At 61.1% G+C, this 53,894-nt stretch carries 60 protein-coding genes and 2 tRNA genes (1 of these 62 running past the window's edge); 31 read left to right on the top strand and 31 right to left on the bottom strand.

What is annotated here, in order from left to right:
* From ACOYQJ_RS23010 to ACOYQJ_RS22975, 8 genes are all read left to right on the top strand, one after another.
* Positions 1 to 160 carry the end of a hypothetical protein gene (locus ACOYQJ_RS23010; RefSeq protein WP_422908268.1) on the top strand. The gene continues 299 nt to the left of window position 1, outside the view, so the window shows 160 of its 459 coding nt (coding positions 300–459); its start codon lies beyond the left edge, outside the window; it ends in the stop codon at positions 158 to 160.
* Positions 161 to 251: 91 nt separating this feature from the next.
* On the top strand, positions 252 to 1,031 hold the full coding sequence (locus ACOYQJ_RS23005) for a hypothetical protein (protein WP_422908267.1): 780 nt from the start codon (positions 252 to 254) through the stop codon (positions 1,029 to 1,031).
* A gap of 12 nt (positions 1,032 to 1,043) precedes the next feature.
* Positions 1,044 to 1,934, top strand: a complete 891-nt coding sequence (locus tag ACOYQJ_RS23000; RefSeq protein ID WP_422908266.1) for an SdiA-regulated domain-containing protein — start codon at positions 1,044 to 1,046, stop codon at positions 1,932 to 1,934.
* A gap of 51 nt (positions 1,935 to 1,985) precedes the next feature.
* Complete coding sequence (locus ACOYQJ_RS22995) at positions 1,986 to 2,648, top strand: hypothetical protein (RefSeq protein ID WP_422908265.1); 663 nt, start codon at positions 1,986 to 1,988, stop codon at positions 2,646 to 2,648.
* Positions 2,636 to 4,084, top strand: coding sequence for a hypothetical protein (locus tag ACOYQJ_RS22990; RefSeq protein WP_422908264.1), 1,449 nt, complete (start codon positions 2,636 to 2,638; stop codon positions 4,082 to 4,084). The genes ACOYQJ_RS22995 and ACOYQJ_RS22990 overlap by 13 nt, the downstream gene beginning before the upstream one ends.
* Complete coding sequence (locus tag ACOYQJ_RS22985; protein WP_422908263.1) at positions 4,071 to 5,021, top strand: metallophosphoesterase family protein; 951 nt, start codon at positions 4,071 to 4,073, stop codon at positions 5,019 to 5,021. Before ACOYQJ_RS22990 ends, ACOYQJ_RS22985 begins: the two co-directional genes overlap by 14 nt.
* Before the next feature lie 170 nt (positions 5,022 to 5,191).
* Positions 5,192 to 6,793: a serine hydrolase gene (locus tag ACOYQJ_RS22980; protein WP_422908262.1), complete on the top strand. Its 1,602-nt coding sequence runs from the start codon at positions 5,192 to 5,194 to the stop codon at positions 6,791 to 6,793.
* 39 nt (positions 6,794 to 6,832) lie between these two features.
* Positions 6,833 to 7,891, top strand: coding sequence for an SH3 domain-containing protein (locus ACOYQJ_RS22975; RefSeq protein WP_422908261.1), 1,059 nt, complete (start codon positions 6,833 to 6,835; stop codon positions 7,889 to 7,891).
* A 447-nt stretch (positions 7,892 to 8,338) separates the two neighbouring features.
* Here the strand turns inward: ACOYQJ_RS22975 and ACOYQJ_RS22970 are convergent, their stop codons facing one another.
* The 6 genes from ACOYQJ_RS22970 to ACOYQJ_RS22945 form a co-directional block, all read right to left on the bottom strand.
* Positions 8,339 to 8,959: a hypothetical protein gene (locus tag ACOYQJ_RS22970; protein WP_422908260.1), complete on the bottom strand. Its 621-nt coding sequence runs from the start codon at positions 8,957 to 8,959 to the stop codon at positions 8,339 to 8,341.
* Between the two features lie 534 nt (positions 8,960 to 9,493).
* Positions 9,494 to 9,568: transfer RNA gene (locus ACOYQJ_RS22965), tRNA-Gln, on the bottom strand.
* 62 nt (positions 9,569 to 9,630) lie between these two features.
* Complete coding sequence (locus tag ACOYQJ_RS22960; RefSeq protein WP_422908259.1) at positions 9,631 to 10,635, bottom strand: diguanylate cyclase domain-containing protein; 1,005 nt, start codon at positions 10,633 to 10,635, stop codon at positions 9,631 to 9,633.
* Positions 10,632 to 11,237 (bottom strand): heme NO-binding domain-containing protein, encoded by a 606-nt coding sequence (locus ACOYQJ_RS22955; protein ID WP_422908258.1) that lies wholly within the window; start codon positions 11,235 to 11,237, stop codon positions 10,632 to 10,634. Before ACOYQJ_RS22955 ends, ACOYQJ_RS22960 begins: the two co-directional genes overlap by 4 nt.
* Positions 11,238 to 11,328: 91 nt before the next feature.
* The gene (locus tag ACOYQJ_RS22950; protein ID WP_422908257.1) at positions 11,329 to 12,042 is read right to left on the bottom strand and encodes an NUDIX hydrolase; all 714 of its coding nucleotides are present in this window, start codon (positions 12,040 to 12,042) and stop codon (positions 11,329 to 11,331) included.
* Positions 12,043 to 12,058: 16 nt separating this feature from the next.
* On the bottom strand, positions 12,059 to 12,445 hold the full coding sequence (locus ACOYQJ_RS22945) for a DUF983 domain-containing protein (protein WP_422908270.1): 387 nt from the start codon (positions 12,443 to 12,445) through the stop codon (positions 12,059 to 12,061).
* A gap of 223 nt (positions 12,446 to 12,668) precedes the next feature.
* Between ACOYQJ_RS22945 and ACOYQJ_RS22940 the strand changes: the two genes are divergently transcribed.
* The 4 genes from ACOYQJ_RS22940 (at position 12,669) to ACOYQJ_RS22925 (ending at position 14,870) form a co-directional block, all read left to right on the top strand.
* Complete coding sequence (locus ACOYQJ_RS22940) at positions 12,669 to 13,253, top strand: EF-hand domain-containing protein (protein WP_422908256.1); 585 nt, start codon at positions 12,669 to 12,671, stop codon at positions 13,251 to 13,253.
* Positions 13,254 to 13,396: 143 nt separating this feature from the next.
* The gene (locus ACOYQJ_RS22935; RefSeq protein ID WP_422908255.1) at positions 13,397 to 13,984 is read left to right on the top strand and encodes an RNA polymerase sigma factor; all 588 of its coding nucleotides are present in this window, start codon (positions 13,397 to 13,399) and stop codon (positions 13,982 to 13,984) included.
* The gene (locus ACOYQJ_RS22930) at positions 13,977 to 14,348 is read left to right on the top strand and encodes a hypothetical protein (RefSeq protein ID WP_422908254.1); all 372 of its coding nucleotides are present in this window, start codon (positions 13,977 to 13,979) and stop codon (positions 14,346 to 14,348) included. Before ACOYQJ_RS22935 ends, ACOYQJ_RS22930 begins: the two co-directional genes overlap by 8 nt.
* A 3-nt stretch (positions 14,349 to 14,351) precedes the next feature.
* Positions 14,352 to 14,870, top strand: a complete 519-nt coding sequence (locus ACOYQJ_RS22925; RefSeq protein WP_422908253.1) for a periplasmic heavy metal sensor — start codon at positions 14,352 to 14,354, stop codon at positions 14,868 to 14,870.
* A gap of 15 nt (positions 14,871 to 14,885) precedes the next feature.
* On the opposite strand, the gene ACOYQJ_RS22920 is transcribed toward ACOYQJ_RS22925, so the two are convergent.
* Positions 14,886 to 16,340 carry a diguanylate cyclase gene (locus ACOYQJ_RS22920; protein ID WP_422908252.1) on the bottom strand — a complete coding sequence of 485 codons (1,455 nt, stop codon included), beginning with the start codon at positions 16,338 to 16,340 and terminating at the stop codon, positions 14,886 to 14,888.
* Between the two features lie 101 nt (positions 16,341 to 16,441).
* On the opposite strand from ACOYQJ_RS22920, the gene ACOYQJ_RS22915 reads away from it, so the two are divergent.
* The 4 genes from ACOYQJ_RS22915 (at position 16,442) to ACOYQJ_RS22900 (ending at position 19,885) form a co-directional block, all read left to right on the top strand.
* Positions 16,442 to 16,726 (top strand): DUF3572 domain-containing protein, encoded by a 285-nt coding sequence (locus ACOYQJ_RS22915; protein ID WP_422908251.1) that lies wholly within the window; start codon positions 16,442 to 16,444, stop codon positions 16,724 to 16,726.
* Positions 16,723 to 17,436: an HAD family hydrolase gene (locus ACOYQJ_RS22910; protein WP_422908250.1), complete on the top strand. Its 714-nt coding sequence runs from the start codon at positions 16,723 to 16,725 to the stop codon at positions 17,434 to 17,436. The genes ACOYQJ_RS22915 and ACOYQJ_RS22910 overlap by 4 nt, the downstream gene beginning before the upstream one ends.
* Positions 17,437 to 17,508: 72 nt before the next feature.
* Positions 17,509 to 19,074 (top strand): trimethylamine methyltransferase family protein, encoded by a 1,566-nt coding sequence (locus ACOYQJ_RS22905; RefSeq protein ID WP_422908249.1) that lies wholly within the window; start codon positions 17,509 to 17,511, stop codon positions 19,072 to 19,074.
* Positions 19,075 to 19,123: 49 nt separating this feature from the next.
* A complete protein-coding gene (locus tag ACOYQJ_RS22900) occupies positions 19,124 to 19,885 on the top strand; it encodes an alpha/beta fold hydrolase (protein WP_422908248.1) in 762 nt (253 codons plus the stop codon).
* 194 nt (positions 19,886 to 20,079) lie between these two features.
* On the opposite strand, the gene ACOYQJ_RS22895 is transcribed toward ACOYQJ_RS22900, so the two are convergent.
* Positions 20,080 to 21,045: a LysR family transcriptional regulator gene (locus tag ACOYQJ_RS22895; RefSeq protein WP_422908247.1), complete on the bottom strand. Its 966-nt coding sequence runs from the start codon at positions 21,043 to 21,045 to the stop codon at positions 20,080 to 20,082.
* 71 nt (positions 21,046 to 21,116) lie between these two features.
* Between ACOYQJ_RS22895 and hisD the strand changes: the two genes are divergently transcribed.
* On the top strand, positions 21,117 to 22,406 hold the full coding sequence (gene hisD, locus ACOYQJ_RS22890; protein ID WP_422908246.1) for a histidinol dehydrogenase: 1,290 nt from the start codon (positions 21,117 to 21,119) through the stop codon (positions 22,404 to 22,406).
* Positions 22,407 to 22,421: 15 nt separating this feature from the next.
* Here hisD and ACOYQJ_RS22885 read toward each other — a convergent pair whose 3' ends face one another.
* The 3 genes from ACOYQJ_RS22885 to ACOYQJ_RS22875 all read right to left on the bottom strand — a co-directional run bounded on the left by ACOYQJ_RS22885 (position 22,422) and on the right by ACOYQJ_RS22875 (position 23,831).
* Complete coding sequence (locus ACOYQJ_RS22885; protein WP_422908245.1) at positions 22,422 to 22,793, bottom strand: arginine transporter; 372 nt, start codon at positions 22,791 to 22,793, stop codon at positions 22,422 to 22,424.
* A gap of 116 nt (positions 22,794 to 22,909) precedes the next feature.
* The gene (locus ACOYQJ_RS22880) at positions 22,910 to 23,398 is read right to left on the bottom strand and encodes a hypothetical protein (protein ID WP_422908244.1); all 489 of its coding nucleotides are present in this window, start codon (positions 23,396 to 23,398) and stop codon (positions 22,910 to 22,912) included.
* Positions 23,328 to 23,831, bottom strand: coding sequence for a hypothetical protein (locus ACOYQJ_RS22875; RefSeq protein ID WP_422908243.1), 504 nt, complete (start codon positions 23,829 to 23,831; stop codon positions 23,328 to 23,330). The genes ACOYQJ_RS22880 and ACOYQJ_RS22875 overlap by 71 nt, the downstream gene beginning before the upstream one ends.
* 361 nt (positions 23,832 to 24,192) lie before the next feature.
* Between ACOYQJ_RS22875 and lepA the strand changes: the two genes are divergently transcribed.
* Complete coding sequence (lepA, locus tag ACOYQJ_RS22870) at positions 24,193 to 25,998, top strand: translation elongation factor 4 (RefSeq protein ID WP_422908242.1); 1,806 nt, start codon at positions 24,193 to 24,195, stop codon at positions 25,996 to 25,998.
* 59 nt (positions 25,999 to 26,057) lie between these two features.
* Here lepA and ACOYQJ_RS22865 read toward each other — a convergent pair whose 3' ends face one another.
* From ACOYQJ_RS22865 to iolG, 9 genes are all read right to left on the bottom strand, one after another.
* Positions 26,058 to 26,189 (bottom strand): hypothetical protein, encoded by a 132-nt coding sequence (locus tag ACOYQJ_RS22865; RefSeq protein ID WP_422908241.1) that lies wholly within the window; start codon positions 26,187 to 26,189, stop codon positions 26,058 to 26,060.
* A 138-nt stretch (positions 26,190 to 26,327) separates the two neighbouring features.
* Complete coding sequence (locus ACOYQJ_RS22860; RefSeq protein WP_422908240.1) at positions 26,328 to 26,639, bottom strand: c-type cytochrome; 312 nt, start codon at positions 26,637 to 26,639, stop codon at positions 26,328 to 26,330.
* A 77-nt stretch (positions 26,640 to 26,716) separates the two neighbouring features.
* The gene (locus ACOYQJ_RS22855; protein ID WP_422908239.1) at positions 26,717 to 26,995 is read right to left on the bottom strand and encodes a hypothetical protein; all 279 of its coding nucleotides are present in this window, start codon (positions 26,993 to 26,995) and stop codon (positions 26,717 to 26,719) included.
* Between the two features lie 164 nt (positions 26,996 to 27,159).
* Positions 27,160 to 29,370, bottom strand: a complete 2,211-nt coding sequence (gene katG, locus ACOYQJ_RS22850) for a catalase/peroxidase HPI (protein ID WP_422908238.1) — start codon at positions 29,368 to 29,370, stop codon at positions 27,160 to 27,162.
* 267 nt (positions 29,371 to 29,637) lie between these two features.
* The gene (locus ACOYQJ_RS22845; protein ID WP_422908237.1) at positions 29,638 to 30,510 is read right to left on the bottom strand and encodes a MurR/RpiR family transcriptional regulator; all 873 of its coding nucleotides are present in this window, start codon (positions 30,508 to 30,510) and stop codon (positions 29,638 to 29,640) included.
* Positions 30,507 to 31,631, bottom strand: coding sequence for a Gfo/Idh/MocA family protein (locus ACOYQJ_RS22840; RefSeq protein ID WP_422908236.1), 1,125 nt, complete (start codon positions 31,629 to 31,631; stop codon positions 30,507 to 30,509). The genes ACOYQJ_RS22845 and ACOYQJ_RS22840 overlap by 4 nt, the downstream gene beginning before the upstream one ends.
* The gene (locus ACOYQJ_RS22835) at positions 31,615 to 31,869 is read right to left on the bottom strand and encodes a hypothetical protein (protein ID WP_422908235.1); all 255 of its coding nucleotides are present in this window, start codon (positions 31,867 to 31,869) and stop codon (positions 31,615 to 31,617) included. Before ACOYQJ_RS22835 ends, ACOYQJ_RS22840 begins: the two co-directional genes overlap by 17 nt.
* Entirely contained in the window at positions 31,869 to 32,678 is an 810-nt protein-coding gene (locus tag ACOYQJ_RS22830; RefSeq protein WP_422908234.1) for an HpcH/HpaI aldolase family protein, read from the bottom strand. The genes ACOYQJ_RS22835 and ACOYQJ_RS22830 overlap by 1 nt, the downstream gene beginning before the upstream one ends.
* A 3-nt stretch (positions 32,679 to 32,681) precedes the next feature.
* Positions 32,682 to 33,683: an inositol 2-dehydrogenase gene (iolG, locus tag ACOYQJ_RS22825; RefSeq protein WP_422908233.1), complete on the bottom strand. Its 1,002-nt coding sequence runs from the start codon at positions 33,681 to 33,683 to the stop codon at positions 32,682 to 32,684.
* 99 nt (positions 33,684 to 33,782) lie between these two features.
* On the opposite strand from iolG, the gene iolD reads away from it, so the two are divergent.
* The 3 genes from iolD to ACOYQJ_RS22810 are packed head-to-tail and all read left to right on the top strand — an operon-like array spanning position 33,783 to position 37,358.
* Positions 33,783 to 35,639 carry a 3D-(3,5/4)-trihydroxycyclohexane-1,2-dione acylhydrolase (decyclizing) gene (iolD, locus tag ACOYQJ_RS22820; RefSeq protein WP_422908232.1) on the top strand — a complete coding sequence of 619 codons (1,857 nt, stop codon included), beginning with the start codon at positions 33,783 to 33,785 and terminating at the stop codon, positions 35,637 to 35,639.
* A gap of 4 nt (positions 35,640 to 35,643) precedes the next feature.
* Positions 35,644 to 36,546 carry a myo-inosose-2 dehydratase gene (iolE, locus tag ACOYQJ_RS22815; protein ID WP_422908231.1) on the top strand — a complete coding sequence of 301 codons (903 nt, stop codon included), beginning with the start codon at positions 35,644 to 35,646 and terminating at the stop codon, positions 36,544 to 36,546.
* Positions 36,543 to 37,358, top strand: coding sequence for an SDR family oxidoreductase (locus tag ACOYQJ_RS22810; RefSeq protein WP_422908230.1), 816 nt, complete (start codon positions 36,543 to 36,545; stop codon positions 37,356 to 37,358). Before iolE ends, ACOYQJ_RS22810 begins: the two co-directional genes overlap by 4 nt.
* A gap of 10 nt (positions 37,359 to 37,368) precedes the next feature.
* Here ACOYQJ_RS22810 and ACOYQJ_RS22805 read toward each other — a convergent pair whose 3' ends face one another.
* A complete protein-coding gene (locus ACOYQJ_RS22805; protein ID WP_422908229.1) occupies positions 37,369 to 38,190 on the bottom strand; it encodes an SDR family NAD(P)-dependent oxidoreductase in 822 nt (273 codons plus the stop codon).
* Positions 38,191 to 38,332: 142 nt separating this feature from the next.
* Between ACOYQJ_RS22805 and ACOYQJ_RS22800 the strand changes: the two genes are divergently transcribed.
* The 6 genes from ACOYQJ_RS22800 to ACOYQJ_RS22775 are packed head-to-tail and all read left to right on the top strand — an operon-like array spanning position 38,333 to position 42,396.
* On the top strand, positions 38,333 to 38,680 hold the full coding sequence (locus tag ACOYQJ_RS22800) for a hypothetical protein (protein ID WP_422908228.1): 348 nt from the start codon (positions 38,333 to 38,335) through the stop codon (positions 38,678 to 38,680).
* Positions 38,677 to 39,075: a phage holin family protein gene (locus tag ACOYQJ_RS22795; RefSeq protein WP_422908227.1), complete on the top strand. Its 399-nt coding sequence runs from the start codon at positions 38,677 to 38,679 to the stop codon at positions 39,073 to 39,075. Before ACOYQJ_RS22800 ends, ACOYQJ_RS22795 begins: the two co-directional genes overlap by 4 nt.
* Positions 39,068 to 39,754 carry a hypothetical protein gene (locus tag ACOYQJ_RS22790; protein ID WP_422908226.1) on the top strand — a complete coding sequence of 229 codons (687 nt, stop codon included), beginning with the start codon at positions 39,068 to 39,070 and terminating at the stop codon, positions 39,752 to 39,754. The genes ACOYQJ_RS22795 and ACOYQJ_RS22790 overlap by 8 nt, the downstream gene beginning before the upstream one ends.
* A complete protein-coding gene (locus ACOYQJ_RS22785) occupies positions 39,747 to 40,745 on the top strand; it encodes an AI-2E family transporter (RefSeq protein WP_422908225.1) in 999 nt (332 codons plus the stop codon). The genes ACOYQJ_RS22790 and ACOYQJ_RS22785 overlap by 8 nt, the downstream gene beginning before the upstream one ends.
* Positions 40,742 to 41,692, top strand: coding sequence for an amidoligase family protein (locus ACOYQJ_RS22780; protein ID WP_422908224.1), 951 nt, complete (start codon positions 40,742 to 40,744; stop codon positions 41,690 to 41,692). Before ACOYQJ_RS22785 ends, ACOYQJ_RS22780 begins: the two co-directional genes overlap by 4 nt.
* Entirely contained in the window at positions 41,689 to 42,396 is a 708-nt protein-coding gene (locus ACOYQJ_RS22775) for a gamma-glutamyl-gamma-aminobutyrate hydrolase family protein (protein WP_422908223.1), read from the top strand. Before ACOYQJ_RS22780 ends, ACOYQJ_RS22775 begins: the two co-directional genes overlap by 4 nt.
* 6 nt (positions 42,397 to 42,402) lie before the next feature.
* Here the strand turns inward: ACOYQJ_RS22775 and ACOYQJ_RS22770 are convergent, their stop codons facing one another.
* Genes ACOYQJ_RS22770 through ACOYQJ_RS22760 form a run of 3 tightly spaced genes read right to left on the bottom strand, consistent with a single transcriptional unit; the run spans position 42,403 to position 44,846 of the window.
* Positions 42,403 to 44,115 carry a sensor histidine kinase gene (locus ACOYQJ_RS22770; protein ID WP_422908222.1) on the bottom strand — a complete coding sequence of 571 codons (1,713 nt, stop codon included), beginning with the start codon at positions 44,113 to 44,115 and terminating at the stop codon, positions 42,403 to 42,405.
* A 16-nt stretch (positions 44,116 to 44,131) separates the two neighbouring features.
* Entirely contained in the window at positions 44,132 to 44,683 is a 552-nt protein-coding gene (locus ACOYQJ_RS22765; protein WP_422908221.1) for an RNA polymerase sigma factor, read from the bottom strand.
* Complete coding sequence (locus ACOYQJ_RS22760) at positions 44,673 to 44,846, bottom strand: NepR family anti-sigma factor (protein WP_422908220.1); 174 nt, start codon at positions 44,844 to 44,846, stop codon at positions 44,673 to 44,675. Before ACOYQJ_RS22760 ends, ACOYQJ_RS22765 begins: the two co-directional genes overlap by 11 nt.
* Before the next feature lie 100 nt (positions 44,847 to 44,946).
* Here ACOYQJ_RS22760 and ACOYQJ_RS22755 point away from each other — a divergent pair, with 100 nt between their 5' ends.
* Positions 44,947 to 45,756 (top strand): response regulator, encoded by an 810-nt coding sequence (locus ACOYQJ_RS22755; protein WP_422908219.1) that lies wholly within the window; start codon positions 44,947 to 44,949, stop codon positions 45,754 to 45,756.
* 595 nt (positions 45,757 to 46,351) lie between these two features.
* On the opposite strand, the gene ACOYQJ_RS22750 is transcribed toward ACOYQJ_RS22755, so the two are convergent.
* The 5 genes from ACOYQJ_RS22750 to ACOYQJ_RS22730 all read right to left on the bottom strand — a co-directional run bounded on the left by ACOYQJ_RS22750 (position 46,352) and on the right by ACOYQJ_RS22730 (position 51,275).
* Positions 46,352 to 46,426, bottom strand: a tRNA-Glu gene (locus tag ACOYQJ_RS22750).
* 153 nt (positions 46,427 to 46,579) lie between these two features.
* Positions 46,580 to 48,325 carry a single-stranded-DNA-specific exonuclease RecJ gene (gene recJ / locus ACOYQJ_RS22745; protein WP_422908218.1) on the bottom strand — a complete coding sequence of 582 codons (1,746 nt, stop codon included), beginning with the start codon at positions 48,323 to 48,325 and terminating at the stop codon, positions 46,580 to 46,582.
* Positions 48,326 to 48,410: 85 nt separating this feature from the next.
* Positions 48,411 to 49,376 carry a class II fructose-bisphosphatase gene (gene glpX / locus ACOYQJ_RS22740; protein WP_422908217.1) on the bottom strand — a complete coding sequence of 322 codons (966 nt, stop codon included), beginning with the start codon at positions 49,374 to 49,376 and terminating at the stop codon, positions 48,411 to 48,413.
* Positions 49,377 to 49,513: 137 nt separating this feature from the next.
* Positions 49,514 to 50,800, bottom strand: a complete 1,287-nt coding sequence (locus tag ACOYQJ_RS22735; RefSeq protein WP_422908216.1) for a homoserine dehydrogenase — start codon at positions 50,798 to 50,800, stop codon at positions 49,514 to 49,516.
* Between the two features lie 133 nt (positions 50,801 to 50,933).
* Entirely contained in the window at positions 50,934 to 51,275 is a 342-nt protein-coding gene (locus ACOYQJ_RS22730) for a hypothetical protein (protein WP_422908215.1), read from the bottom strand.
* 80 nt (positions 51,276 to 51,355) lie between these two features.
* On the opposite strand from ACOYQJ_RS22730, the gene ACOYQJ_RS22725 reads away from it, so the two are divergent.
* Entirely contained in the window at positions 51,356 to 51,943 is a 588-nt protein-coding gene (locus ACOYQJ_RS22725; RefSeq protein WP_422908214.1) for a TetR/AcrR family transcriptional regulator, read from the top strand.
* 4 nt (positions 51,944 to 51,947) lie between these two features.
* On the opposite strand, the gene ACOYQJ_RS22720 is transcribed toward ACOYQJ_RS22725, so the two are convergent.
* Both ACOYQJ_RS22720 and ACOYQJ_RS22715 read right to left on the bottom strand, forming a co-directional pair.
* Positions 51,948 to 52,361 (bottom strand): c-type cytochrome, encoded by a 414-nt coding sequence (locus ACOYQJ_RS22720; protein WP_422908213.1) that lies wholly within the window; start codon positions 52,359 to 52,361, stop codon positions 51,948 to 51,950.
* Positions 52,362 to 52,420: 59 nt separating this feature from the next.
* Complete coding sequence (locus tag ACOYQJ_RS22715) at positions 52,421 to 52,813, bottom strand: c-type cytochrome (RefSeq protein ID WP_422908212.1); 393 nt, start codon at positions 52,811 to 52,813, stop codon at positions 52,421 to 52,423.
* A gap of 145 nt (positions 52,814 to 52,958) precedes the next feature.
* Here ACOYQJ_RS22715 and ACOYQJ_RS22710 point away from each other — a divergent pair, with 145 nt between their 5' ends.
* A complete protein-coding gene (locus tag ACOYQJ_RS22710) occupies positions 52,959 to 53,366 on the top strand; it encodes a PaaI family thioesterase (RefSeq protein ID WP_422908211.1) in 408 nt (135 codons plus the stop codon).
* 9 nt (positions 53,367 to 53,375) lie between these two features.
* Positions 53,376 to 53,810 (top strand): DMT family transporter, encoded by a 435-nt coding sequence (locus tag ACOYQJ_RS22705; RefSeq protein ID WP_422908210.1) that lies wholly within the window; start codon positions 53,376 to 53,378, stop codon positions 53,808 to 53,810.
* Positions 53,811 to 53,894: the final 84 nt, after the last annotated feature.

The raw sequence follows: 53,894 nt of genomic DNA, 5'->3' as shown, positions 1-53,894 counted from the left end.
GGTGCTGAAGGGCCGGGCCAGCCGTGCGGCACCGGAACAAAGTTACTGTCCGTTGCCGAAATTGGCAGAAACCGTCTTCCCGTGGTGTCAACGCGCCTCGCTCTCGACCTACTGCATCAGCTCCGCTTGGTGGCATTGGTCTGGACCACGACAAGGATGACGCGATGAGGGCTTCTCCGGACGCATCCCAATTTCCCCGGCTGCGGCAGCGCGATTTCGCTCCAGGCATTTCCAATAAGGTGAACACACTCGTGACAAGGCTTCCTCTATCCTCGCACCTGCTTTTGGCAGGTCTGGCGCTTGCCATCCTCGGGCTTGCGGCGTGCGCAGCCGAGGCGCAGATCCTCGACGCCGGCAATTCCATCCTTCCCGAAATCGAGGTGCGCGGGAGGGGTTGGAACCAATTGCGCGAACCTGTCGAAATACTCGAATTCCTTGGTGCTTTGGTCGAAAGCACCGCGATGATTGCGGCGCTCGCCTATCATCCGGTCATCCTCACATCCCGTCGGACGCGCTTGGATTTCGACGCGCCGCGCGACCTGTTCATCTACGGACTGATCGGCATGGTCGTGGGTTTCCTGATCATGCACCATGGGTATCTGATCGGTTTCGTGCTCTTCGGCCTTGGCGGCCTGCTGCGGTTCAAATCCGACGACGGCGCCGCCGACACGATGCGCCTGATCCTCGTGACGCTGATCGGGCTGTGTGTCGGGCTGGATCTGCCCGTCGTGGCGCTGATCTCGACGGTCAGCGCGTGGGCAGTGATCTATGCCTTCGGCAGCCCGGTCAATTTCGCGCTGGAGGTCCAGTTTTCCAAGAAGATCGCGACAACCGACGCGATGATTGCCCTGCGCGACGCGCTGGCGCAACGCGGATTCAAGACACTCTCGATGAGCAAATCCAAGTACAAGCCCGTCGCCAATTTCGTCGTCTGCGGCCCGCGCAGTATGCGTCGCTCGGCGCTTGAGCGGGAGATGGGACAGCTGATGGATACCGGCGAAACCGACATCTCCGACTGGCATATCGACTGAACCGAAAAAAATATGACCCCACTGTTCCCCTCCCCTCTGCAAAAGGCCGCCCTGGCAGGGACACTGGCTGCACTCTTCTGTGCCGCAGCCCCCGGATTTGCCGGACCCGATACGCCGGAACGAGTGGTCCTGCGCTTTATCCAGTCCCACAAGATCGCGGACAAGGAGCACGATTTCACCGAGGTCTCCGGCCTCGCACTGGCTCAAGAAGGCGGGTTCTGGTCTGTAAGTGATGACACGGCGCGCGTGTTTCGTCTCGATGACAAGGGGAAGGTCCGGAAAAAGGCGTCGCTGCCGTCTGAACCTGGTCTTGAAGGCGTTTCACCCGATCCGGCGGGGGGGCGCATACTCGTCGTGCGGGAAGATACCTCCGAGATCCTCGCGCTGGCGGAGGACGGAATCGTGACACGGCATTCCATCCAGGAGATGGACGGCGCGGCTGACCTGGCCATGTATTTTTCGGCGAGCGATGCCAATGACGGTCTTGAAGGGATCACTGTCGATCCAGCCACCGGTACGGTCTTCGTTTTGAAGGAGCGGACGCCCCGGTTGCTGATCGAGATCGAGCCTGACCTCTCCCGGGTCCGGCGGATCGTCCCCCTGACCGAGACTGCGGGCTTTGCCTCGGATCAGGCGGACGACGATCACCTTGATGTGTCCGGTCTGGAATGGGATGCATCGCGGCAGGCTCTGTGGATCACCAGCGATACCGGCAAGGCGATCTTCCTTTTCAGCCTGTCGACCCTTCAAGCCCGGGGCTGGGCCCTGGTGCGCGAGGACAAGGGCAAGACGCGTCGCGTGTCGAATGCCGAGGGCGTGGCGCTTGGCGTCGATGGGCAGACGATTTTTGTCGTGACCGATGACGGAAATGACTCTCGCCTTCTGGAATATCGGATTGACTAACGTATTGGGCACATGGGGTGCCCGCTTGATACTTGAAACGGAGTTTGCACAATGAAAAAATCCCTAAGGCACTTGGCCAGTATTGCGGCAGCAGTGATCATCGCTGGATGGGCCGCGCCTGCGGCGGCGGATTTCACGCTGCGCTCGGGAGGTCCGTCTGAACAAGCGATGATGTCCCGGTCTAACCCATCGCCTGCCGACGGCCTGGCCTTCGTGCGACCGGTTTTGTCCGGGGTGATGTATCGCGCTGGGTTCAAGGGCGGTGACAAGTCGCGTACGGGCCTCTCGTCTTCGCAGCGCACCCAACTTTGCGAGGCGGGCTTTTCGGGCGCGTTCTATGCGGACTTCGGAAAGAATACCGAATATGGCAAGACGTCCTGCGGAACAGGCACGCTCGACTATGCAGCGGCGCGCTCTTCTCGGCCGTCCGCTGTGATGAAGGCGGTGCATGACAGGATCACGGGCAATGGCGGGCCGGTTCTGGTGCATTGCATGTGGGGTGTTCACGCGTCCGGCGCGCTGTCGGCGATGGCGCTGGTGCAGTTCTGCGGCTGGTCGGAGGCCAAGGCCAAGGCTTATTGGGACGAAGCGCGCAACGATGCGCCTTGTTCCGGTGGCTGTGACAAGTGGATCGATGGCAAGTTCAAGAACTTCAAGGTTGACCCTTCGCTGAAGATTTCGGCACAGCAACAGGCCGCGATATGCCCGAAATGACCAGCATGACAAAGCCGCTCTCGCTGGTCTTTTTCTTGGCCGCGGCGCCGGTCGCCGCCTCCGATGCCGTACTCGGCGAAGAGACCATTCACCAGAGCCCGAACGGGATAGCCGAACGCTGTGTGCGCATCACGCCGGTGCCCGGCGGGACGTATGACAAGGATGACCTCGAACAGGAGGCCGCGTATTGCGCCATCGATCTCTACCCCTCCGATGTCGCCATGTGCCCCAAGACCTGGAGCACCAGTCCGGGGACGATGATCTACGACATCGCCGACGGGCCCTATGCCGGGGATCGGGCAACGTTTGAACGCAATGCCTGCAAAGAAGGGAAGTCGGCGGGCACTCTGGCCGCCGACACGCTGGCCAAGTTCAAGCCGACCATGAATGCCAAGGGCACCAGCGGCACGTTCTCTGCTTCGCCTCTGCTTTACTATCATTTCTCGCGGTATTTCGACATGACGGTCAAGGTGCCGGTCACGGTGTGGCGGTCGATTGATGCGGGCGAGCACTTGGCAGAAGTAGGGAGCGAGGGGCTTTCGTTGTCCGGTGGCAGTCACGGTGGACGTATGAACCACGCGGGCTGGCGAGCTCTTGTGGCCGCCGAAAAAGATCCGAAAAGTTATCAGCCGACGGATGATCTGTTCACGGCGGATCGTAGCCAGATTTATGGCGTGCTGACCAGCAGCCCGGGGCATCGTTATGGCACTGAAATCAATGGCACGCGCGTTTCGGGCTGGGGAAAAGGGCAGAACGAGGACTTCCAGAAAACCCCTGCATTCCTGGCCCTGCGCTCGGACAAGCCGCTGGTCGAGGCAATCGAGCATGGGTTGACTGAGGGGCGCAAGGACCGGCAGATTGCCAAGGACCTGGGACAGTCCGTGACGCCGCAGCAGATGGCTTACTGGATGAAGGAGTTGACCGAGATCGTGATACTCGACTTCATCCTCAGTCAGCAGGACAGAGTTGGGAACATCGATTTCACCCCTTATTACTATTGGCTCGACGGCGGAAAACTAGAACACAAGAAGGCCAAACACCACGAACCCCGCGACGGAACCGTTCCCGCGGATGCCATTTTGTTGCGGCGTACCAATCTGAACGACAATGATGCCGGTGGTCGCGTGCAATACGCGAATTTTGCCAAGAGCACCCAAATGCTGGAAAAGCTGCGCCACATGAACGCGGGCACCTATGAAAAGCTGATGGCGCTGAGCGCGGATCTGCAAGGCGGCGGCGCGATTGCGACCTGGCTGGCGACCTCCTTCGGTCTGACCGAGCGCGAAGTGGCGCAGGTCGTGGGGAATACCACACTGGCGGCCGGTCTTTTGCGGGACAGCTGTAACAAGGGGTTGCTGACCTTCGATCTGGAACCGGCAGAGTTCTTTAAAACCGGCTCCGTCGTCGACCGTCCGGTGTCCTGTGACGGGAATTAGGGCCATCCTGGGCGCGGTCCTGCTGCTGATTGTCAGCGGGGCCGCCTCTGCCCAAGTCCTGCGCGTTGCCGTCATTTCGGATCTCAACGGCTCCTACGGATCGACGGAATACAACCCGCGGGTCTCGGTCGCGGTGCAGCGCATCATCGCGCTCGCGCCCGACCTCGTGATTTCCACCGGCGACATGGTCGCAGGACAGCGGCGCCCGATTCTGGGCGAACCCGAAGTGCGCGCAATGTGGGACGCGTTCCACGAGACGGTCACGAACCCGCTGACCCGTGCCGGGATTCCGGTCGTGGTGACACCGGGAAACCATGACGCGTCCGCCTATGGCGGGTTCGAGAGGGAACGAGCGATCTTCGCGGAAGAATGGATCTTGAGAAAGCCGAAGCTGGACTTTGTCGACGACCGTGACTTCCCGTTCTTCTACGCTTTCCGGATGAAGGGCATGACATTCGTCTCGCTCGACGCAACCGTCCTCGGCCCTCTCAGCGGCGGGCAGGAGCAGCGTCTGTGCGCTGCCGCCGCGGGCCGCGGGACGGTGATTGCCTACAGCCATCTGCCGCTGTGGCCTTTCGCGGTGGATCGCGAAACCGAGGTGATCGGCGATCCCGGGCTTCAGGACCTGTTCCGGTCCATCGGTCTGGACATGCACCTGTCGGGCCATCACCACGCATTTTATCCCGGCTGGAAGGATGGAACGGTGTTTGTCGGTCAGGGCTGTCTTGGCGGCGGCCCCCGCCGGCTGATCGGCACGACCAAGCGAAGCGTTCCGTCCTTCACCCTGCTCGCGATTTCCGAAACGGGAGACATCGGCATTACCGCCTATCAGGGCGAGACCTTCTCCGAACCGGTGGACTGGGCAGGCCTGCCCCCGCGAATTGTGGATGGCACCTCGGCCCTGACGCGGCTCGACCTCGCGCCGCAGGCGCCGTGACCCGTCAGCAGGGGCGCGATCGTCGCGATCTGCCGCACGGGCTTGCGGCTTGTGGATAGTCGTTTCGGCATCTGGATTGTTGCGTTTTTTCCGCCCTGTTATTCACGATGACAAGGTCGCCGCCTGGTTCGATCCAGCGCGGATCGATTCGCGTTCAGGAGTTCGCACATATGAAAGTCGCGTCAATCGCAGCAATGACCGCCGTGGTCCTGTCTCTGGGGGCTGTGCCAGTCCATGCCGAAATGGACAAGGAGGCTGTCGCCGGGGCTCTGCTTCTTCTCGGAGCGGCCGCGCCAAGCATCTGCCCGATCGACCGGAATGTGCCGGCCGCTGTCGCCTCCAGGCTCGACGCAACTCTTCGGATGGTCGTTGATGACCAGGCCGAGACGGCCGCAATGTTGGGTTACGCACCCGGCGCAGAGCTTTTCGTCCGCTCCCCGCACTGGACCTATCATCGCGCGGCCGGGACCACGGATCTTGCTACCGGGGCGCCGCTGATCTGCGGTGCGCCGTTCCAGATAGGCAGCAACACCAAGATGATGACGGCCGTCGTGCTCATGCAACTGGTCGAGGAGGGCCTGCTGTCGCTTGACGATCTGCTTGCCTCCCATCTGCCTGACATCGCAGCCGCGCTTCCTCATGGCGAAGAGATCACGATCCGGCAATTGGCCAACCATACCTCCGGCGTGTTCAGCTATACGGACAACGCCGCCAACGGTGCGCCGGGGATCATGGAAGGCGCTTTGACCGATCCGGGACTTCTGGCACGGGACTACGAACCCCGAGACCTCGTCCAATTCGCGATCGACAACGGCGAACCCTCGTTCGATCCGGGAGCCGAGGGCCAGTGGGCCTACAGCAACACCGGTTACGTCCTGATCGGCATGATCCTGGAAAAGACCACCGGGCAACCGCTCGAAGAGCTGTTTCGCGACCGGATCTTCGATCCCTTGGGCATGAAAGACACGGTCCTGTGGAACGCGGTGCCCGCGCCCGAGTTCGGCTTGCCGCGATCTTATTATCAACCGCCCTTCGACATCGAAACCTCGGGCTGGAACATGGCGCAGGGCTGGGCTGCGGGGGGCGTGCTCTCGATCTCGGCGGACATGGACCTGTTCATGCGAGGTCTCCTGTCCGGGAGCCTTTATGACGACCCGGCGACCCTGACCGCGATGACGGATGGAGGCCCCGCGGGCGCGGGGTTCATTCGATACGGGATCGGGATCGGAAAAAAGCCGGGCGGGTTCTGGGGGCATGGCGGCCAGACCCTCGGGTTCGAGTCCGATATCGGGATGTTTCGCGACAGTGACACATCCCTTGTCCTCTGGACGAATTCCGCCAGCAACCTGGCGTCACTTGGCTCGACATTGGTCTTGGGCGCTCTCGACGAGGCGGATGCGTTGAACGCGCAGGACGATGGGATCGGCGCTCTTGCGGGAACGCGCTGGGCCTGGGTCTCGAAGTTGGACGGCGATGGTCAGACCGTCACGATCGGCGAACCGGAGCGTTACACGATTTCGTTCCAAGACGGCGGAGACCTGGCTCTGGGGGCGGACTGCAACCGCTTCCTCGGACATTACACGGTGCAGGACGACACCCTGTCGCTGGAACTCGGCCGGTCCACCAAGGCGCTTTGTCCGCCGGACTCGCTGGACGACCGGTTTCAGCATGACTTGCAGGCAGTCACCGGATTCAAACGGGATGGCGACACGCTGGTTCTTGTCTCGGAGACGAGCGGCCAGTCGCTGCAATTCGCCCTTCGGGGCGAGTGAAATCACGATAGGCGATTGGAAAACGAAGAAGGTGCAACCATGAAGAGGCTCTTACTCATCTGGATGGCAACCGTGCTGGCCGTGTCGCTGAACGCCGCCCCATCGGTCGCTCAGGACGACATGCGGATCGTGTCGGTGCATTTCCCACCCGGGTCCACGGGAACGACGATCAACGGGCGTGTCACAGGCCGTGAAACTGTCCTCCATACGCTGGGTGCGGAGGCTGGCCAGACGATGACCATTGCCCTTTCGTCAAACAGCGCGACGTATTTCAACCTCTACGCCCCGGGCAGCGGCCCCGGCGACGAGGCCCTCGCCATCGGCGAATTGCAGCCCCAGACGAACAAGTATTCCGGCGTCCTGCCCACTTCGGGAGAATACGGTATTTCGGTCTTCCTGTTCAGGAACGCCGCCCGGAGAGGTGAAACGGCCGACTTTACCCTCGACATCTCGATCACCGGCGAAACCGGAGATGTCGTAAAGGGCGACTTTGCCGACGGCCTTCAGGGCGGTCCCGATTATTGGGCTGTCCGGACCAGAGGCGGGGCGCTGAACCTGCGCCAGAGCGCGTCGCCTGCGGCGACCATCGTCGTGCGCCTCGCCAATGGCACACCGCTGCGCAACCTCGGCTGCCGCATGGCCGAGGGACGCAGGTGGTGCCGCTTCACAACCCTGTCGGACCCCGGCTTCGAAGGATGGGCAGCAGGCGAATTCCTGATCGAAGGCAGCGGCCAAGGCGCGGCGATGCAGCTTCCCGACGCGATCCCCATTCCCTCCGGCGGCTCCGATGCGCTTGTCCCCGGCACCGAATTCAATGCGACCGGCCCCATCGACTGTATGCGTGGACAGGATGGCCCGACCCAGAGTTGCACCTTCGGCGTGAAACGAGAAGGCAACGGCAACGGCTCGGTGACCGTCACCTTTCCCGATGGCGCTGGCCGGGTGATCTTCTTCGAGAAAGGCAATGCGGTCTCCTACGACCAGTCGCAGGCTGACGCAGGTGCCACGATGACGGTTTCGCGCGACGGGGACAACAGCATCGTGTTCATCGGACAGGCCCAAACCTGCCGTTCGCCTTCTGAACCTTTTGCAGCGTAGCGTCACTAAAGCGGCCATTCGGGTCATAGGCCAGTAACGGGGGATATGGTTGTAGCCTCGCCCCTTTTTTTCGTAAGGTTTTGTTGCAAACAAAAAAAACCGGAGGAAACGAGCTTGCTGAATAACATTGGATTGCCAGGACTTATCATTGTAGCCCTTATTATTTGGGGGCTTTGGAAGATTTTTAACCGTGGAAAGAAGAAGTGACGGCCCAAACCGGCCATTGATCGCGCATTCTATCGCCGCGGTGCGGCTGAACGAGACCGGCCATTTGTCCGTCATGCAGCAATTTCAGACGGCGAGGGTTGGTAGAGCGGGATTTTCCTGACATCCAGCAACTGCGGGAGAAAGGCCGTTTCGTAACGACGCTAAACGTTGAGGATAATCGGACAGTGATCCGAGACTTCGGGGTCGTAGACGACGTCAAAACTCTTCACGGCATTTTGGTTATTGATGAGCATGAGCGAGGGTTGCCATATCAATGAGCGAGCCAGCCAACAGGGCATTGTACACCTGCAGTTCCCCTCTCATGGCATGTGTGGCCTCTGTGTCCTTGTACTCCACTTGCTTCTTTTCGTCGTTTCTCAGCACGATCAGTTCTTCACCCAAGGCCCGGGTGATGTCATCGCGCCCGAACTTCGCCTCGTGAAACCAGTCTTGAAGCTCCTCCGAGGCCTGTATTCTCGCCGTTCTGTTGTCCGGTGAACCTACGTTCACAAAGAAGCCCTTGGCCTTGTCCAGCAGGCCAGCATCATGGAGGGCATTGATGATTTGAATGAGCTTCTTAGAGAGGTGTAGGGCATTGTAGCGGGAGTTCACCTTCCACGAGTTCGGGGACATGGAAACCCCGATACAGAGTTCAGGGTCTTCCAGCCACGCCACATACAGGTCTAGGATCAGAACCCTGAGTTGCTTTTTGAAAGCGGTTCTCGGCTTCGGCCCCTTTACCCCAACGACAGCCTGCAGTTCAGCTCGCTCCCAGACCCTCTCCACAAGGCCCTTGACCTCCGGGTGGTCTGACCAGCGATGAACATCAATCGGGCGGGAAAAGTTGGGGTTGTCTATCATGGTGTTGCCAAGTAGCCGAAAGGCATAGAAAGATCAATGATACTAGAGGCATAAGGTGGGGTTTAAGGCCCTCTCCCTTCCTATCCTTATCCATTACTTATACCTATTGAGAGATGGTTCTCTCTTTGGCCCTACCCCCCCCGCACTCACTTGGACGTGGGGTATTCAAGCTTCCGCAGCTTCAGGCACACAGGCCTCAGTTCCAGGGCGAAGTCACAAGGGGATGGAAGGGGCATGGCAAGATCAGCTCCAGTAAGGGCAGCAGCAAGAAGGCCTCTGATCAAGCTCAAGGGACCTTCTCTTCTCCTCCTCTTCATCCATTACTTATACCTATTATCGTGCTTATCCCTCTTAGGAGGAGTACCACTTAGGGAAACTTTGGTGGGAAGCCAGGGGCCGCTGAAAGCCTCCCAAGAGCCTCAGGACAAGCTCACAGCAGGGTACAAACCGGTAACGATAAGCGGGGGCATTCCGAGGGGCATTTTGGACCCTAGATGGGGCAGGACGCTTCCAAAGCCTGATGAAAGGAAGAACTGGCTGGGGTGGTAGGATTCGAACCTACGATACACGGTACCAAAAACCGATGCCTTACCACTTGGCTACACCCCAACTGTGGCGCGGTATGTACGACGCTGTTTGATGAGGATCAAGCCCCCAATGCGGAAAAATCATTATTCTCCCGCAAGTGCTGAATTCCCTCCGGATTCAACGGCATGCACCAAAGGATCATAGAAGCAAAACTGAGCGCGCCCCGCTCGTTTTGCCCCGTACAGCGCTTGATCAGCCCGCTCCAACATGATGTCCGGGTAAAGAGCCTCTCCTTCATTCACGCTGATTCCGATGCTGGCGGATACGTGGCAGGCCCGGTCATCGTAGATCACTGGCCGTTCGATTTTTTCGATCATACGAGTCGCGAGCCCGGCCAGACGCTCTTCGCTGGTCAGATTGGGAAAGATGAGAACGAATTCGTCGCCGCCAACTCGCGCTGCGATGTCATCCTTTCGCGTTTCCTCAAGCATGATCTCGGCGACCTTGCACAGGACAAGATCGCCTGCGGCGTGTCCATGCGTGTCGTTCACCTGTTTGAAGAAATCCAGATCCATGTGCATGAGCGAATATGGCTGCCCGCTGCGACTGAGCCTTTCCAGCATGCGATCCATGGCCCGCCGGTTGCGCAGGCCCGTCAACCCATCGGTATAGGCCCGTTCTTCCGCCTCGGTCTTGGCGCCCTGCAAGCGGGTGTTGAGATGAAGCGAGGCATTCAGCGCGGCGGTTTTCGCCTCGACCAGATAGAGCATTTCAACGGCCAAATCGGTGGTGGCAAAATCCGTGCTGGTCAAGGCATAGTCGCGCACAGCTTCAATTACCGAAATGCCAAATGACATGTTGATGACTGCGCCGCCCTTGCCATCCGGCACAAGCATGCCTTTCAACTGGGTGCGTTTTTCGTTGCGCAGGCGCAAGAATAGCTTACGCCCATGCGTCGCCAGAAGTTGCTGCATCGATGTAACCGCGCGAGGCCGGTAAACTTCGAAGGCATCAAGAAATCGCGCATCTTTCAAAGGCGGCGTCTGCAGCTTGTGAAGCGTTGCACCTGCCTGAATGATGGTGCCCATCGGATCCAACACCACATGCATCGGGCACAGTTGCGCCAGCACATTTGACGAAAGTGTCATGCCGATGCCCTCCCGGCGGCAACGGGCCCGCTCAAGTCGAATTCCCTGCCTTCTGCGAAAGCGGTTTCAACCACAGTGATTTCAATCACTTTCAAACCGTCCTCGCCGCCTTTGTGGTCCAGCAGAACGAGGGCACCGTAATCATCGGCCATGGCGCGCATGACACCGACCATCACATGCCCAAACGACGGCATATTGCCGACGACGTTCAAAACGAAGCGGCAGGCACCATGATCTTGCAGTTCAAGTTCCGGCAGGTTGAGATCGGGCACCGCCAGTCGTGCGCGCCCGGGTAAGTCATCCAAAGAGTGCAGAAATTCGATGAAATCGACACCCCCAAAGCGCAAAAGCCGCCTGAGCCCTTCGCGATTGGGGTGCGATACCAGATAGGTGCCGATGTCTTCCAGAAACAGGCTGCAAGGCTTGCCAAGCACACGCTCGGCCGCGCCGACAACGGTTTGCAAAAGCGCCTGTTCATAGGTGAGCATAGCCTCGAAATCCGGCGTTTCCAATCCGGCCTCGGCGGCGATATCCTCCCAGCGTCTTTGACCATAGGTATCCTGAACAAAGACCTGAAACGTTTTGAAAATCAGACCATGCATGGTGAACCGACAACCCTGTTACTTGCCGTCAGTCTGCACCTTCCACCCTTAACAGTGGCGTAACATGTACAATTGCGCAGAAATTTGCAGGTCAGTCCGTCATGGGTTGGCCGTGCAGCCGCAGAAACAGGCTTTGTTCATCATCATTGCGAAAAAACGGAACCGAGGACGGCGGGCCAGGTTCGTGCAGGCGAGCCGCGACCTCGGCCAACACCACCTCGGTGATGAATGGCAGATCGAAACCGCGCACGTCTTGCAGTGGAATCCACTGCAGATGCGACAGCTCGTCGGCGGCGGCGTCAAAATCATCTAGGTCTGACACCAACGCCTCGGCATCGACAAGGAAAAACCGGGCATCAAAGCGGCGTGGGCGCCCCGGCGGTGTCACCGCCCGGAATACGAACTGCAGCGAATCCGCGGCGGGCTGATGCCCGGTTCCGGCAAAGCTCAGCCAGTCGTCCGGAACGGCGCTTGGCCAGGGGCCGGGCATGCCAAGGATTTGGCCGGTCTCTTCCCAAAGTTCGCGGATTGCGGCGGCTGCCAGCGCCTGTGCGACCCCGGGCTGGCTCTGCTCTTCCAGACGCTGCGCGCAAAGCGGCGGCAAGGGGCGCGCCAAGGGCACATGTGCGTCCTGTTCGTCCACGGCGCCACCGGGGAATACGAACTTGTTTGGCATGAAGGCCGCCTTCGCCCCGCGCTGCCCCATCAAGACGCTGGGTTTGTCCCCGCGATCACGCACGACGATAACCGTCGATGCGTTGCGAATGGCAGTCTTGTCAGGAACTTCTGTGGTAACGGCGCTCATGGGTCCCCCAGTCATCTCAAGCAGGGGGTGCAAATCCATACATGCCGCGCGCCCATTGAAACGCCACGATCGCCCCTTTCAGTCGGGGCAATAGATAAAGCGACAATCCCACGCAGCCAACCGCAAAGATGGTGAACAGGATCAGCGGTTCCGGACGCCACGTCTGGAATACCACCAGAAGCATTGGCGCCATGAGGTGCCCGACGATCAGAATGGTCAGGTAAGCCGGCCCGTCGTCTGCACGGTGATGGTGCAGATCTTCGCGGCAGACCGGGCAATGGTCGCGAACCTTCAGGTAACCGGTCAACATTGGACCGGAGCCGCACTTGGGACACCGCCGACGCCAGCCCTTCCAGACTGCGGGCCATGTTTCCCGTTCAGATGTCATCGTTTCGTCGGTCATCGGTGCCTCATTGATCGCGCTATCAGAAGATGGAGAAGGCAAGAGGCAAAATGAAGTGTCCAAAATGTCCTTGCGTCCGGATGTCGCAAATTCTGCCCCGACTCGAAAAAGTTTCTTTTCCACCGACGGAATCTTCGGGCTGCGCCGTGAAACCCTACAGAGACGCCCCAACGCGGGGCTGATCGTCAAACACGCGAAAAGGCGAGCAGGAAGGAGACCTGAAATGACGAAAGCAACTTACTGGATGACCGCAGCCCTTGTTTTGGTGATGGGGACCGCAGGTGTCGCATGGGCCAAAGGCGGGCCGGACGGCGCAGGCATGCAACAGATGTTCGAGAAATTCGACACGGACAACGACGGAAAGATCACCCAAGCCGAGCTTGACGCCGCCAAGGCTGCGCGCTTTGCCGAGGCCGATACCGACGGTGACGGCTTTCTGTCCGCCGAGGAAATGGCCGCTTACAGTGACAAGATGCGCGCCGAACGCGAAGCTCGGATGCGTGAGGCACGCGGTCAGGCGATGTTCAGGAACCTCGACACCGATGGCGATGGCAAGCTGAGCGCCGAAGAGGCCGCCGCGCGCGGTCCGGGCATGATGATCCAGCGCTTCGATGCCGACAAGGATGGTGCCGTCAGCCTTGAAGAAATGCAGCAGGCGCGTGGCATGATGGGACGTCATGGCGGTGAAGGCCATGGCGAACGCGATGGACGCGGCTGGGGCAAACACGCCCAAGGGCATGGCCACGGCGATGAGCGAGGCCATAACCATGGTGGCAAGGAAGGTCGCACGCCCTGGTGGCTGCGCTAACCTGAATTTGCTGCCAAAGCCGGGTCGCCCGCGTAACCCGAAAGCCGCCTGCCAGTCCCGATGTTTTGGGCAGGCGCAGGGGTGGCCCGGCACTAATTCTTGCGCCCCGCCTTCGGGCCGGGTAGCGCGGTGGAATGGACACTATGCCCTATGACGCCATGAGCGATCGCAGCGACGAAGATCTGCTCGAGGCTTACGCCTCTGGCGACGCCCTTGCGGCGCGCGCTTTGACCGCGCGTCTGGGCCCCCGTGTCTTTGCTCATGCCGTGCGTATGTTGGGCGGTGATCGGGCCGAGGCTGAAGACGTGGCACAGGAGGCCATGCTCAAGCTGTGGCGCGTGGCGCCCAGCTGGCGCGCAGGAGAGGCCAAGGTCACCACTTGGCTTTATCGCGTGACGGCCAATATGTGCATCGACCGGATGCGCAAGAACCGCGGCGGGACCGATCTGGATGCGATCCCCGAACCGGTGGACGACGCGCCCTCGGCGGCGGATGGGATACAGGCCCGTGCCCGCGCCGAAGCACTGCAAAACGCGCTGGATCAGCTGCCCGACCGGCAGCGTCAGGCGGTAATTCTGCGCCACATCGAGGGAATGGCAAACCCCGAGATCGCGCAGATCATGGACATAGGCCCGCGCGCTGTGGAAAGTTTGACCGCGCGGGGCAAGAAAGCACTGGAGGCGCACCTGTCGGGGCGCCGGGCTGAACTGGGGTTTGAAGACGATGACTGAGCGCAAGGATGACAGCCTCTGGACCGGCTCTGGCGGGCTCGATGCCTATTTCGACGCGGCGCGGGATGAAACGCCCCTGCCCTCCGGCGCCTTCATGGCGCGGCTCGAGGCGCAGGCTCTTGCGGCGATGCCGGAACCGAACGCCAGCGCGACGCGTGGGCCGGGATTGTTCACCCAGCTGTTTCAGGTGCTTGGCGGCTGGCCCGGAGCCGCAGGGCTTGCCACGGCTTGTGCGGTGGGGATCTGGCTGGGCATCAACCCACCGGCAGAACTGTCGCCCTACATCGGCACCGACGCCGCCGAGTTGGACGCGCTGGGTGTGGATCCCATGTCGGGGTACGATCTTGCGATGATGGAAGGTTAAGACATGGCACAGACCACCAGCCCGAAGCCTTCTAGCATGCGGCCCTGGCTGCGTGTACTTCTGTTCGCCTCGCTGGCATTGAACCTTGCGGTTGCCGGGATGGCCGCCGGGGTCTTTCTGCGTGGCGGACCACTGCGCGACCATCATGGCGACCGAGATTTTGTCACGCCCTACACGCGCGCCTTTGACGAAGACCAGCGCCGCGATCTGCGGCGGGCCTTGCGCGACGGCTTTGTCGCGCAACGTGGCAAGGATGGCGCCCGCCCTGACCTGATTCAGGATTACCGCGACGCTCTGACCGTGCTGCGTGCCGACCCCTTCGATCCCTCCGCCATGGCGCGGGTTCTTGACCGCCAAAGCGCCCGCGCCGCCGAGCGCCAGTCCATGGGCCAAGAGGTTCTGGGTACCTATCTGGCCGCTCTGACCCCCGAAGCGCGCGCCGCCTATGCGCAGCGTCTGGAGGAGGAAATCAACCATTTGGCCAACCGGCGTGAGCGTTGGCAGCGAAGCAACCCTCGCTGACCTGAGACCACAGGCCTAGCGGCTTCTGGCTGTCCGTTCTGTCTGCGCCAGTGCAGGCGCGGCAGGCTTGCGGCGTTCTGGCGGGCGGGTCGGAAAAGCGCGGACCGTATCCGCCATGACCACGGTGTTGCGCCCCTTGTGTTTGGCAGCGTAGAGCGCCTTGTCGGCCCCGTCGATCAGTTGCAAGGGGTCTTCGCCCCGGCCTGCGCGACCTATGGCAACCCCGATGCTTAGAGTAACCTGGATCTTTTGTCCGTCCGGCAAGGTCAAAGGGTGCTTTTCCATCAGTTGGCACAGGCGCTCAGCCGTCGTTTTGGCCCGTTCGCGCGAGGCATCGGGCATGGCCACAAGGAATTCCTCACCGCCAAAGCGCGCAACAAGATCGGCGGCGCGCAGATTGTCGATCAACCGCTTTGCCAGTTCCTCAAGAACCGCGTCGCCCGCAGCATGTCCATATGTATCGTTCACCGCCTTGAAGTGGTCGAGGTCAAGCAGCAGCAAAGCGTAGTCGCGCCCTTGGGTCGCCGCCCGTTCCGCCAGACGGTTCAGATGCGGCAGAGCATAGCGGCGATTGTACAAGCCGGTCAGCGGATCACAGACCGCCGCCCGCAAGCCGTCCTGCATGTTCGAGCGGAGACGGTCGTTGATCCGCTTGCGCGAAATCTGTTTCTTCAGCCGAAGGGCCAGCTCTTCCGGGTCCGGACCCGCGCCCAGCAGATCGTTGGCCCCCATATCAAGGGCGCTGGCCGCCTCTTGCCGCTGATCGGGCTGGGCCACATAGATCAGCGCCGCGTGCCGCAAGGCCCGGTTCGAACGCATCTGCGGCAGCAGGGAAAGACCCTCGCCCGCCGCGCCGTCGCCTTCAAGGATCACCACCACATCCGGCGCCGTTGTGCCAATGCGCAGCGCCTCATCGGGCGATGTCAGCTCGATCTTGTCCTTCATCCGGTGACGCAGTTCAGCCTGAAGCGATTTTGCGACAGGCATCTTGCCAGTCGGCACCAGCCGGATCAACGCGGGCGCCTCGAACTCGCCCGCCTGTTCTGCCAGCCCCAAGGCGCGGCGGGTATCATCGCGCAATTGCAGTTCCGCTTCGGCATCGCGTGCCCGAAGCAGCGACCGCAAGCGCGCCAGCATCACAAGATCATCAATCGGTTTCGACAGGACATCATCAGCGCCAGCGGCAAGCGAGACCAACCGTTCAGACGGATCACCATCGTCGTGCATCATCACAACCGGCAAACGGGGATCCCCAGCAAGTGTGCGGAGCTTTTCGATCAGCGCGCGGCCGGACATATCCGGCAGGTCCGCGGCGACAATCACCATGTCGGGGCGCGCCTTGCGAAACATCCTGAGCGCGGCGCGTCCACTGGCAGCCTGCGACACTTCGTAAAACGCCGCTGAAAGCTTGACCCGCAGAATGATGCGATTGGTTGGCACCGCATCCACCACCAGTATCCGTCCTGTCATTCAGTTCACCCTACAGCAAGGCACATGACTGAGCTTGCACTTTATTGCAGGGTCAGATTTGATTGAGATTGGTTAAGAAACCCTTTCGGAATTTGATCGAAATGTCGCTAGAGCGAGAAACTGCCGAGATGATCGGCCTGCAGTCTGTGGCTTGGCTGGCCGCGAATGATGAGCTTTTGCCAGTGTTTTTAGGGGCCACAGGCGCCTCTGAAGGCGATTTCAGGGAAAACCTGCAAGACCCGGCATTTCAGGGATCGATCCTTGATTTCCTGTTAATGGATGACAATTGGGTGATCGCATTCTGCGATGATCAGGGCCTGTCCTATGACAGCCTCATGCGGGCCCGGGCCGCACTTCCGGGCGGCGATCAGGTTCACTGGACATGACGCAACCGATCACCGCGCTTTTGTTCGACAAGGACGGAACGCTTTTTCACTTTGGCGAGACATGGAACGGCTGGGCCGCCATGATGATTGACCGTTTTTCCGGCGGCAACGCGATCAAACGCGCCGCTCTGGCCGAAGTGACGGGGTATGATCTGGACAGCGGCCAGTTTGATCCGCACAGCCCGGTGATCGCCGGCACCAACAAAGAGACCGCCGAATGTCTGCTGCCGGTTCTGACCGAATATAACCTGTCCGAGATCGAAGCGCTCCTCAACGCCTCCGCCGTGGATGTGCCATTGTCACCGACTATTCCGCTGGCCCCCTTCTTTTCCGAGATGAAAACCAAAGGCTATGCCATCGGCCTGATGACCAACGACACGGAAGAGGCCGCCCGCGCCCATCTGAACGTGGCGGGCATTCACGACATGTTCGACTTTATCGCTGGGTTTGACAGCGGCTTTGGCGCCAAACCGTCACCGGCGCCGCTGCTGGCCTTCGCCGATGCCATGGGCCACGCGCCCGAAACGATCCTGATGGTCGGCGACAGCACCCATGACCTTCAGGCCGGGCGCGCGGCCGGGATGCGCACCGCTGGCGTGCTGACCGGCCCGGCCAGGCGCGACGTGCTGAGCCCGTTTGCCGATGTCGTCCTGCCCGATATTGGCCACCTGCCCCTTTGGCTCAGCGGCGGTTCTCCCAAAAACGACTGAACCCGTCGCATACGGGCAGGCACCTCCCCCTGCACAGGTGTGTTCATAGAACCAGCCGTCACGGAGGACTTCATGGACCAGACCGAGGAAAAGACACGCCGTCGTCGCAGCGGTGGACGGGCTGGGCACGCAACCCGTCGCGGAACTGCGGTGATCGAACAAGCGCCATGGCGGCTGCCCGTGAACATGGATCGCCCCACAGAACCCCTGACCGAAGAGGGCGTCGAGCGGCTGCACAATGCGACCATGCGCATCCTCGAAGAGATCGGAATCGAGTTTCTCAACCCCGAAGCGATCGAGATCCTGCGAAAAGCGGGCTGCGCGGTCACCGGCGAAAACGTCCGTATGGGCCGCGATATGGTGATGGAGTATGTCCGCATGGCACCGGACAGCTTTACCATCACCCCGCGCAACCCTGAACGCACCCTGACAATCGGCAAAGGGCATATCCTGTTCGGGAATGTGTCGTCCCCACCGAACTACTATGACCTCGAAATCGGCTCCAAGGTCTCGGGCACGCGCGAGATGTGCCGCAATCTGCTGAAACTGACGCAATATTTCAACTGTATCCACTTTGCCGGCGGCTATCCCGTCGAACCGGTTGACCTGCACGCCTCGACCCGCCACCTTGATGTGCTGTTCGACAAGCTGACCCTGACCGACAAGGTGATGCACGCCTATTCGCTTGGCCCCGAACGCGTCGATGACGTGATGGAGATGGTGCGGATTGCAGGTGGGCTGAGCCACGAAGACTTCGAGGCGACACCTCGAATGTACACCAACATCAACTCAACCTCGCCACTGAAACACGACTGGCCGATGCTGGATGGTTGGATGCGCATGGCACGGCGCGGACAAGCGCTGGTGGTGACGCCCTTTACCCTGGCCGGGGCGATGGCCCCCGTGACCATGGCAGGCGCCGTCGCGCAATCTCTGGCCGAGGGGCTGGCCGCCGTAGTTCTGGCGCAGATCATCAACCCCGGCGTACCCTGCGTGATCGGGACCTTCACCTCGAACGTCGACATGAAATCCGGCGCGCCCGCCTTTGGCACCCCCGAATACATGCGCGCCACGCAGATGACCGGCCAGATGGCGCGGTACTATGGTCTGCCTTTGCGATCGTCCGGGGTTTGCGCCGCCAACGTTCCCGACGGCCAAGCCATGTGGGAGACCGAGCATTCGCTTTGGGCGGCCATCCAGTCGGGCACGCATATGGTGTATCATGCTGCCGGCTGGCTTGAGGGCGGCCTTGTTGCCAGCCCCGAGAAATTCATCATGGATTGCGAGGTGCTGTCGCAGCTTCAACGCTATATGGAGCCCGCGATCTGGGACACCTCAGACGACGCTCTGGCGCTGGACACCATCGCCGAGGTTGGCCCGAACGGCCATTTCTTTGGCACGCAGCACACCCAGGACCGCTATACCACCGCCTTTTACCAACCCTTCCTGTCGGACTGGAAAAACTTCGAAGCCTGGGAATCGGCGGGCGCAATCTGGACCGCCGAACGCGCTCATATGCTGTTCAAACGCATCGTGGCCGAATTCGAAGAGCCGCCGATGGACCCCGGCATCCGCGAAGAACTCAGCGCCTTTGTCGAAAAACGGCGTGCAGAAGGCGGTGCTCCGACCGACTTCTGACAGCCAGATGGGGCTGGCCCCTTCCGGCGACTGGGCCTAAAACACCCGCATGTTGAACGTCCTGACCCACGGCGCCCCGGGCGCAAACCCGCCATTGCTGATCGTCCACGGTCTTTACGGCTCTGGGCGCAACTGGGGCGTGATCGCGAAACGCCTTTCCGATGAACGGCAGGTGATCGCGCCGGATATGCGCAACCACGGCGACAGTTTCTGGTCAGACGATCACGGCTATCCCGATATGGCCGGTGATCTGGCCGAAGTGATCGAGGCACACGGCGGCCCGGCCGACGTGGTGGGCCATTCCATGGGCGGCAAGGCCGCAATGGTATTGGCCCTGACCCGACCCGAATTGGTCAACCGGTTGATCGTGGCTGATATCGCCCCCGTGCCCTATGGCCATAGCCAGATCCAGTTCATCAAGGCGATGCGATCGGTTGATCTGTCCGCCGTCGAGAAACGCTCGGACGCGATCGAGCAACTCGCCAAGGTCGTGCCAGACAAGACGCTGCAAAGCTTCTTTACGCAGTCGCTGGACCTCAAGGAGAAGCGCTGGAAGCTGAACCTTGACGGGCTGGCGCAAGAGATGCCCAAGATCCTGTCTTTCCCGGATATCGATGGGCGGTTCGACGGGCCGGTGCTGTTCCTGTCCGGGGGCGAAAGCGACTATGTCCTGCCCGAACACCGCGACCGCATCCGCACCTATTTTCCCAAGGCGCGGTTTGCCAAACTGCCCGGGACTGGCCATTGGCTGCACGCCGAAAAACCACGCGAGTTCGAAGCCTCGGTCAGGGCGTTCCTGAGCATGGCGTAACGCCGAACATCCGCTCCATCCCAGCGCATAGCCAATTTTTTGCGCAAAATGACCGCCTCGAGCCCGCGTCGGTTTCCGATTTTCGAAATCTGCGCAGATGTCTTCTGAAATCCGACCAACCCGCCCTTGATCGTTTGCCCAAAGCCGCCATCCTTTCGGAGGACTCTTGGCAATGAGCGAATTGAATGGCGCACTTACCCTTCCAGCAAACGCAACTCGCCCTCGAGCCAGGGCAGCTGGTGCAGCGCCGGGGTAATGACCATCTCATTCATCAACATGCGGGCGGTGCGCGCCACATCCCGCGGCACCTGATCAGCCCAGTCGGTCGATGCCTGAAGCGAAATGGTCCGAGAAAAGGGTTTGAAGGGCAAGGGATGCACCTCCATCTGATCATGGAAACGCCCCGCGCGCATGTAGCCCAGCGGCGTGGTGATCGCCCATCCGACGCCCCGGGCCACCAGTGTCATAAGCGACAGATGCGCACCAATCTCAAAACGCTCGGCAAAGGACAGCTTGTGCCGGGCAAGATGCGCTTCTACCAAACGGCCGATCAACTGGTCTCGGTCATGGCGAAGCAGCGGCAATTTATCCATTACACCCTGCAGACCGCCATGACTCTCGGCAGCACCTTTCGGGCAAACAAATACGAACGGATCGCGCACCAACGGGTAGTCCACGATGCCTTCGCCAACCGTGTCGGGCGAGGCCGCGATCGCCAGATGCAAACGCCGGGCGCGCATTTCCTCAGAGATCTGGTGACTTGGCGCGGTAATCAGCTTGAACCGGCATCGGGTCATGCTTTCGGCCAGAATGGTCACAAGCCGCGGCGTCAGATCATTGTCGAAATCGTCAATGACCCCAAGGCTCAGCGTACTGAGATGGGTAAGGTCCATCACCGTCAGTTCGTTCTGCGCCAGCCGCAATTGCGACAGCACCGCGCGCGTCCGGTCCAGAAACGAACGCCCTGCCGGGGTCAGCTGCATCGGGCGGCGCGCATGATCGACCAGATCGGTGCCAAGCGCGGTTTCCAGATTGCGCATCTGCTGACTGACGGCAGGTTGGCTCAGGCCCGTTACCTCGGCCGCGCGCGCAACCGAGCCACTGGCAGCCAGCGCCTCAAAGACCTCAAGCCCTCGCAGAGTGACCCCTTTCATCAGCATTTTCGCCCCTTTCACCACGGCTCCACCTTTGACTTTTCCGAAACTACGCCCTTTTCGTCAAGGATATCCCCATGCCCAGCTTCCTGAAATCCGCCCAAGGTTTGGCTCCGTCCGCTGAAGCGGACATCAGGGACACCGTTCAGATCATGTTGGCGCAGCTGCGCGACGGCCGGGAAGCGTCTGCGCTGGACTATGCAAGTCGGCTCGATCGTTGGGAGGGGCCGGTGATTGTGGGCGCTGACGAAATCGCCCGGGCCAGCGCGGCAATCGCGCCAGACCTGCGCGCGGCTCTTGATTACGCCCATGAGAACATTCGCAATTTTGCCATGGCGCAGCGCGCCTCGCTGACCCCGTTCGAAACCGAACTCCGCCCCGGTCTGGTTGCCGGGCAAAAGGTGATCCCGGTCTCGGCGGCCGGCTGTTACGTGCCCGGCGGGCGCTATGCGCATATCGCCTCGGCGCTGATGACGATCACCACCGCGAAGGCGGCAGGCGTGCCGCATATCACCGCCTGTGCCCCGCCACGAGGGGATGGCATCGACCCCGCCACGCTCTATGCGATGCATCTGGCCGGAGCTGACGTGATCCTCAACCTCGGCGGTGTTCAGGGCATTGCTGCCATGGCATTCGGCCTGTTCGACACCCCGGCTGCGGATGTTCTGTGCGGCCCTGGGAACGCCTATGTGGCCGAAGCCAAACGACAACTGTTCGGTCCCGTCGGGATAGACATGTTCGCTGGCCCCACCGATATCGCGATTGTCGCCGATGCCTCCGCGGATCCGGCGCTGGTGGCGCTCGACCTTGCCGGACAGGCCGAACATGGGCCGACGTCGCCGTGCTGGCTGATCACCGATGACGCCGAATTGGGGCGCGAGGTATTGCGCCTGATGCCGGGGACCATTGCGCTGTTGCCAGAGGGTAATCGCGATGTCGCGCAGCAGGCCTGGAACGCGATGGGCGAGGTGATCCTTTGCGCCGACCGCGATGAGATGGCGCAGGAGGCGGATCGTCTGGCGCCAGAACATTTGCACGTTCAGGCGCGCGATCTGGACTGGTGGCAGCAGCGGCTGACCACCTATGGCTCGCTCTTTCTGGGGGCAGAAACGACGGTGGCCTTTGGTGACAAGGCTTCTGGGCCGAACCACGTTTTGCCGACCTCGGGCGCGGCGCGCTATACCGGCGGGCTTTCGGTGCACAAGTTCCTGAAAACCGTCACATATCAGCGCGTGAGCGATCAGGCCTTGCCCGATCTCGCACGTGCCACAGCGGTGATTTCCCACGCCGAAGGCATGCACGGCCACGCCCTCACCGCCGAGGCCCGCCTGCCCCGGCCACCGCTGCCGCGCGTCGTTGGCGGCTAAACGGCTGGTGTCGGTTCAAAGCCCGGTGCAGGTGCGTTCGGCGCGCTGCGCAAACAGCTTGTAACGCTTCCAGAACGCCTCATGCGAAGGGTTGTCGGACTGGCGCGTTTCTTGCGCCATATGTGGATCGGCAAAGAACTTGGCCGCCCGGCGCTGGTCACCGGAGGACAGATCGCGGTTCGCCACGCTCTGAACACAGCCACACAGCCTCCCGCTTGCCGCCTTGCGCCCTGAATTCAGACACGCCTTGGAAATCGGCCCATTGGCGAAACTCGCGGTATAGGCCCGGCTGACGTCGCCACCGCCATAACTGCGTTTGTTGCGATCCCCGCCACCACAGGCCGCAAGAGCCAGCGCGGCCAACATCACTATCCCGAAACGTTTCATATCACCTGTCTCATGTTAACTGCGCCGCGCGGGTTTTCCCGTCTGTCCGGCCAACTGCCCTCTATTTCTATATTGTCCGATTTGGCGCGCCGGATCAATTCGGGATTTCCTTGCGACTAAGGGATATGGGGCAACCATGCCTGCACTGCTTTGATCAAGGCACCCACCTTGTCCGCATTCAGCGCGAAAAATCCGCCGCCAACGGCGGGCACGCCCCACTTGATCGCCGTATCCACCGCAAGATCTGCCTTCTTGCCGCACCATTTCACGATGGCGGTCAGCCCGGCTTTCAACGCAGCCAATGCAGCCCTGACCTTGGGCTTGTCCGGCACGTCCTTCTCGGCCTCGTCACGGATGTCTTCGAACGCGGCCCAAATCATCGTAACCGACCCCGCCAGCGGGTGGCCCGCGTCGATTTCTTCGGGGGGATTGTTGCCTCCGATCCCGTGGCGATCCTGAAGGACGGTTTTCCTGTCCTTGGCCAAATCGCCAAGCGCATTTGCGACGGCAAAGAGCGTCTCGATCTCTGCAATCTCAGCCGCGACCTTCTCCGGGTCCCCGCTTTCCCAAATCTCGGGGTCGATCAAAGCTATGCGGCGCTGCAAGTTCCAATTCAGTGGGTCGCCCCCCCACCACGCCGTCATACCAGCGGCGGAAGAAATCGAAATGCGGATCGCTGTCCAGCAGGGTGTCGCCGATCTGATCGGGTCCCAGCCCCTCTGGCCAGCCCTGCTCGTGCCAAAGCGATTGAGTCAGTATCTCGGCAACGGAAAATTCGGCATCGCGATAGGCATGATCATTACCACCATAGGAGGCAGCTTCAGCGGCATAAGCGATCGCATTTTTAGATTTGTTGATCGATGCCACCGAAAGGCCAGATGCATAGGCCGCAGCAGTGACTTTTTGAAGAAAGAAGCCGTTTGAGCGGGCCGATGCTGTTGTTGAATGCCTTTCACCGTAGTTCGAAGCTTCCGCCACTAAGGTACCCATTTCCCTGATTTCAGATCCCGGTTCAAAAGCGGCGACCAAGGAAATCAAAATTTCACGTCCTGAATGTAAGGCACACCATTATTGATCCCGTTATTCAAATTCACTGCTTCCCCAGAACCGCTTGCCGATCATGTAAGGCCACACCCGAAGCGCCGCCCGAGCAGCAATCGCCACACGAACTTCCTGGCTTTGCCCTTTAAGCCAGTCCTTGAACTCATCTCGGGAAGAAAACTCCACCCTTGCCCCTCACAAAACCACCGCTTTCACCCTCCGTACCCCGCCTTTGCCGCATGGCAGCCCAAGGCTCTGCGCGCCTATGCGCCGCTTTCCAGCTGATCCTCTCGACTCCGCAGCCCCGGCGCATCAAGATCACTTGACCAAACCCCTAATCCACAGCATATCGCTCCTTATGAGCACACCCCTTTCGCACATCCGCAATTTCTCGATCGTGGCGCATATCGACCACGGCAAATCCACTCTGGCTGACCGCCTGATCCAGTCGACGAATACCGTCGCCGACCGGGACATGAAGGCGCAGATGCTGGACAGCATGGATATCGAGCGCGAACGCGGGATCACGATCAAGGCGAACACCGTCCGGATCGAGTACAAGGCCAAGGATGGCGAGGTTTACATCCTCAACCTGATCGATACCCCCGGACACGTGGACTTTGCCTATGAAGTCTCCCGTTCCATGCGCGCGGTCGAGGGTTCGTTGCTGGTGGTGGACGCCTCCCAAGGGGTCGAGGCGCAGACATTGGCCAACGTCTATACCGCCATCGAGGCGGATCACGAGATTGTCCCGGTGCTGAACAAGGTCGATCTGCCCGCCGCCGAACCCGAGCGCGTGGCCGAACAGATCGAGGATGTCATCGGCATCGACGCAAGCAACGCCTGCCTGATCAGCGCCAAAACCGGCCTTGGCATTCCCGACGTGCTTGAGGCCATCGTCACCCGCCTGCCCCCGCCCCACGGCGGCGATCCCGATGCGCCGCTCAAGGCAATGCTGGTGGACAGTTGGTATGACCCTTATCTTGGCGTGGTCGTCCTGATCCGCGTGATGGACGGCACCATCCGCAAGGGTGACCAGATCAAGATGATGCGTTCAGGCGGCAGATATAATGTCGACAAGCTGGGCGTCTTCCGCCCCGCCATGCAGGACGTCAAGGAACTGGGCCCCGGCGAGATCGGCTTTTTCACCGGCTCGATCAAACAGGTCCGCGACACCAAGGTCGGCGACACCATCACCACCGAGAAAAAGGGCTGTGCCGAGCCGCTGCCGGGCTTCAAACCCTCGCAGCCCGTGGTTTTCTGCGGCCTCTTCCCCGTGGATTCAGCCGAATTCGAAGACCTGCGCGACGCGATCGAGAAACTGGCCCTGAACGACGCCTCTTTCAGCTATGAAATGGAAACCTCGGCCGCGCTTGGCTTTGGCTTTCGTTGCGGGTTCCTTGGATTGCTTCACCTCGAAGTGATCAGGGACCGGATCGAACGCGAATACAACATCGAGCTGATCACCACCGCGCCCTCGGTGATCTATCATGTCTTCATGCGTGACGGCACGCAGGTCGACCTGCACAACCCCGCCGACATGCCCGACCCCTCGACCGTCGATCACATCGAGGAACCGCGCATCAAGGCAACGATCATGGTGCCTGACGATTACCTCGGCGACGTGCTCAAGCTGTGTCAGGACCGCCGCGGCATCCAGTTGGACCTGACCTATGTCGGGGGCCGCGCCATGGTGGTCTATGACTTGCCCCTGAACGAGGTGGTCTTTGACTTCTACGACCGGTTGAAATCCATCTCCAAGGGCTATGCCTCGTTCGACTATCAACTCGAAGGCTACCGCGAGGATAATCTCGTCAAGATGTCGGTGCTGGTGAACGATGAGCCTGTCGATGCCCTGTCGATGATGGTCCACCGCGACCGTGCCGAAATGCGCGGACGCGCCATGTGCGAAAAGCTCAAGGACCTGATCCCGCGCCACATGTTCAAGATCCCGATCCAAGCGGCCATCGGCGGCAAAGTCATCGCGCGCGAGACTCTGTCTGCCCTGCGCAAGGACGTGACCGCCAAATGTTACGGCGGCGACGCGACGCGTAAGAAAAAGCTTCTGGAAAAGCAGAAGGCGGGCAAGAAGAAGATGCGCCAGTTCGGGAAAGTCGACATTCCGCAGGAGGCGTTTATCTCAGCGCTCAAGATGGACAGTTAAGGCAACGGTGTTTGGGGGGCTGGAAAGCGCGCAACCCAAACATCGGCCGGGACCGTCGCTTATCCCCAATGCCCGATCATCAACCCCAGGGCGAACACCGCCACAATCGCCACCATGAACTTCAAGAGGTAGCTGGCGGACGGCTCTACCGGGTTCATCCGCTGCCAGATCTCTGCAAGGATGTCGCGCATATTTCCTCCTCTTCCCGAAGCCTCACCGTTGGCGAGGCTCCCCAAATGGAGGGCGCAGCCTGCGCCTGAATATCCCTCGCTGCAAGGGGGCCTTACGCGGCCGTGCCGCTTATCAATGTCTGCCCTGACGACCAGCCGCTATTCCAAAGACACGATATAGGCCGTCACGTCTGCCACGTTTTCACTGTTCAGGAAGTTCCCCCATTGCGGCATCGCGCTGTGCACATTCGGGAACATGACACGAGCGCTGATCTGGTCAGCAGCGCGAAAAACCGCAATCGAGTCAAAGCTGGGCGGGTAGGTTTTCATGGCGCCGCCGTCCTCGATGTCGTGGCAGCGGGCGCAATATTCCTCGGCGATTGCGCGGCCCGCCTCGACGTCCCCATCTTGGGCAAAGACCGGCGCTGTGAACAACAGCGCGGCGGCTATCGTTGAGATACGTAAAAACATGTTCTCTCCTCCTCTTTCGTTTGACACGCAGCCAAAAGCACCCCGGTCCAGATGAACAGGCCAGCATGCGTGTCGGCCTAGGCCTCGCTCCCGCGTGCGGCGTCGGGGTGTTCGCTCAGGAAGTGATGCAGCACGGCGTAGAGTTCCTTGGCGCGGGGCACGTCATCGCGGTGCAGGGCGGCGCGGATATCCTCGCAAATCAACTGCTGCACATGGGCAGCTCCATGATGCTGGTGCATCAGGTAGTCGGCGTAACAGGCGGCATCCAGATCAGGCAGGTTTTCGTGCTCTGCTACGGCCGCGATTTCCTCGTGGCTCAGGCTGGTCATGCCTTCGACATCTTCCATAGTGATCATGGCTCTCCCCCCATTTGATCGGCCGGAGAAGGAATCATGCCGCATTTCAAAACGCGGCGCCTTAATCCCGGTCATAGCGCGGGCACTGAGTTCAAAAGAAAAAACCGCGCCCGGGCGAACCGGACGCAGCTGGTGCTTGCGCGGGCCGAAAAGGCCGCTTGGCGTTATTTCACGTCGAAGCGGTCGGCATCCATGACCTTGGTCCAGGCTGCCACGAAATCGGCCACAAACTTTTCACCCGCATCGGACTGGGCGTAGACTTCGGCCAAGGCGCGCAGTTGCGAGTTCGATCCAAAGACCAGATCGCAGCGGGTGCCGGACCATTTGACCTCGCCCGAAGCGCGGTTGCGGCCTTCGTACAAGCCCTCACCGGTCGGTTTCCACTCGGTCGCCATGTCCATCATGTTGACGAAAAAGTCGTTCGTCAGCTTGCCGGGGCGATCGGTCAGAACGCCGTGGGCCGTGCCGCCATGGTTGGCGCCCAGCACGCGCAGGCCGCCGACCAGAACCGTCATCTCGGGGGCGGTCAGGGTCAACAATTGCGCGCGGTCCAGCATCAGCTCCTCCGCGGCGACCGAGAAGTCCTGGCTGAGATAGTTGCGGAAACCATCGGCCTTGGGCTCGAGCGGCTCAAAGCTTTCGGCGTCGGTCTGCTCGGCGCTGGTATCCATACGGCCCGGGGTGAAGGGCACCTCGATGGTGTGGCCCGCATCCGCAGCCGCCTTTTCGATAGCGGCAGAACCACCCAACACGATGAGATCGGCCAGCGAGACCCGCTTGCCGCCGGACGCCGCAGCGTTGAAGTCCGCTTGAATGCCTTCCAGCGTGGACAGGACCGAGGCGAGCATCTCGGGCTCGTTCACGTCCCAGCCGTTCTGCGGGGCAAGGCGGATGCGCGCGCCATTGGCGCCGCCGCGACGGTCAGAGCCTCGGAAGGTCGAGGCCGAGGCCCATGCGGTTTTCACAAGGTCCGATGTGGACAGACCAGAACCAAGGATCTTGGCCTTGAGGTCAGCAATGTCCGAGGCATCCACCAGCGGATGGTCAACTGCGGGGATCGGGTCTTGCCAGATCAGATCCTCGGCCGGGACTTCCTTGCCCAGATAGCAGGCCTTGGGGCCCATGTCGCGGTGGGTCAGCTTGAACCATGCGCGGGCAAAGGCCTCAGCAAACTCCTCGGGGTTTTCGTGGAAACGGCGCGAGATCTTCTCATACGACGGGTCCATGCGCATCGCCATATCGGCGGTGGTCATCATCGGCGTGACCTTGGCGCCCGAACCATCGACCTGCGGGGCGAAATCTTCGTCCTTGAGGTTCACCGGATGCCACTGCTTGGCGCCTGCGGGGGATTCCGCCAGTTCCCACTCATAGCCAAAGAGCAGGTCGAAATAACCGTTGTCCCATTTGGTCGGATTCGCGGTCCACGGCCCTTCGATGCCGCTGGTGGTGGTATGCACGCCGCGACCGGATTCAAAGGCGTTCTTCCAGCCAAAACCCATGTCCTCCATGGCGCCCGCTTCCGGTTCTGCGCCCACAAGGCTCGCATCGCCCGCGCCATGTGCCTTGCCAAACGTGTGGCCGCCAGCCGTCAGCGCGACGGTTTCTTCGTCGTTCATCGCCATGCGGGCAAAGGTTTCGCGGATGTCGCGCGCCGAGGCCAGCGGATCGGGGTTGCCATCCGGACCTTCAGGGTTGACGTAGATTAGGCCCATCTGCACCGCGGCCAGCGGGTTTTCCAACTCGCGGTCACCGGTGTAGCGGCTGCCTGTCGCGTCTGAGGTCGCCAGCCATTCGGCTTCGGAGCCCCAGTAGATGTCTTCCTCGGGCTCCCAGATGTCGGCCCGTCCGCCGCCGAAACCAAAGGTGCGACCACCCATGGATTCAATTGCGCAGTTGCCTGCCAGAATGAACAGGTCGGCCCAGGACAGTGAATTGCCGTACTTTTGTTTGACCGGCCACAGCAGGCGGCGTGCCTTGTCCAGGTTGCCGTTGTCCGGCCAGGAGTTCAGCGGCGCAAAACGCTGGTTGCCGGTAGAGCCGCCCCCGCGCCCGTCTGCGGTGCGGTACGTGCCGGCGGCGTGCCATGCCATGCGGATGAAGAACGGGCCGTAATGGCCGTAGTCCGCTGGCCACCAGTCCTGACTGTCGGTCATCAGGGCGTAGAGGTCTGCCTTGACCGCATCCAGATCGAGTTTCTTGAACGCCTCAGCATAATTGAAATCCGCGCCCAGCGGGTTTGTCTCTGCCGAATTCTGGCTGAGAATTTTCAGGTTCAACTGGTTCGGCCACCAATCGCGGTTCGAGCGAACCCCAAAGTTGGTCGCCAGAGGCTTGCCGTGCATCACCGGGCAATTGCCGATATCGTTTCCGTCCATGTCACTCTCCATTGGTCAAACTGCTAAGGGCTGCGGGGCAGGCCCGAACCCTTGAATGTCGCTTGGCGGACTGCCCGGGTTTCGCCCTGTCATGTGCCGCCATCGTGCTGTCTTTTGCGTGATCCGCGCGCCGTGTTCCGCATGGCGCGACCGAAGGTCAATCTCCTCCTACGAATCGACTGTTTAGAACCTATCAAAACTAGATGATTTGGAAAAATTGTATAACCCTATCGAAGCGATAGCTTTTGATTATAGAAGGCGACCGCTTCAGGCCTGCGTGACAGTTGGAATACGCGGCGCTGCACCTTCGGGCTGAAGCCGCGCCGCGACAGCCACCGTCAGGGCCTGCGCGAGGCAGATCGGGGCCGCAAGCGAACGCGAAAAGGCGTGGTCATGTTCCGGCACCGCGAACAGCACCTCGGCGGATTTGGCGATAGGTGACAGGGTGCTGTCGGTGATCGCGATGGTCGGGACGCGACCTTGTGAAGCTTCGTCCACGATCGAGACAACCTCGTTCGCGTAGAATCGAAATGACACAGCCAGCAGTACATCATCCGGTGTCATGACGCGGGCCATATGGGTCGCCAGCCCCCCGCCAACATCCAGCAAAGCGCAGCGTTTGCCCAGCATCGTCAGCAGATAGCGGATCAAAACAACGACCGGTTCGGACCTCAGCTGCCCGATCAGATAGACCGTTTCGGCACCGTGGATCAGATCAGCGGCCCGGCCAAAATCAGCGCTGTCGATCCCATCGAGCAATTCCTGCAGCGAGGCGATGTCCTGCACGATCAAGTCGCGCAGAAAGCCCAGATCGCTTTTATCCTCGCGCCCGCTGAGGCCCTGTTCCAACGCGTGCACGCGGGCCTCGAACCCCGGCGCGGCAGTGGACAGACGGCGTTGGAACAGCACCTGAAGATCCTTGAATCCGGAATAGCCCAGCGCCTGTGCGAACCGCACAAAGCTGGAGGCATGGATGCCGCAACGCTCGGCGATGGCATTGACCGATTGCACCGCCACTTCGTTCGGGTTTTGCGTCAGAAAGACCGAGATCTTCTGGTAGGTCTTGCTCATCTGGTCAAAGCGTTCGTGGATCAGGGCAATCAGCGCCTCGTAGTCCCCGGGGGGCAAGGGCGCCGTCATGTCGCCACCGTTTTCCAAACACGCTGCGCCGAGGAGGACTGTATCGTTTCCACCAGCGTCTGGATGCGCAGTCCGGACCGAAAGTTGAACGGTTCCGGTCCCCGTCCGGCGACAGCCTCCAGAAACCCTGCCACCTCGATAGCCTTGAGATCATTAAATCCGATCTGATGTCCCGGGGCGACGCAGAAATTGCCATAGGGCGGATGTTCGGGCGCGGCTTCGATCCGGCGAAACCCCTGTCGGCCTTTGGCATCGGCGGTGTCGTAGAAATGCAACTCGTTCAACCGCTCTTGCGAAAAGCTCAGCGCGCCCTTGGAGCCATAGACTTCAAAGTCATGCTGCATCTTGCGCCCGGTGGCGATCCAGTTGCCTTCAATGCTACCGGTCGCGCCATTTTCAAAGCGCAAAAAGGCGCGGGCGACATCATCGACCTCGATCAGCTTGGTCCCGCCATAACCGTCAGGGCGGGTTGGGATCAGGGTCGCCAGATCACCCATGACCTCAGCGATAGGGCCCAGCAGGAATTCCGCCGTGGCCAGTGCATGGCTGCCGATATCGGCCAACGCGCCGCCCCCAGCGGGATCGTGACGAAAAGTATAGGGGCCAGAGGCGTCCGCCATGTAATCCTCGGCATGCAGCCCGCGGTAGCCGCGGATTTCGCCCAGCTCGCCGCCTTCGATCATCTCGCGCGCGAGCTGCAGCATGGGATTGCAAAGGTAGTTGAAGCCGACCTGCGTCTTGACGCCTGCGGTCTCGGCGGCCTCGGCCATTTCGCGGGCATCCACGGCCAGCGGCGCCAGCGGCTTTTCGCAATAGACGTGTTTGCTAGCCGCGATGGCGGCCAGCGCCATTTCCTTGTGCAGGGCGTTGGGGGCGGTGATGCTAACCACGTCGATTGCCGGGTTGGTCACCATATCGCGCCAATCGGCGGTCGCATGGGCAAAGCCAAAACCGGCAGCCGCCCGGGTGGCGGCTTGATCCGAGATGTCGGCGGCCGTGTGGAAAACCAGATTGAACGGCAGGTCAAAGGTCTTTTGCGCCGTGGCATAGCCAAAGACATGCGCCTTGCCCATAAAGCCCGAGCCGATGAGACCGATGTTGAGATCAGGCTTGGACGACATGCGCGTGTTCCTTGTCGACGACCAAAGACAGGTCAATCCGGCCATTGAATAACTCAATGACGTTCCGTGCCGTGCTTGGCGGCTGCCTGCCGGTGATCAGCGTATCGGTCGTGTCGATCAAAGGGGCGTAACCCGGCTTGGAAATCTCGCCGATAAAGGGGGCGGTCAACCCCGGAGAGGCCTCAAACATGGCGCGGCCAGAGCGGTGCATCAACCCGGCGGCAAACAGATGGGGCATCAATAGCCCTCCCCGTTCTTTTCGCTCCCCCCTGCCCCGGTCAGATCGCGAAAAGCTTTGACTTGGGCCGAGGCCCCCGCCGCGAGAATGCGTGCATCGCTTGAAATCGTGGTCATGTGATAGCCCCAACTGATCGCCCGCGCGGCATACTCGGGCGTGCCGCAATGCAGTGCCGCCTTGATGCCGTGGCGTCGGCAGGCGTCTGCGATCTGTTTCAGCGCCTCGATCATCTCGGGTTCTTCGCGGTCAAAGCCGGGGGCATATTTGCCATCGTGCAACGACAGCGTCAGGTCGGCCGGGCCGACATAAATGCCGTCAAGGCCAGGCGTGGCGGCGATGGCCTCGAGGTTCTGCATCGCCTCTTTGGTTTCGACCATAGCCCAGGCGATCACCTCGTCATTGGCTTCGGGAACGATGCCCGGACCTTGGGAGAACGCCGCGCGTGTGGGGCCAAAGCTGCGGGTTCCGTGTGGCGGATACCGCATGTAGCTGACGAACTCGGCGGCTTGTTCCGGGGTGTTCACCATCGGGCAGATGATCTGATAGGCCCCCGCGTCCATCATCTTCATGATCGCTGCCGGGTCCAGCCAGGGCACCCGCGCGCCGACCACAACACCGGAGGCGCGCATCGCCTGAAACATCGGCAAAACGGCGGAATAATCCAACGCGCCATGCTGGCCGTCGACACTGATGGCATCATAGCCCTGCGCGGCCATGATTTCCGCCGCAAAGGGGCTGGCGATGGACAGCCAGCCGTGCAGCACGGGACGGCCTTCGGCCCAGATTTGCTTCAGCTTGTTCTTGTGCATGGGTCAGACCTCGGAGATTTGGATCGTGCGCGCGTCGGCAATGGATTTGAAACAGGCTTCGGCCAGCGCCAGCGCCTTGACGCCGTCGTCAAAGGTGACTTCGGGCGCGGCCTTGCCTTCACAGGCGTCCACAAAGTTGTCGATCTCGGCCACAAAGGCCGCGTGGTAACGTTCAATAAAGAAGTGCTGAAGCGGCGCGGCGCGGTTGGTAAAGCCCTTGCCATAGACCACGGCCGCGTGGTCACGATGGTTGTCCGACAGCGCCATCCCGCCCGAACCGAACAGTTCGACCCGCTGGTCATATCCATAAACCGCCTCGCGCGAATTGGTGATGATCGCCTGTTTGCCGCTGGCGGTGGTCAGGATCACGCTCACGGTGTCATAATCGCCGCAGTCCTCCATCAGCGTTGGGTTCACAAGCCGCGATCCGGTCGCTTTGACGGTGGTCACCTCTTCGCCGAGCATATAGCGCGCAAGGTCGAGGTCATGGATCGTCATGTCGCGAAATATGCCGCCCGAGGTGCGGATGTAACCGTCAGGCGCCATGCCCGGATCGCGCGAGGTTATTGTCACCTGATGCAGATCGCCAAGCTCTCCGTCCTGCAGGGCCTTGCGGGCGGCGCGGTGACCGGGATCGAAGCGGCGGCAGAAGCCGATCATGATGGGCTGCGTGGCCCCCTTGATCGCCTGCGCGCAGGCGCGCGCGCGCTCCAGATCAAGGTCGATGGGCTTTTCACACAGCACCGCCTTGCCCGCCGCGACGCCCGCCTTGATGAAATCCACATGGGTTGCGGTGGGCGTGGCGATCAGCACCGCATCGGCGTCCGAGGCAAAGGCCGTTTCTGGACTGTCATAAACCGGCACACCATGTTTGTTCGAAGCCGCCTGCGCCGAAGGCCCATGCGTGTCATAGACCCCGGCCAGATCGGCCCGCGGATGCGCGGCGATAATGTCGGCGTGCATCTGACCAATCCGGCCGCAGCCGAGCAATGCGATTCTGGTCATGCTTTTCCTCCCGCAGCATTTTCGCAATGATCATTGCATAACCGTTGCATTGTCAATCTGCGCTCCGTAAGTTTTGCCAAAAGACAGGGAGGAATCGCGATGGCCGGTACCGTACGTTTGACAATGGCTCAGGCGCTGGTGCGCTATTTGTGCAACCAGTTCACCGAGATTGACGGAGAAAAGCTGCCGCTGTTTGCCGGGGTCTTCGGGATTTTCGGGCATGGCAACGTGACCTGCCTGTCCGAAGCCCTCGAGGCGGTGCAGGACCAGTTGCCAACATGGCGCGGGCAGAACGAACAGTCGATGGCGCTGGCGGCGGCAGGTTTTGCCAAGGCCAAGCGGCGCCGTCAGATCATGATCGCCACGTCCTCGATCGGGCCGGGGGCGCTGAACATGGTGACGGCGGCGGGAACGGCCCATGCCAATCGCCTGCCGCTGCTGCTGATCGCCGGCGATACCTTTACCAACCGCCTGCCCGACCCCGTGCTGCAACAGGTGGAACACTATGGCAATCCAAGCGTCACGGTGAACGACGCCTTCCGCGCGGTTACACGTTATTGGGATCGGATCACCCATCCGGCGCAGATCATTTCCAGCCTGCCACAGGCGATTGCAACCATGCTCGACCCTGCCGACTGCGGGCCTGCTTTCATCGCCCTGCCGCAAGACACGCAGGAGCTGGCCTTTGACTACCCCGAGGCGTTCTTCGAAGAACATGTCTGGACCATCCCGCGCCCGCGCGCTGATCGCGGCAGCCTGGCCAAGGCCGCGCAGATCCTGCAGGGCGCGAAAAAGCCCCTGATCATTGCTGGCGGCGGCGTGCGCTATTCCGGCGCAGAAGGCGCGCTTCAGGCCTTTGCCGCCAAGCGCGGCATCCCTGTCGTCGAAACGATTGCGGGAAAAGGCGGGCTGACTCATTACGATCCGGTGCATGCGGGGCCAATCGGGATCATTGGATCAACCTCGGCCAATGCCCTTGCGGGCGAGGCGGACGTGATCCTTGCCGTGGGAACGCGGCTGCAGGACTTTACCACGGGTTCATGGACGGCCTTTGCGCAGGACGCGCAGTTCATCAGCATCAATGCCGCGCGCTGGGATGCGACCAAGCACCGGGCGCTGGCGGTGGTGGGCGATGCCTTGGAAAGCGTAGCGGATCTGGACGCCGAAATGGGGGACTGGGCCGCCGATCCAGGCCACTTGGACCACGCTCAGGCCTTGTTCAAAGACTGGGACAAACTGCTGGACGAGCATCAGGCCCCGACCAACGCGCCGATCCCGACCTATGCCCAAGTGGTGAACGTGGTGAACCAATGCGCCGGGGAAAACGACCATCTGGTCGCCGCAGCGGGCGGCATCCCGGGCGAGGTTGCCAAGGGCTGGCGGGTAAAAAATCCCAATACCTTCGATCTCGAGTTCGGCTTTAGCTGCATGGGTTATGAACTGGCCGCGGGCTGGGGCAACGCCATGGCCAATCAGGGCAAAGGCACACCTTTCGTCATGCTGGGCGACGGTACCTACATGATGATGAATTCGGACATCTATTCCAGCGTTCTGACGGGCCACAAGATGATCGTCATCGTCTGTGACAACGGTGGCTACGCAGTTATCAACCGACTGCAGGAATTCAAAGGCACGCCGGGGTTCAACTGCTTGCTGAAAGATTGCAGGATTGAGAATCCCGATGCCCCGCTGCATGTCGATTTCGCCAAGCACGCCGAAAGCATGGGCGCCTATGCCCGCAACGTGGAAAACCTGTCAGATTTGAAAGATTCCATCCTCTGGGCGCAGGGAAACGATCGAACAACCGTTTTGTCCATCGTCACAGATGCCTATAGCTGGGTGCCGGGAGATGCCGATTGGGACGTCGGCGTTCCAGAAGTATCGCAGCGCGAAACGGTCAAAGTGGCCCGCGCACATCAAGAGCAAATTCGCGCCAAGCAGCGCGTGGGAGTCTAACGAAATGCTGAAAGCCAAACTGGGCATGTCGCCAATCGCATGGTGGAACGACGATCTGCCGGAACTATCCGATGACGTCAGCCTTGAGGAATGCCTGCGCCAGTCGCGCAGCGCCGGGTTCACCGGGATGGAACTGGGTCAGCGCTTTCCCACCAACCCCGATGAGATGCTGCCGATCCTGCGCGCCGCCGATGTAACGCTCTGCGGCGGCTGGTTCTCCGGCACATTGGTGGACGAGGATCTGAGCGCCAACAAGGACCGCATTCAGCCGATGATCGAACTGTTCAAGGCGGTCGATGCCCCTTGCATCGTTTACGGCGAGGTCGCGCGCTCGATCCAAGGCAACCGCGCGGCGCCGTTGAACACCAAGCCGGTGCTGACGGATGACGAGATGACAGCCTATGCCCGCAAGCTGACCGAGTTCGGCGAATGGTGCGCCGAGCAAGGCATGCCGCTGTCCTATCACCACCACATGGGCGCGGTGGTTCAGTTCCAGCACGAGCTTGACGCCTTCATGGCGGCATCGGGCGAAGGTATTCCGCTGCTTTTGGACGCCGGCCATCTGGCCTTTGCCGGTGGGGATCCGCTGGCCGCCATCGACAAGCACCACGCGCGCATCACCCATGTCCACGTCAAGGACATCCGGCGTTCGGTCACCGATGCGCTGGACCGCGATAAAGAAAGCTTCCTAGATGCGGTGATCAAGGGCGCCTTCACCGTGCCCGGGGATGGCAGCCTTGATTTCGGCGCCATCGTGCAGCGCTGTGCGGACTACGGCTATGAGGGCTGGTTCGTCGTTGAGGCCGAACAGGACCCGGTCGCCAACCCGCCACAAAAAATGGCCGAGGTTGGCCATGCAGAGCTGATGCGGGTGATGACAGCCGCAGGATACGAGGTGATTTCATGAACCGGATCGACGGAAAAATCGCAGTCGTGACGGGCGGCACCCAAGGCTTGGGTGCTGCCATTGCCACGCTGTTTGCCAAGGCCGGCGCGGCAGGGATCGTGATCGTCGGCCGCGGGGTTGAAAAGGGTCAGGCCAAGGCGCGGGCAATCACCGAAGACACCGGCGTACCGGTTCATATGATCGCCGCCGACCTGTCCCGGATCGAAGACGTGCAGCGCGTGATCCCCGAGACGGACAAACGCTTTGGCCGGGTTGATATTCTGGTGAACGCCGCGGGTCTGACCGACCGGGGCAACCTTTTGAATACCTCGCCCGAGCTGTTCGACCGCATGTTCGCCGTCAATACACGCGCGCCTTTCTTTCTGATGCAGGACGCGGTCAAATTGATGGAGCGCGAAGGCATCGAGGGGACCATGGTCAACATCGGCTCGACGTCGGAGCACGCAGGTCAGCCCTTTATCGCGCCCTATTGTGCCTCCAAGGCGGCTTTGGCGACGCTGACCCGCAATTCGGGCTATGCCCTGATGCGCAACCGGATCCGGGTGAACCAGTTGGACATCGGCTGGATGAATTCCGACCACGAGCGCGCCTTGCAAGCGGCGGAATCCGGCGATCCCGAGTTTATCGACAAGCAGGCCGCGACCATGCCCTTTGGCCGGCTTCTGGAACCTGCCGAAGTTGCCAGGGCGGTGCTTTGGATGGCCTCCGAAGACAGCGGCATGATGACCGGCGCCGTCATCCATTTCGACCAGTCGGTCTGGGGCGGTTATGACGGGCAGGCCCCTGCCCCCGAGGACAAGCTGCGCGCCTGAGCGCTTCGGCTCAGGTCTTGAGCCACGCGGCAAAATCCTCGGTGTAATCGGGATGCCAGCGTGACAGCGGCGCGCGATTTTCGGTGATGTCCTGCGCCGCCCAAAGGATACGCTTGGCATCTGTCGCGCGGTCCACGTCGTTGTCTGGGCACAGGATATAAAAGTCGTCCCGGTCAAGCGACAGCAACAGAAAGTCCACCACTTGGGCTGGCGTCCATGCCCCCTCGGGCTTGTCCGTGCGGCCCCGCGCGGTCAGCGGGGTGAACACCCAACCGGGGATGAACAGGCGCGCCTCGACCGCGCAGCCATCGATGTTGCGCAATTCGTGCTGAAGCGCTTCGGTAAAGGCCTTCACGCCAGCCTTGGAAACATTATAGGCCGGATCCCCCGGCGGTGTCGTAATCCCCTGTTTCGACCCCGTATTCACGATCAGACCGGGGCGCCCGCTGGCGGCCATATCCGGGGCGAAAACCTGCGATCCACGAATGATCCCCCACATGTTGACACCAATGATCCGATCCCAATTCGCTTCGACGTCAAAGATCGAACTGCCGGGCTGCATTCCGGCGTTGTTCATCAGAACATCCACCGGGCCAAGCTGCGCCTCGACTTGCGATTTCAGGTCGCGCAACTGGTCTGGTTCGGCCACATCCACGCCAACGGCCAAGGCGGCTCCGGCTTTTTGACGTGCAGCCTCAAGGCCCGGGCCGGGCAGATCGGCGATACAGACCTTCATGCCCAGCTCGGAAAGCCGCCGTGCGGCTTCAAGCCCGATGCCCGAAGCACCGCCCGTCACCACTGCCACATTGCCCGGTTTGATCGCTGCGTGCATGTCCATCTCCCTCTCGGTTTCAGCGCAAAGCCTCCCTCCTATCAGCGCAAAAGTACAGCCCCTGGGAACCTTTCGGTCGGCTTCGGCGTTTCACTTTTGAAACCGCGCTCAAAAATCATGGCGCAGCAAAGGGGGCTTTTGAATGTCAGCTTCAGATCACGTGAACGATGCCGCCTTTGATACGGCGCGAACCGCCGACAACCCGCGCGATGGAGCGTCCAAAGGGTCGCTTGAAGATTGCGCCCTGCAAGAAGTTGCGAGGCAGGTTGATGGCGCCATCGCCCGGTTCAGTGAACAGGGGTTGGAAGAAACGCTTGCCGATGTGACCCAATTCGCCCGGCGTAATCCGCTGCTTTTTCTTGGCGGCGCTGCCCTGGCTGGCTTTGCCGCCGCACGCGTTCTCAAGGCGGAAACACCGCCGCAAAGCGCGCCGGGAAATGATCCATGGAGCGGTCACCTCGCGGCAGCCGAGCCAAGGGAGACGCGATGATGAGTCAGGACAATTTCAGGGATGTGCCGGGACTTCTGGCTAGCTTGGCGGGCGAATTGCGCCAACTTTTCAGCACCGAACTTGCATTGGCCAAGGCCGAGGTGTCGCGCAACATGGCGCGCGCCGCGAGGGCGCTTTGGATTGGAATTGCCGCTTTCCTGCTGGCATTGGCAGGTCTGCAAACCGTTGCTGCCTCGGCAGTGATCGCGCTGGTTGATGCCGGGCTTGGATGGGGGGCAGCGGCCTTGGCCGTTGGTGCGGCTTGTCTGGTGCTGGCGTTCGTTCTGACCTCGGTTGCCAAAACCCGCTTGTCGGCCAAGACCCTCATTCCCCGCAAAGCAGCACAGCAAGTAAAACGCGACCTTGCCCTCACACAGGAGATGAGCCGTGGCTGATTTCGAGATCGACGAACTGGAACGCGACGCAACCCGGCAGCGGGCCAAGGTCAACGAGCTGTTCCAACGCCTCAGTGACACAGCAAACCCTGCCCGCGCGGGTCAGGACGCCATGCAGACCGGCGCTGATTGGGCGCAAGATGCCGCCTCCGCAGCGGCCCTCGCTGCCAAGGCGCACCCCGCGGCACTGGCGCTGATCGGCGCTGGTGCCGCGCTATTGCTCAGCCAGTCAGCAAAGCGCGACCAGCCTGAACCTGAGCCTGCGCCGATGGCGCCAACCGCCGCAGACACCAGCCCGGATGCACGCAGCCTAGAGCTGGCGATGGAAAGCGGGTTGGAGCCCCTTCCCGATGGCGCACGAGGAAGGGTCTTGGCGGCCCGCCAAAAGGCCCTCGACGCCCAACGCGCACTCGAAAAGCACGCCGCACAACTGGGCGAGACAGCAAAGCGCAGCCACACAGATCACCCCCTTATCACCGGCGCACTGGCGTTGGGGTTTGGTGCAGTGGCAGGAGCCTTGCTGCCATCGACCCGCAAAGAAGGCGCCCTGCTCGGCGCGCGGCGTGATGCGGCCCTGCGCGAAGCCGAAGCCATGCTTCACCGCGAAATAAGCGCCTTGCAAGCCCGCGCAAGCAATGCACCAAACGAAAGTGACCAAGGGCCAGACACGCATGTTTGACGCCCCCGCACGGCTGCTGCCCAAAGCGGCAACCTGGAGCCTGATCTTGATCGCAACGCTTTTGCTGGTCGCCTCTTTGCGGCTGGCAGACAATCTTGTCGCCCCGATCGCATTGGGGTTGGTCTTTGCTCTGGTTCTGGCGCCGCTTGTCTCGCTGCTGCAAAAGATGGGCGTGCCGCGCGCGATCAGTGCCACCGCGGCCTTGCTGACGGCGGGTGGGCTTTCGATCCTGATGATTGCCCTGCTCGGTCCTGTGTTGATCGAAGCAATGGAGCAGATGCCCCGGATCAAAATGGAGGTGCAATGGTGGCTGCAACGCGTGACCTTTTCCGTCCGCGGTCTGGATGAAATCGGCGACGAACTGAATCGCACCATCACAGAGGGCGGAAATCAAGCTGTGCCGACCATTGTCGAAATGCTTTGGATGGCACCGGATTTTCTGGGCCAAATGCTGATTTTTGCAGGCACGCTGTTTTTCTTCCTTCTGACGCGCGACGATATCTATGCGACGTTTGGCAGCCAAAAGTTGGCGCTGTACCGTGCCGACCGGGCCGTTTCGCATTATTTCGTCACCATCACGATGATCAATGCGGGCCTTGGCTTGACCTGTTTTGCCGTCATGGGCGCATTGGGGCTGAGTTACCCGATGCTCTGGGGCTTGGCCGCCTTTGTGCTGAATTTCCTGCTGTACCTTGGCCCGATCACGCTGATTGGCGCGCTGACCATCGCCGGGATTTCCCAATTCTCGGGGATTCATTCCTTTTTGCCGCCTTTGGCCTTTTTCGCGATGAACCTGACTGAATCGCAATTCGTCACACCGATGTTGGTCGGGCAAAAGCTGCACATCAACCCGCTGGGGGTCTTTCTGGCCATCCTCTTTGGACTTTGGCTTTGGGGGCCGATTGGCGCCATCGTCGCCATACCTTTGATGATCTGGCTGACCACTTTTTGCGCCAGTACACCCGCATTCACGAAAGAAGAACTGATATGACTGCACCGTTTAGTAACCTGCCAGAAATGTCCGGTACGCCCCGCAAGGCCGGGATCGAGATTGAATTTGCAGGGCTGACCGAAGAACAGACCGCCCGTATCATCGCTGATGAACTGGGCGGCGAGATCCGCGAAGACGGATCGCACGCCTATCAGGTCGAGGACACGGCGCTTGGCACCATCAAGGTCGAGTTGGACATCTTTCTGCGCAAGAAGCAGGGCGGTGCGCTTTTGGAGGGCGGCCTTGATCTGGCGCGCAGCGTTGTGCCGGTCGAAATTGTCTCGCCGCCGTTGACGCCCGAACAGATCGGACAGTTGGACAGCCTGCGCGACAGGCTCCGCCGCGAGGGCGCTTTGGGGTCGCGCGACGGGATGTTTCTGGGCTTTGGCGTGCATCTCAACCCCGCCCTATCCGGCAATGCCGACCATGACTGCAAAGTCATTCTTGCCTATGGATTGCTGGAAGATTGGCTGCGAAAGACCGATCCAATTGACCCAACCCGGCGGCTTTTGCCCTTTGTCGATGCATGGCCGCGCGCGCTGGTCGATGCCTTGGTCGAGGCCCGACCGAGCGATCTGCGGCAGGTCATGGAGATCTATGCCGAGCACACACAAAGCCGCAATCACGGGCTCGATCTGCTGCCGATCTTCATGGACATGGACCCCGACGGTTTCGACAGGGCCTTTCCCGATGTCGGCAAAACCTCGGGCCGCCCGGCCTTTCATTTCCGCCTGCCCGATTGCCGGATCGACGAAGCCGATTGGTCATTGCGGGACTCTTGGGAGGTTTGGCAAAAGGTCGAAAACCTTGCCCAGGATGCACGCATGTTCGACGCGCTTTGCCGCGATTGGCAGGCCGAACGCGACCAGTTCCTGAACTCGCGCGGCCGCTGGGCCGACAAGGTCAGTGAACGCCTGGAGGCAAACCACGAGGCACAGATCGCATGACCCGCCCTCGCATTGGCGTCACCACCTCGGGGCGGTCGGGGTGGCGCATCTTTCCGATCGTCAATCTGAACCTGTGGCTAGCGGGAGGGCGCGGCGTCCGTTGGGGTGCCGGGCGGCCCGCCGATCTGGACGACGTGGACGGCATCATCATCGGTGGCGGCGACGACATCGCGCCTGAACTTTATGGCGGCAAGCTGGGCATTTCGGTGCGGCTGGACCGGGATCGCGACTCATTCGAGCGCGATCTGGCGGAAACTGCAATCCAGCAAGGCATCCCCGTACTGGGGATCTGCCGCGGCGCGCAAATGCTGAACGTCGCCCTTGGCGGCACGCTGGATCAGACCGCCTGGCAAACCTTTGGCCAGCAAGAGATCATCAAGACAATCCTGCCCCGCCGCGCCATAGACATCACCCAAGGCAGCGTTCTGGAGCGGATTGTCGGACCAGAAGAAATGACAGTGAACGCCTTGCACACCCAAGCAATCGACAAGCTGGGTAAGGGTCTTAGCGTGGTGGCGCGTGACAAGGCCGGGATGCCGCAGGCAGTGGAATGTTCACGTGACCCCTTTGCGCTTGGTGTGCAATGGCACCCGGAACATCTGTTTTATGCCCGGCGCCAACGCGCCATTTTTCGCGCCCTGGTCAGTGCCGCCGCCGAGCGCGCCGAGGGCCGTGCAGCGCTGGCCAAATCCGCCAAAGCCTGACTCCGTTCAGGGATCGGGTTCGAAATCATGCGCCTCGAAACAGACCACATAGCGGAACAGCCCCTCGTCTCGTTCGATTTCTTCTTCCCCGTCCAATTGGCCAACAAAGGCGCGCATCAGCGTGCTGCCCAATCCGCTGCTTTCGGTTTCATCCTCATCCGGCGGCGTAACAGGAGCGCCCAAGGTATTCTCGATGAACAGGCAGACGGTGCCAGTATCCGCGATGCTCAGGTCAACGGCGATGCGTGGTGATCCATCCTTGGGGATGCCGACATATTTCAGCGCGTTGGTCAGGGCTTCGGCAAGCAGCATGGACAAAGGCACCGCCTGATCGGGGAACAGCAGCACTTCATCAAGCCGGGTCACCACCTGTACCCCGGTTTCGCCCGGCAGGCCCGAGAGATCCTTGACCATGGCATCGATCATCTCGGCGGCGTTCACAGCGGTCATGTCGGGCGTGGTATAAAGCGTGCGGTGCATCATGGCGAGCCCGCGCACCCGGCGCTGCAGCCCCGCCAACATCCGCCGCGCTTCGGGCGTTTTCGCGGTACGGGCCTGCATGTTCATGATCGAGGCGATCAGTTGCAGGTTGTTCTTGACCCTGTGGTGAACCTCTTTCAGAAGCACTTCCTTGTCGCGCAGATCCTGTTCCTGCTGGGCCTCGGCCTGCGCCAGAAACAGCACCATACGGTTGAAGGCCCGCGCGGTATCGGCCAATTCTTCGGGCGGATTGTCCAATTCAACACGCCCGCCGTGCAATTCGCCCAAAGCGTATTGGCGCATGGCCGAGCGCAGCTTTGAGATATGCCGGATCACCAGACGCTGCACACTGAAATAGGCCACGGTCACGCCGACCGCCCACATCAAAGCGGGAAACAAGATCGACAGGAAGACACTGAACCGAGACGCGCTTTCCCGCGCGCTGCTTGCGGGCCAGCTGCCAACCAGAACGACGCTGCCAGGGATCATGGCGCTGACCGCGAAGACGCGCTTTTCACCGCTGCTGACAACCGCGTCGAAGGTCTGGCCAATCTTCTTGCCCAGTGTGTCCAGAGGTATATCGGCGGGCAGAAAATCCATTGCCGACTCGGCGCCCCCGGTGGCCGAGATGACTTTGCCCTCGGTGTTGATCGTCGCCAGCCGCAGACCTTCTTCCTCGTTGCCGTCAGACATCAGCGCATTGGCCAACCGGTGCGGAATGGAAATGCTGACGAAACCAATCTGCTGCCCGTCCTGCCAGACCGGGTGACTGGCAATGATCACGGCTTGCCCTGTGACCGCCCCGCTCGCGCTGATCTGAACCGTCGGGCCACCCTTTGACATGGTTTCGATAAAGACACGGTTCTGAGAAAAGTCGCGGGTTTCGCCGGCTGAACTACACTCCATCAAGCCCGTCTCGTCGACGAAGCCCGCGAAAATGAACTGCGGATGGCCTTCGATGAACTGTTGCATCACCTCAGTGCAAATACCGCGATCCGTTGCAATAACGGTTGCCCCCAACCCTTGGGCTGCACCAAGCGCCTCCTGGATCAGTTCGCGCTCGGCCATGGCGGCTTCGACCGTGCGCCCCTTGAGCGAGGCCCGGTTGAGCGAACGCGCTTCTTCCAGCACCGCCTGCGTTTGATACAGCGAAATGACCCCCAGCGGCAAAAGCGCAAGGGACAGCATTGCGACCAATCGAGCCGGCAGGCTGCGCAATTTTGCGATACGGCGCCTCACGCGGGCAAGTTCCCGATCACGCGGCGCTTGGGTTTTCAGCAACGATGGCAGCGGTCACCGCATCGGTCGCCTCAAGCGTGTCGTCGTCATCCAGCCCCATAAGCTCGGACAGGCGCGCGCGTGCGCGATTTACCCGGCTTTTGATCGTGCCAACTGCCACGCCGCAGGTTTCCGCTGCCTCTTCGTAGGAAAAGCCGCCAGCCCCCACCAGAACAAGCGCTTCTTGCTGTTCTTCGTTCAACTCGGCAAAGGCCGTGTTGAAGTCGCGCATCTGAAGGCGACCATCGTGATCGGGCTTTTGCGCAAGACCGGCAGACAGTACACCATCGCCGTCTTCAACCTCGCGGCGGCGTTTGCGGAAGTGGGAATAATAGGTATTGCGCAAGATCGTGAACAACCAGGCGCGCATGTTCGTCCCCGCCTGAAAACTGTCGATCTTGGTCCATGCTTTGACCAGCGCATCCTGCACCATGTCATCAGCCGTGGCTGAGTTGCGCGTCAGGCTCATGGCGAATGCGCGCATGGCCGGAATATGCTCGACCAGCTCCTCGCGGGGGTCACGCGTCATGCTGATCCCCTTCGTCCTGGGGCTTGGAGTCGGCGGATTGCAGTTGTGCTAAAAGCTGAGTGAAGCGGTCCGGGATATCCTGCTGAAGCACATCGTCGTAAGCGCGCTTGAGGTTGGCTTCGATCTCTTGCTGTAGCCTTGAATTTCGGTTTTCTCGGGTCATGTGATCACTTGCAAAGTTTAAGTTTTTTGGCACGTCTCGGGAACCTAACACGATGGAGCGCGTTTGGTTCCCAGTTAGACCGAAAAAAAGGACGGAAAGAATGACTGAACGCAGTGGCGGGGATCTGGCGTCCAAAGTTGGCAGTACGCTTCCCTATTTGCGCCGTTATGCGCGCGCTCTGACCGGATCGCAGCAGCGCGGCGATCAATATGCCATGGCCACACTCGAAGCGATCCTTGGTGACCCGTCCAGCTTTGATGCGTCGCTGTCGTCCAAATGCGCGCTGTTCAAGGTATTTCATTCGATTTGGGTCACCACCGGTGCGCCCCTCAGCGAAGATGAAACAGGCTTGGCCGGAAAGGCGCAGGGGCACATGTCCCGGTTGACCTCCGGCACCCGCGAGGCATTGCTGCTGCATACGATCGAAGAGCTGTCCTTTGCCGAGGTCGGCGCAGTGATGGATGTCTCGACCTCCGAGGTCGAACAACTGGTCACCATCGCCTATGCCGAAATGGCCCAGTCCGTTTCGGGTCGTGTGATGATCATCGAGGATGAGGCGATCATCGCTGTCGACCTCGAAGCGATCACCGCCGAGATGGGCCATAAGGTCACCGGGGTGGCGCGCACCGAAACCGCCGCGATTGATCTGGCGAAGCGCGAAAAGCCGGATCTGATCCTGTCGGACATCCAGCTTGCCGACAATTCCAGCGGCATTGATGCGGTGAATTCCATTCTGACAAACCAACCCGACACACCGGTCATCTTCATCACCGCCTTCCCGGAACGGCTTTTGACAGGCGAAGGTCCGGAACCGGCCTTCCTGATCTCAAAACCTTACACTGAAGAGCAAGTCCGTTCGGCCATTAGTCAGGCGATGTTCTTTTCGTCAACCGAAACGCTCAAGGCTTGATCCAACTGAAGCGGCAAAAGTACCCCCCGGCGCGATGTAACGCATAGGCTCCGGGGGATACGACGCAAAACGAGGCTGGCGCGACCTTCGCGCCTGTTCTTTGAAGACTTTATCGCTGTTCGGTGATCTGTCACGGACGGATAGTGGACGTCGATCCGGGAATTTTTCCAGGTCGCCCTTTATTGAATCAGTTTCAGGAAACGCCGGGCTGCCGAAGCTCTATCCCCTTCTTGCCACGCGCATTCGACCAATTTCCTTCCGCATCACGCTTGATCCCCGCCCGACAAAGGGCATCCAGGCTTCGGTCCGCATCCCCCTACCACAAGCCGTGCCGAGACAACCAAGCACCGCAGCTCGCCCCATCAGGATTCACCAAGAGGTGCAGACCGCCTCGATCACTGGATTTTTGGTTTTTCCTGGGGCTTTAGCCCGCCCAGTGCAGTGTCGACCTGTGCCATGAATCACCTGCTGGTGTCACGGAAGAACCCGATACCCGTGTTGCATGGATCCATTGAGCCGAACTGAGAAGAATTGGTTTTCGGGAGGTCTATTTCAAACGACTTGCGCGCCATCCGGGACTAAACAATCAGGGAAGTGGCAGCCCGTAGGGGAATCGAACCCCTCTTTCCAGGTTGAAAACCTGGCGTCCTAACCGATAGACGAACGGGCCAGCGTCGTGGCGTGAGGCGGGTTTTATGAAATGCACCGCGTGCTTGCAAGCCCAAATTTCAACTTTTCCGCCCCAAGGCCAAGTTTTTTTGCCGCGCCGCGAAAACAAGGATTTCTCTTTAAATAACAATGCCCTGCCGTCAAACATCGCGATCTACTGCGAAGCGGGTGCCGCATCTTCCAGTCTGAGTTGCACGGAACGTCGTCCGCCCCACTCGTTGACCTCCAAGCGCCCTGCCAAATGGAATCGGGCGCCGCCATGATTCATCAAGGCTGTGCCCATCGGGCCGTCAAAAGCGCCAAATGAAATGCCCTCCAGTCGTCCGCCAAGACCGTCATCGCAGGCAATCTTGAGATGCCCCGTCCCGACCTGCCGCGCAAAGGAAATCCGCGCGTCCGCGATAGCGAAACGTGGACCGGGCGCGCCCTGCCCAAAGGGACCCGCGCGCTCAAGGTTCTCGACCAGATCGAGGTTTGCCGCGCCGGGCATCAGCATCCCGTCAAGGCGCAAATCAGACGGGCCGCCCTCGCCTGCCCCCTGCTTTTCCAAGAGCTGAGACAGGCGCGCCATCGCCGATTCCAGTTGATCCTTCGCAACGGTCAGACCCGCCGCCATCCGGTGGCCACCTCCCTTGATCAGCAGCCCTTCGGCCGCGAGCCTCTGAACCGAAGCCCCTAGATCGACGCCGGAAACCGACCGCCCGGAGCCCTTGCCCTCGCCACCGTCCAAACCAATGACAACCGCTGGGCGGTTGGTCAGCTCCTTCAGCCGAGACGCCACGATCCCAACCACCCCGGGATGCCAACCCTCGCCTGCAGCCCAGACCAGCGGCGTATCCAGCCCGCGCTCCTCGGCCTGCGCCAAGGCGGCGGCACGCACGGCGGCCTCGATCTCGCGCCGTTCGGTGTTCAACTGATCCAGCCGTTCGGCCATGGCCTGCGCTTCGTGGGAGTTGTCCGTCGACAGCAAGCGCGCACCAAGATCGGCCTGTCCGATCCGCCCGCCAGCATTGACCCTGGGCCCGAGGACATAGCCCAAGTGGTAAGAGGTCGGCGCCGTCTCAAGCCGGGCCACATCGGAAAGCGCCACCAGACCGGGCCGCGCGCGCGCGCCCATGACTTTCAACCCTTGCTGCACAAGGGCGCGATTGACCCCTTTCAGCGGCGCCACATCCGCCACGGTCGCCAAGGCCACCAAATCGAGAAGCGACATCAGATCCGGCCCTTTGGCCCCGGCCTCGCGCAATTGGCGCCCGGCTTCGACCAGCATCAAAAAGACCACCGCCGCCGCGCAAAGATGGGCCAGATCGCCGCTTTCGTCCTGACGATTAGGGTTCACCACCGCATGGCAGTCGGGCAAGGTCTCGCCGCCCAAGTGATGATCAAGGATCACCACATCGGCCCCCACCGCCGCGGCAATCGCCTCGTGCGACAGGGTTCCGCAGTCCACGCAAACGATCAGATCGTGCGCCGCAGCCAGCTCTCGCATGGCGGGCGGGTTCGGGCCATAGCCCTCGTCGATCCGGTCTGGAACATAGAGCGTCGCGGCCACGCCCATCTGCCGAAGCCAGTGGATCAACAGCGCGGCCGAGCTGCCCCCGTCCACGTCATAATCCGCAAAAACCGCGATCTTTTGCCGCCCGCGCACCGCAGCCAAAAACCGCGTCGCTGCTTTTTCCATGTCGCGCAGGCTTCGCGGGTCTGGCAGCAGGTCCCGCAGTTTCGGCTCCAGATATCCCGGAGCCTCTTGCGGCAACACGCCCAACCGCGCCAGAACCAGCGCAAGCCCACGCGGATAGCCATGGGCCTGCACCAAAGCCTCGGCCTGACGTTCCACCTCGGCCGAGGGTCCGACCCAGCGCCGCGCGGTCAGACTGTTCTCAACACCAAGAAAGCCCAAAGCCGCGCCCCTGCTTCAAATTGAAAAACCCGGGGTGACATGCCAAAGGCACGGCGGGGACAAAGCCCCCAAACCCCGCCCAACCTCAGGAGGTTGGATTGCGATAGGTCATCCGCCGGACCGACCCGGTCTTCGAGCGCATCAAAAGCGTTTCAGTGGTCAGCCAACCAACCTCGCGTTTGATGCCCGGCAAAAGCGAGCCGCCGGTCACCCCGGTTGCGGCAAAGATCACGTTGTCGGTGACCATCTCATCGCGCGTATAGATCTTGTCCAGATCGGTGATCCCGGCCTTGGCCGCGCGGCCACGTTCGTCATCGTTGCGGAATAGCAGGCGACCAAAGATCTGACCGCCCATACATTTCAAAGCGGCTGCCGCCAGAACCCCCTCGGGGGCGCCGCCCGATCCCATGTACATGTCGATCCCTGTGATGTGCGGCTCGGCGCAGTGCATGACACCGGCCACATCGCCATCGGTGATCAGGCGAATGGCGGCCCCGGTGGCGCGGACTTCGGCGATAATCTCTTCGTGACGCGGGCGTTCAAGGATACAGACCGTGATGTCGGAGGGCGCACAGTCTTTGGCCTTGGCCAGCGCTTCGACACGTTCCTTCGGGCTCATGTCCAGCGACACAACTCCTTCGGCAAAGCCGGGGCCAATGGCCAGCTTGTCCATGTAAACATCCGGCGCATGAAGCATGGTGCCGCGCGGGCCCATGGCAATAACGGTCAACGCGTTGGGCATGTCCTTGGCAGTCAGCGTCGTGCCTTCCAGTGGGTCCAGCGCGATGTCCACGCCGGGGCCGTTGCCGTTGCCCACTTCCTCGCCGATGTACAACATCGGCGCCTCGTCGCGTTCACCCTCACCGATGACCACAACGCCCTTGATGTCCAGCTGGTTCAGCTGTTCGCGCATTGCGTTGACCGCGGCCTGATCGGCGGCTTTTTCGTCGCCGCGGCCGATCCAGTTGGCGCTTTCGATGGCGGCCTGTTCGGCCACGCGGGCAAGCCCAAGCGAAAGCATACGGTCATTGAAGTCAATTTTGCTGGTCATGGGCCTGTCTTCCTCGAGTACAATTGTTGCCATTGATGTACCCCGAGCCCGTCCCCAGCGGCAAGGGCCGCTGGCGCTAACGGTGCCGTCAGGAAAAGAAAAGGACAAAACCGGAAAGCCGTGGCAGACCGCGGCGGTCAGACTTCTTCGATCCGCAGGGCGACCGGTTCTGAAGAAACGACCCCGGTGGTTGCCATCCGGCCCAGCGCATCGTCCAGAGCGGCGCGGGTGGTCTTGTGTGTGACAATCAGCACGGGCGCGCTGTTGTCCACATGATCGTACTGGCGCATCCGGTGGATCGAGATCCCGGCCTCGCCCAGCGCTGTCGCGACCTTGGCCAGTGCGCCCGGTTTGTCCATCAGCGCCATCCGCAGGTAGTAGGGCGCAGGCGCAGTGGCCTGTGCTGGGGTGCTTTTGACCAGGGACGTGGCCGGTTGGCCAAAGGTCGTCATGCGCAGCCCGCGCGCGATGTCCATGACATCGCCCATAACTGCACTCGCGGTCGGACCTTCGCCTGCGCCCGCGCCGCGCAACACGACCTGCCCCACCTGATCGCCTTCGACGACAACCATGTTGGTGCCGCCCTCAAGCTGCCCCAAGGGAGAACTGGCGGGTACAAGACAGGGCGCCATCGATTGCTCGAGGCCCCGGCCCGTCATGCGCGCCACGCCAAGCAGTTTGATGCGATAGCCCATGTCGGCGGCCTGCCGGATATCCTCGAGCGCGACGCGCTGGATGCCTTCGAGTTCGACCGCGTCGAAATCGACCTGCGTGCCAAAGGCAATCGACGAGAGGATCGCCAGCTTGTGACCTGCGTCAATGCCGCCAACGTCAAGGTTGGGATCGGCTTCAAGGTAGCCCAGCTTGTCAGCCTCGTCGAACAGCACGTTATAGCCCTGCCCGGTCGCCTCCATCCGTGTCAGGATGTAATTGCAGGTGCCGTTCATCACGCCCATCACGCGGGTGATCTCGTTTCCGGCCAGCCCTTCGGTCAAGGATTTGATGATCGGGATGCCGCCAGCAACAGCCGCCTCAAAGCGCAATACGCAGCCATTGGCTTCGGCCAGTTCTGCCAGCGCCTGCCCATGATGCGCCAACAGTGCCTTGTTGGCGGTCACAACGTCCTTGCCAGCCTTCAGCGCGGCCTCGGTTGCGGCCTTTGCCGGGCCATCACTACCGCCCATCAATTCGATAAAGACATCCACGTCGTCACGCGTTGCCAGCGCGACGGGATCGTCTTCCCAAGCGTAAGACGTCAACGGAACGCCGCGATCCTTGTCGCGATTGCGCGCGGAGACAGCCGAGATTTCGATCGAACGGCCCGAACGCTGGGTTAGCAGAGCCGCCTTCTGACGAGTGATCTTGACGACACCCGCCCCGACAGTTCCAAGACCGGCAATACCAAGGCGCAAAGGGCTGGACATGAAAGGAGGCTCCTGATCGGTGGTGACGTGTTTCGCCCCGGTTAGCGCCACTGGCAAAAAGGTGCAACGGGCGCAGTGGCCGCAGAGGCCTGAATTCTGCGGCTGGATGGTTTTCGGGACAATAAAGTGCGGATTATTGCGCCGCCCTTAACGCCGCCGCCTTTTGGCGCAGCCGCGCAAGGCGCGCCTCGATCCCAGCAGGTCCGGCGGTCACCCGGCGCAGCCGCGCCGCCCGCGCCTGAAGTCCCGCAACCCGGCCCTGCACATTGGAGATCACGTCCACCGTAGCGCGAGGTTCGGGGCCGACCAAAAGGCCGTCCAGCGAAATCAGCTTGGGGTATGGCGCCTGACCGATTCCCGGTGTCTGCGCCGCGTCGAGTTCAGGAAACTGCGTGCAGGCCGACAGCCCTATGACAAGAACGGTCAACAGAGTTTTGGCGCCAAGGCGCAGGGGCGTATGGGCCAAACGTGCCATGTCTCTCTCTTGCCGCACTCTGAACGCGCGCGCAAGCCACACGCTTGATCTGAACGTGCGTTCAGATACACCATATGGTCATGGCACGAACTCAAGGCAGTCACTCCCAGATCACCGGCCCGCGTGTGCGCGACGCCGCCCTGCACCTCTTCGCAAAGCACGGGTTTGCCGCGGTTTCAATGCGCCAGATCGCGTCGGAAGTGGGCGTTCAGGCCGGTGCGCTTTACAATTACACGCCGGACAAACAGGCCCTGCTGTTTTCACTGATGAAGGGCCATATGGATGAACTGCTCGAAGACTGGGCCGCCCTGCCGCAAAGCGGCGCTCCGCTGGAGCGGCTCGAAGGCTTTGTCCGCTTTCACATCCGGTTTCACCTGCACCGGCCCGAGTCGGTCTTCATTTCCTACATGGAACTGCGCAATCTTGAACCTGCGAATTTCGAGGTGATCGAAGGGCTGCGCCGCGATTACGAAAATGCCTTGGAAGAGATCCTGCGCGCGGGCCACGCCGATGGCAGCTTTGACGTGCCCGATTCAAAGATCACAACTTTGGCGGTCATCGCCATGCTGACAGGCGTCACCACATGGTATCGCAGCGGCGGGCGCCTGTCCGAAGACGAGGTCGCTCAGGTCTATTGGGACATGGTGCGCAAAGCCGTCAGCGCCTGACCGCTCAGCGTTTGGCCTGAATGCTGACGAGATACTCCAGAAGCGCCACCAATTTGCGCGGCGTGGGCGTTTGCACGCCATCACCGGAATCAAATGGCACCAGGTCGCCCTCAAGCAAGGCGCCAAACTCGGGCATTCCCGGCCCGGACATGTCCGACCGCGCATAGCCGTCGATGATCGACATGATCTTGGCGCGCGGAAAGGTTCCGCCGTGGCGGACTTCGATCAGTGTCAGGTTCTTTGGCGGCTTGGCCATGGAGCGCGCCATTTCGCCGTCTCCCTTGGCATCTTCGCCGTGGCAGACCGCGCAATTTTGCATGAACAAGGCGCGCCCGTCTTGTGGCCCAGGCATTTCCGCCGTTTCCTGACAGGCCGCAAGGGCCATGAGCCCGCTTAGAACAATCGCGAATTTCCGCATCTCGATCCCCTTGTCTTGCATTGCCTCTTGGTCGCAAGAGCAGCAGGCCCGTGCAAGGCCTATTGCTGAATCACCTCAAGATAGTCGACCAATTCGACCAGCGCGCGCGGTGTGCTGACCACTTGACCCGAGGGCGACACCCAGTCGATCTGCTCTCCTTCCAGCACCGGGCCGAATTGAGGCATGAGCCCCAAGTGGTGTCGCCCCGGATAGCCATAGATCTGCGCCATCACCGCTTCGTAAGGAAAGACGCCGCCATTGTTTTCGCGCAGCATCGTCAAATCTGCGGGCGCAACCGGCAACTCGGCGGCCAAACGCCCGTCGCCCTGCCCCAGCGTGCCATGGCATTTCACGCAATAGCCATCATACAGCCCCCGGCCACTGACCGGCACCTCGGGTTGCGGGTTGCACGCACCCACCAGGGCCATAAGTGCCATAGATAGTCGAACCATCGCCTGCTCCGAAGTCTTGTTCTTCTTTTTGTATTTACGGTAACAGCTTGCGCCCTTTTCCGGAAGAGAGACATGATCTGCATCATTCGCGGGTGACATCGCCCGAAAGCGCGGCCAATGTGCCAAAAGCGCAAGAGGAGAGAAGATGTTGGACACCGATCAGGCGCAGCGTCTGCTGGAGGAAAATTTCGCTGACTGGGTACAGGCCCTATCGCCCAAGGTGGTCCAGATTGGCCCGGAGGGGGCGGTTCTGGAAATCCCGGTCACACCTGCAATTGCCCGGGTGGGCGGTATCGTCTGCGGGCAGGCTCTGGCGACCTTGGCGGATACCAGCATGGTCTTTGCCTGCGCCGGTAGGCTGGGTGAGTTCAAACCAGTGGCGACCACCAATCTCGAAACCCGCTTTCTCAGCGCCGCCCGAGGAGATGCCGTGCGTTGCGAAGCGCGGGTGATCCGTGCCGGGCGGGCCTTGATCTTTGCCGAAGCCATGCTGCTGTCGCAGCCCGATGGCAAACCCGTGGCTGCGGCAAGCGCAACTTTCTTTCAGCCGTAAGGACACGACATGGGGCAATATGCATTGGTGATGCTCGCCGCCGGGATCGGCATTCCGCTTCTGGCCGCTTTGAACGCCGCTTTGGGCATCCGGCTGGGATCGCCGATGGCCGCAGCCATGATCCTGTTTTGCGTGGCCTTGCTGGCCTCTACCCTTGCCTGGGGCATCACCGGGGCAAGCGGTCTGGCGCGCATTGGCGAAGCGCCCAGACATCTGTTTCTGGGCGGGCTTCTGGTTGCCTTTTACGTGCTGTCCGTCACCATCATCGCGCCGCGCTTTGGCGTTGGGAACGCCGTGTTTTTCGTGCTGATCGGACAGTTGATCAGCGCTGCGACGATTGACCATTTCGGCCTGTTCGGCGCAAGGATCAGCCCGCTGACCCTGACGCGGGCCACGGGGATTTCGGTCATGGCGCTTGGTGTCTGGATCACGCAGCGCGCCTGAAACGGAGCTAGGTCATGTTGACAAAAGGCTGACCCAAAGGCGGATGGACGTGATGTCTACAAAACCAAGGAAGCTTTCTGCGGT

The organism is Pacificoceanicola algae (assembly GCF_049341065.1).
Taxonomy (GTDB): Bacteria; Pseudomonadota; Alphaproteobacteria; order Rhodobacterales; family Rhodobacteraceae; genus Pacificoceanicola.
The sequence above is the reverse complement of the archived record's forward strand: the minus strand, read 5'-3'. Positions and strand labels throughout refer to the sequence as shown.

Bases quoted from the DNA above. Each gene is read 5' to 3' on its own strand.
- ACOYQJ_RS22710 (WP_422908211.1), top strand. From the start codon at position 52,959: ATGTTGGACACCGATCAGGCGCAGCGTCTGCTGGAGGAAAATTTCGCT.
- ACOYQJ_RS22840 (WP_422908236.1), bottom strand. From the start codon at position 31,631: ATGTCGTCCAAGCCTGATCTCAACATCGGTCTCATCGGCTCGGGCTTT.
- ACOYQJ_RS22800 (WP_422908228.1), top strand. From the start codon at position 38,333: ATGTCAGCTTCAGATCACGTGAACGATGCCGCCTTTGATACGGCGCGA.
- ACOYQJ_RS22755 (WP_422908219.1), top strand. From the start codon at position 44,947: ATGACTGAACGCAGTGGCGGGGATCTGGCGTCCAAAGTTGGCAGTACG.
- ACOYQJ_RS22995 (WP_422908265.1), top strand. From the start codon at position 1,986: ATGAAAAAATCCCTAAGGCACTTGGCCAGTATTGCGGCAGCAGTGATC.
- ACOYQJ_RS22810 (WP_422908230.1), top strand. From the start codon at position 36,543: ATGAACCGGATCGACGGAAAAATCGCAGTCGTGACGGGCGGCACCCAA.
- ACOYQJ_RS22915 (WP_422908251.1), top strand. From the start codon at position 16,442: ATGTCGCTAGAGCGAGAAACTGCCGAGATGATCGGCCTGCAGTCTGTG.
- ACOYQJ_RS22950 (WP_422908257.1), bottom strand. From the start codon at position 12,042: ATGAGCGCCGTTACCACAGAAGTTCCTGACAAGACTGCCATTCGCAAC.
- ACOYQJ_RS22990 (WP_422908264.1), top strand. From the start codon at position 2,636: ATGCCCGAAATGACCAGCATGACAAAGCCGCTCTCGCTGGTCTTTTTC.
- ACOYQJ_RS22905 (WP_422908249.1), top strand. From the start codon at position 17,509: ATGGACCAGACCGAGGAAAAGACACGCCGTCGTCGCAGCGGTGGACGG.
- ACOYQJ_RS22910 (WP_422908250.1), top strand. From the start codon at position 16,723: ATGACGCAACCGATCACCGCGCTTTTGTTCGACAAGGACGGAACGCTT.
- ACOYQJ_RS22780 (WP_422908224.1), top strand. From the start codon at position 40,742: ATGACTGCACCGTTTAGTAACCTGCCAGAAATGTCCGGTACGCCCCGC.
- ACOYQJ_RS22925 (WP_422908253.1), top strand. From the start codon at position 14,352: ATGGCACAGACCACCAGCCCGAAGCCTTCTAGCATGCGGCCCTGGCTG.
- iolD (WP_422908232.1), top strand. From the start codon at position 33,783: ATGGCCGGTACCGTACGTTTGACAATGGCTCAGGCGCTGGTGCGCTAT.
- ACOYQJ_RS22830 (WP_422908234.1), bottom strand. From the start codon at position 32,678: ATGCACAAGAACAAGCTGAAGCAAATCTGGGCCGAAGGCCGTCCCGTG.
- glpX (WP_422908217.1), bottom strand. From the start codon at position 49,376: ATGACCAGCAAAATTGACTTCAATGACCGTATGCTTTCGCTTGGGCTT.
- ACOYQJ_RS22980 (WP_422908262.1), top strand. From the start codon at position 5,192: ATGAAAGTCGCGTCAATCGCAGCAATGACCGCCGTGGTCCTGTCTCTG.
- ACOYQJ_RS22940 (WP_422908256.1), top strand. From the start codon at position 12,669: ATGACGAAAGCAACTTACTGGATGACCGCAGCCCTTGTTTTGGTGATG.
- ACOYQJ_RS22795 (WP_422908227.1), top strand. From the start codon at position 38,677: ATGATGAGTCAGGACAATTTCAGGGATGTGCCGGGACTTCTGGCTAGC.
- ACOYQJ_RS22955 (WP_422908258.1), bottom strand. From the start codon at position 11,237: ATGCATGGTCTGATTTTCAAAACGTTTCAGGTCTTTGTTCAGGATACC.
- katG (WP_422908238.1), bottom strand. From the start codon at position 29,370: ATGGACGGAAACGATATCGGCAATTGCCCGGTGATGCACGGCAAGCCT.
- ACOYQJ_RS22765 (WP_422908221.1), bottom strand. From the start codon at position 44,683: ATGACGCGTGACCCCCGCGAGGAGCTGGTCGAGCATATTCCGGCCATG.
- ACOYQJ_RS22975 (WP_422908261.1), top strand. From the start codon at position 6,833: ATGAAGAGGCTCTTACTCATCTGGATGGCAACCGTGCTGGCCGTGTCG.
- ACOYQJ_RS22775 (WP_422908223.1), top strand. From the start codon at position 41,689: ATGACCCGCCCTCGCATTGGCGTCACCACCTCGGGGCGGTCGGGGTGG.
- ACOYQJ_RS22920 (WP_422908252.1), bottom strand. From the start codon at position 16,340: ATGACAGGACGGATACTGGTGGTGGATGCGGTGCCAACCAATCGCATC.
- ACOYQJ_RS22730 (WP_422908215.1), bottom strand. From the start codon at position 51,275: ATGGCACGTTTGGCCCATACGCCCCTGCGCCTTGGCGCCAAAACTCTG.
- ACOYQJ_RS22725 (WP_422908214.1), top strand. From the start codon at position 51,356: ATGGCACGAACTCAAGGCAGTCACTCCCAGATCACCGGCCCGCGTGTG.
- ACOYQJ_RS22705 (WP_422908210.1), top strand. From the start codon at position 53,376: ATGGGGCAATATGCATTGGTGATGCTCGCCGCCGGGATCGGCATTCCG.
- hisD (WP_422908246.1), top strand. From the start codon at position 21,117: ATGCCCAGCTTCCTGAAATCCGCCCAAGGTTTGGCTCCGTCCGCTGAA.
- iolE (WP_422908231.1), top strand. From the start codon at position 35,644: ATGCTGAAAGCCAAACTGGGCATGTCGCCAATCGCATGGTGGAACGAC.
- ACOYQJ_RS22855 (WP_422908239.1), bottom strand. From the start codon at position 26,995: ATGATCACTATGGAAGATGTCGAAGGCATGACCAGCCTGAGCCACGAG.
- iolG (WP_422908233.1), bottom strand. From the start codon at position 33,683: ATGACCAGAATCGCATTGCTCGGCTGCGGCCGGATTGGTCAGATGCAC.
- ACOYQJ_RS22720 (WP_422908213.1), bottom strand. From the start codon at position 52,361: ATGCGGAAATTCGCGATTGTTCTAAGCGGGCTCATGGCCCTTGCGGCC.
- lepA (WP_422908242.1), top strand. From the start codon at position 24,193: ATGAGCACACCCCTTTCGCACATCCGCAATTTCTCGATCGTGGCGCAT.
- ACOYQJ_RS22735 (WP_422908216.1), bottom strand. From the start codon at position 50,800: ATGTCCAGCCCTTTGCGCCTTGGTATTGCCGGTCTTGGAACTGTCGGG.
- ACOYQJ_RS22865 (WP_422908241.1), bottom strand. From the start codon at position 26,189: ATGCGCGACATCCTTGCAGAGATCTGGCAGCGGATGAACCCGGTAGAG.
- ACOYQJ_RS22805 (WP_422908229.1), bottom strand. From the start codon at position 38,190: ATGCACGCAGCGATCAAACCGGGCAATGTGGCAGTGGTGACGGGCGGT.
- ACOYQJ_RS22900 (WP_422908248.1), top strand. From the start codon at position 19,124: ATGTTGAACGTCCTGACCCACGGCGCCCCGGGCGCAAACCCGCCATTG.
- ACOYQJ_RS22885 (WP_422908245.1), bottom strand. From the start codon at position 22,793: ATGAAACGTTTCGGGATAGTGATGTTGGCCGCGCTGGCTCTTGCGGCC.
- ACOYQJ_RS22845 (WP_422908237.1), bottom strand. From the start codon at position 30,510: ATGACGGCGCCCTTGCCCCCCGGGGACTACGAGGCGCTGATTGCCCTG.
- ACOYQJ_RS22895 (WP_422908247.1), bottom strand. From the start codon at position 21,045: ATGCTGATGAAAGGGGTCACTCTGCGAGGGCTTGAGGTCTTTGAGGCG.
- ACOYQJ_RS22835 (WP_422908235.1), bottom strand. From the start codon at position 31,869: ATGCCCCATCTGTTTGCCGCCGGGTTGATGCACCGCTCTGGCCGCGCC.
- ACOYQJ_RS22945 (WP_422908270.1), bottom strand. From the start codon at position 12,445: ATGACCGACGAAACGATGACATCTGAACGGGAAACATGGCCCGCAGTC.
- ACOYQJ_RS22935 (WP_422908255.1), top strand. From the start codon at position 13,397: ATGCCCTATGACGCCATGAGCGATCGCAGCGACGAAGATCTGCTCGAG.
- ACOYQJ_RS22760 (WP_422908220.1), bottom strand. From the start codon at position 44,846: ATGACCCGAGAAAACCGAAATTCAAGGCTACAGCAAGAGATCGAAGCC.
- ACOYQJ_RS22930 (WP_422908254.1), top strand. From the start codon at position 13,977: ATGACTGAGCGCAAGGATGACAGCCTCTGGACCGGCTCTGGCGGGCTC.
- ACOYQJ_RS22960 (WP_422908259.1), bottom strand. From the start codon at position 10,635: ATGACACTTTCGTCAAATGTGCTGGCGCAACTGTGCCCGATGCATGTG.
- ACOYQJ_RS22860 (WP_422908240.1), bottom strand. From the start codon at position 26,639: ATGTTTTTACGTATCTCAACGATAGCCGCCGCGCTGTTGTTCACAGCG.
- ACOYQJ_RS22970 (WP_422908260.1), bottom strand. From the start codon at position 8,959: ATGATAGACAACCCCAACTTTTCCCGCCCGATTGATGTTCATCGCTGG.
- ACOYQJ_RS22785 (WP_422908225.1), top strand. From the start codon at position 39,747: ATGTTTGACGCCCCCGCACGGCTGCTGCCCAAAGCGGCAACCTGGAGC.
- ACOYQJ_RS23000 (WP_422908266.1), top strand. From the start codon at position 1,044: ATGACCCCACTGTTCCCCTCCCCTCTGCAAAAGGCCGCCCTGGCAGGG.
- ACOYQJ_RS22715 (WP_422908212.1), bottom strand. From the start codon at position 52,813: ATGGTTCGACTATCTATGGCACTTATGGCCCTGGTGGGTGCGTGCAAC.